The 51,170-nt window shown below is 65.6% G+C and carries 52 protein-coding genes and 1 tRNA gene; 37 read left to right on the top strand and 16 right to left on the bottom strand.

Annotated features, from left to right (window positions below; translation table 11 throughout):
* The 10 genes from ACREE8_RS20045 to ACREE8_RS20000 form a co-directional block, all read left to right on the top strand.
* A partial coding sequence (locus ACREE8_RS20045; RefSeq protein ID WP_431574781.1) for a cysteine desulfurase family protein occupies positions 1-1,081 on the top strand: 1,081 nt, incomplete at its 5' end.
* A gap of 31 nt (positions 1,082-1,112) precedes the next feature.
* Positions 1,113-2,393, top strand: a complete 1,281-nt coding sequence (locus ACREE8_RS20040; RefSeq protein WP_431574780.1) for an IscS subfamily cysteine desulfurase — start codon at positions 1,113-1,115, stop codon at positions 2,391-2,393.
* A 55-nt stretch (positions 2,394-2,448) separates the two neighbouring features.
* A complete protein-coding gene (gene iscU, locus ACREE8_RS20035; RefSeq protein WP_431574779.1) occupies positions 2,449-2,862 on the top strand; it encodes a Fe-S cluster assembly scaffold IscU in 414 nt (137 codons plus the stop codon).
* A gap of 107 nt (positions 2,863-2,969) precedes the next feature.
* Positions 2,970-3,284, top strand: a complete 315-nt coding sequence (locus ACREE8_RS20030) for a HesB/IscA family protein (RefSeq protein WP_431574783.1) — start codon at positions 2,970-2,972, stop codon at positions 3,282-3,284.
* Positions 3,285-3,372: 88 nt separating this feature from the next.
* The gene (gene hscB, locus ACREE8_RS20025) at positions 3,373-4,026 is read left to right on the top strand and encodes a Fe-S protein assembly co-chaperone HscB (protein WP_431574778.1); all 654 of its coding nucleotides are present in this window, start codon (positions 3,373-3,375) and stop codon (positions 4,024-4,026) included.
* Positions 4,026-5,933, top strand: a complete 1,908-nt coding sequence (gene hscA / locus ACREE8_RS20020; RefSeq protein ID WP_431574777.1) for a Fe-S protein assembly chaperone HscA — start codon at positions 4,026-4,028, stop codon at positions 5,931-5,933. The genes hscB and hscA overlap by 1 nt, the downstream gene beginning before the upstream one ends.
* Positions 5,934-6,018: 85 nt before the next feature.
* Positions 6,019-6,354, top strand: a complete 336-nt coding sequence (locus ACREE8_RS20015; protein WP_431574776.1) for a ferredoxin family 2Fe-2S iron-sulfur cluster binding protein — start codon at positions 6,019-6,021, stop codon at positions 6,352-6,354.
* A gap of 53 nt (positions 6,355-6,407) precedes the next feature.
* The gene (gene iscX, locus ACREE8_RS20010) at positions 6,408-6,608 is read left to right on the top strand and encodes a Fe-S cluster assembly protein IscX (RefSeq protein ID WP_431574775.1); all 201 of its coding nucleotides are present in this window, start codon (positions 6,408-6,410) and stop codon (positions 6,606-6,608) included.
* Positions 6,609-6,633: 25 nt separating this feature from the next.
* A complete protein-coding gene (locus ACREE8_RS20005) occupies positions 6,634-8,106 on the top strand; it encodes a hypothetical protein (RefSeq protein WP_431574774.1) in 1,473 nt (490 codons plus the stop codon).
* Positions 8,107-8,251: 145 nt separating this feature from the next.
* Entirely contained in the window at positions 8,252-8,932 is a 681-nt protein-coding gene (locus ACREE8_RS20000) for a response regulator (RefSeq protein ID WP_431574773.1), read from the top strand.
* A gap of 42 nt (positions 8,933-8,974) precedes the next feature.
* On the opposite strand, the gene ACREE8_RS19995 is transcribed toward ACREE8_RS20000, so the two are convergent.
* Together ACREE8_RS19995 and ACREE8_RS19990 are read right to left on the bottom strand one after the other, a co-directional pair.
* Positions 8,975-9,892 carry a DMT family transporter gene (locus tag ACREE8_RS19995; RefSeq protein WP_431574772.1) on the bottom strand — a complete coding sequence of 306 codons (918 nt, stop codon included), beginning with the start codon at positions 9,890-9,892 and terminating at the stop codon, positions 8,975-8,977.
* Positions 9,893-10,139: 247 nt separating this feature from the next.
* Entirely contained in the window at positions 10,140-13,892 is a 3,753-nt protein-coding gene (locus ACREE8_RS19990; protein ID WP_431574771.1) for an ATP-binding protein, read from the bottom strand.
* A 192-nt stretch (positions 13,893-14,084) separates the two neighbouring features.
* Here ACREE8_RS19990 and ACREE8_RS19985 point away from each other — a divergent pair, with 192 nt between their 5' ends.
* From ACREE8_RS19985 to ACREE8_RS19935, 11 genes are all read left to right on the top strand, one after another.
* A complete protein-coding gene (locus tag ACREE8_RS19985) occupies positions 14,085-15,758 on the top strand; it encodes an MFS transporter (RefSeq protein ID WP_431574770.1) in 1,674 nt (557 codons plus the stop codon).
* A 193-nt stretch (positions 15,759-15,951) separates the two neighbouring features.
* Positions 15,952-17,121 (top strand): tRNA 2-thiouridine(34) synthase MnmA, encoded by a 1,170-nt coding sequence (mnmA, locus tag ACREE8_RS19980; RefSeq protein ID WP_431574769.1) that lies wholly within the window; start codon positions 15,952-15,954, stop codon positions 17,119-17,121.
* A complete protein-coding gene (locus ACREE8_RS19975) occupies positions 17,118-17,423 on the top strand; it encodes an SCP2 sterol-binding domain-containing protein (RefSeq protein ID WP_431574768.1) in 306 nt (101 codons plus the stop codon). Before mnmA ends, ACREE8_RS19975 begins: the two co-directional genes overlap by 4 nt.
* Positions 17,424-17,609: 186 nt before the next feature.
* Positions 17,610-17,685 (top strand) — tRNA-Met (locus ACREE8_RS19970).
* Positions 17,686-17,925: 240 nt separating this feature from the next.
* Positions 17,926-18,957 (top strand): phosphogluconate dehydrogenase (NAD(+)-dependent, decarboxylating), encoded by a 1,032-nt coding sequence (gene gnd, locus ACREE8_RS19965; protein WP_431574767.1) that lies wholly within the window; start codon positions 17,926-17,928, stop codon positions 18,955-18,957.
* Between the two features lie 2 nt (positions 18,958-18,959).
* Complete coding sequence (gene zwf / locus ACREE8_RS19960) at positions 18,960-20,555, top strand: glucose-6-phosphate dehydrogenase (protein ID WP_431574766.1); 1,596 nt, start codon at positions 18,960-18,962, stop codon at positions 20,553-20,555.
* Positions 20,552-21,376, top strand: a complete 825-nt coding sequence (locus ACREE8_RS19955) for a Cof-type HAD-IIB family hydrolase (RefSeq protein WP_431574765.1) — start codon at positions 20,552-20,554, stop codon at positions 21,374-21,376. Before zwf ends, ACREE8_RS19955 begins: the two co-directional genes overlap by 4 nt.
* 23 nt (positions 21,377-21,399) lie before the next feature.
* Complete coding sequence (locus ACREE8_RS19950; RefSeq protein ID WP_431574764.1) at positions 21,400-21,951, top strand: gluconokinase; 552 nt, start codon at positions 21,400-21,402, stop codon at positions 21,949-21,951.
* Complete coding sequence (pgl, locus tag ACREE8_RS19945; protein ID WP_431574763.1) at positions 21,948-22,679, top strand: 6-phosphogluconolactonase; 732 nt, start codon at positions 21,948-21,950, stop codon at positions 22,677-22,679. Before ACREE8_RS19950 ends, pgl begins: the two co-directional genes overlap by 4 nt.
* Positions 22,676-23,365 carry a ribose-5-phosphate isomerase RpiA gene (gene rpiA / locus ACREE8_RS19940; protein ID WP_431574762.1) on the top strand — a complete coding sequence of 230 codons (690 nt, stop codon included), beginning with the start codon at positions 22,676-22,678 and terminating at the stop codon, positions 23,363-23,365. Before pgl ends, rpiA begins: the two co-directional genes overlap by 4 nt.
* Before the next feature lie 279 nt (positions 23,366-23,644).
* Entirely contained in the window at positions 23,645-24,169 is a 525-nt protein-coding gene (locus ACREE8_RS19935) for a PAS domain-containing protein (RefSeq protein ID WP_431574761.1), read from the top strand.
* Between the two features lie 30 nt (positions 24,170-24,199).
* Here the strand turns inward: ACREE8_RS19935 and ACREE8_RS19930 are convergent, their stop codons facing one another.
* The 3 genes from ACREE8_RS19930 to ACREE8_RS19920 all read right to left on the bottom strand — a co-directional run bounded on the left by ACREE8_RS19930 (position 24,200) and on the right by ACREE8_RS19920 (position 26,353).
* Complete coding sequence (locus ACREE8_RS19930) at positions 24,200-24,907, bottom strand: HAD-IA family hydrolase (protein WP_431574760.1); 708 nt, start codon at positions 24,905-24,907, stop codon at positions 24,200-24,202.
* A gap of 133 nt (positions 24,908-25,040) precedes the next feature.
* Positions 25,041-25,964 carry a PLP-dependent cysteine synthase family protein gene (locus ACREE8_RS19925; RefSeq protein ID WP_431574759.1) on the bottom strand — a complete coding sequence of 308 codons (924 nt, stop codon included), beginning with the start codon at positions 25,962-25,964 and terminating at the stop codon, positions 25,041-25,043.
* Positions 25,961-26,353 carry a DUF488 domain-containing protein gene (locus ACREE8_RS19920; protein ID WP_431574758.1) on the bottom strand — a complete coding sequence of 131 codons (393 nt, stop codon included), beginning with the start codon at positions 26,351-26,353 and terminating at the stop codon, positions 25,961-25,963. The genes ACREE8_RS19925 and ACREE8_RS19920 overlap by 4 nt, the downstream gene beginning before the upstream one ends.
* A 173-nt stretch (positions 26,354-26,526) precedes the next feature.
* On the opposite strand from ACREE8_RS19920, the gene ACREE8_RS19915 reads away from it, so the two are divergent.
* Together ACREE8_RS19915 and ACREE8_RS19910 are read left to right on the top strand one after the other, a co-directional pair.
* Positions 26,527-26,865 (top strand): MarR family winged helix-turn-helix transcriptional regulator, encoded by a 339-nt coding sequence (locus ACREE8_RS19915; RefSeq protein ID WP_431574757.1) that lies wholly within the window; start codon positions 26,527-26,529, stop codon positions 26,863-26,865.
* 57 nt (positions 26,866-26,922) lie between these two features.
* The gene (locus ACREE8_RS19910) at positions 26,923-27,507 is read left to right on the top strand and encodes a 2'-5' RNA ligase family protein (RefSeq protein WP_431574756.1); all 585 of its coding nucleotides are present in this window, start codon (positions 26,923-26,925) and stop codon (positions 27,505-27,507) included.
* A gap of 62 nt (positions 27,508-27,569) precedes the next feature.
* Here the strand turns inward: ACREE8_RS19910 and ACREE8_RS19905 are convergent, their stop codons facing one another.
* From ACREE8_RS19905 to ACREE8_RS19895, 3 genes are all read right to left on the bottom strand, one after another.
* Positions 27,570-28,196, bottom strand: coding sequence for a glutathione S-transferase family protein (locus ACREE8_RS19905; protein WP_431574755.1), 627 nt, complete (start codon positions 28,194-28,196; stop codon positions 27,570-27,572).
* Positions 28,197-28,313: 117 nt separating this feature from the next.
* The gene (locus tag ACREE8_RS19900) at positions 28,314-29,171 is read right to left on the bottom strand and encodes an aldo/keto reductase (RefSeq protein ID WP_431574754.1); all 858 of its coding nucleotides are present in this window, start codon (positions 29,169-29,171) and stop codon (positions 28,314-28,316) included.
* A gap of 41 nt (positions 29,172-29,212) precedes the next feature.
* On the bottom strand, positions 29,213-30,058 hold the full coding sequence (locus ACREE8_RS19895) for an oxidoreductase (RefSeq protein ID WP_431574753.1): 846 nt from the start codon (positions 30,056-30,058) through the stop codon (positions 29,213-29,215).
* A 309-nt stretch (positions 30,059-30,367) separates the two neighbouring features.
* Here ACREE8_RS19895 and ACREE8_RS19890 point away from each other — a divergent pair, with 309 nt between their 5' ends.
* Positions 30,368-31,072: a glutathione S-transferase N-terminal domain-containing protein gene (locus ACREE8_RS19890; protein ID WP_431574752.1), complete on the top strand. Its 705-nt coding sequence runs from the start codon at positions 30,368-30,370 to the stop codon at positions 31,070-31,072.
* 17 nt (positions 31,073-31,089) lie between these two features.
* On the opposite strand, the gene ACREE8_RS19885 is transcribed toward ACREE8_RS19890, so the two are convergent.
* The 4 genes from ACREE8_RS19885 to ACREE8_RS19870 all read right to left on the bottom strand — a co-directional run bounded on the left by ACREE8_RS19885 (position 31,090) and on the right by ACREE8_RS19870 (position 33,788).
* Complete coding sequence (locus ACREE8_RS19885) at positions 31,090-32,169, bottom strand: FUSC family protein (RefSeq protein ID WP_431574751.1); 1,080 nt, start codon at positions 32,167-32,169, stop codon at positions 31,090-31,092.
* An 87-nt stretch (positions 32,170-32,256) separates the two neighbouring features.
* Positions 32,257-32,931 (bottom strand): glutathione S-transferase family protein, encoded by a 675-nt coding sequence (locus tag ACREE8_RS19880; RefSeq protein WP_431574750.1) that lies wholly within the window; start codon positions 32,929-32,931, stop codon positions 32,257-32,259.
* A gap of 36 nt (positions 32,932-32,967) precedes the next feature.
* Complete coding sequence (locus tag ACREE8_RS19875; RefSeq protein WP_431574749.1) at positions 32,968-33,453, bottom strand: SRPBCC family protein; 486 nt, start codon at positions 33,451-33,453, stop codon at positions 32,968-32,970.
* A complete protein-coding gene (locus tag ACREE8_RS19870; protein ID WP_431574748.1) occupies positions 33,450-33,788 on the bottom strand; it encodes an ArsR/SmtB family transcription factor in 339 nt (112 codons plus the stop codon). Before ACREE8_RS19870 ends, ACREE8_RS19875 begins: the two co-directional genes overlap by 4 nt.
* A 216-nt stretch (positions 33,789-34,004) precedes the next feature.
* Between ACREE8_RS19870 and ACREE8_RS19865 the strand changes: the two genes are divergently transcribed.
* From ACREE8_RS19865 to ACREE8_RS19835, 7 genes are all read left to right on the top strand, one after another.
* Positions 34,005-34,373 carry an ArsC family reductase gene (locus tag ACREE8_RS19865; RefSeq protein ID WP_431574747.1) on the top strand — a complete coding sequence of 123 codons (369 nt, stop codon included), beginning with the start codon at positions 34,005-34,007 and terminating at the stop codon, positions 34,371-34,373.
* A 23-nt stretch (positions 34,374-34,396) separates the two neighbouring features.
* Positions 34,397-35,644, top strand: a complete 1,248-nt coding sequence (locus ACREE8_RS19860; protein WP_431574746.1) for an FAD-dependent oxidoreductase — start codon at positions 34,397-34,399, stop codon at positions 35,642-35,644.
* Between the two features lie 227 nt (positions 35,645-35,871).
* Positions 35,872-36,345, top strand: a complete 474-nt coding sequence (locus tag ACREE8_RS19855) for a PAS domain-containing protein (RefSeq protein ID WP_431574745.1) — start codon at positions 35,872-35,874, stop codon at positions 36,343-36,345.
* Positions 36,346-36,675: 330 nt separating this feature from the next.
* On the top strand, positions 36,676-37,959 hold the full coding sequence (locus ACREE8_RS19850; protein ID WP_431574744.1) for an extracellular solute-binding protein: 1,284 nt from the start codon (positions 36,676-36,678) through the stop codon (positions 37,957-37,959).
* Positions 37,960-37,964: 5 nt separating this feature from the next.
* The gene (locus ACREE8_RS19845) at positions 37,965-38,876 is read left to right on the top strand and encodes an ABC transporter permease (RefSeq protein WP_431574743.1); all 912 of its coding nucleotides are present in this window, start codon (positions 37,965-37,967) and stop codon (positions 38,874-38,876) included.
* Positions 38,869-39,819: an ABC transporter permease gene (locus ACREE8_RS19840; protein WP_431574742.1), complete on the top strand. Its 951-nt coding sequence runs from the start codon at positions 38,869-38,871 to the stop codon at positions 39,817-39,819. Before ACREE8_RS19845 ends, ACREE8_RS19840 begins: the two co-directional genes overlap by 8 nt.
* 60 nt (positions 39,820-39,879) lie before the next feature.
* A complete protein-coding gene (locus tag ACREE8_RS19835; protein ID WP_431574741.1) occupies positions 39,880-40,986 on the top strand; it encodes an ABC transporter ATP-binding protein in 1,107 nt (368 codons plus the stop codon).
* A gap of 217 nt (positions 40,987-41,203) precedes the next feature.
* On the opposite strand, the gene ACREE8_RS19830 is transcribed toward ACREE8_RS19835, so the two are convergent.
* The 3 genes from ACREE8_RS19830 to ACREE8_RS19820 form a co-directional block, all read right to left on the bottom strand.
* Positions 41,204-41,656 (bottom strand): GcrA family cell cycle regulator, encoded by a 453-nt coding sequence (locus ACREE8_RS19830; protein WP_431574740.1) that lies wholly within the window; start codon positions 41,654-41,656, stop codon positions 41,204-41,206.
* 260 nt (positions 41,657-41,916) lie between these two features.
* Positions 41,917-42,264, bottom strand: coding sequence for a DUF2794 domain-containing protein (locus tag ACREE8_RS19825; RefSeq protein ID WP_431574739.1), 348 nt, complete (start codon positions 42,262-42,264; stop codon positions 41,917-41,919).
* 200 nt (positions 42,265-42,464) lie between these two features.
* Positions 42,465-42,809 (bottom strand): hypothetical protein, encoded by a 345-nt coding sequence (locus ACREE8_RS19820; protein ID WP_431574738.1) that lies wholly within the window; start codon positions 42,807-42,809, stop codon positions 42,465-42,467.
* Between the two features lie 323 nt (positions 42,810-43,132).
* On the opposite strand from ACREE8_RS19820, the gene ACREE8_RS19815 reads away from it, so the two are divergent.
* The 3 genes from ACREE8_RS19815 (at position 43,133) to der (ending at position 46,651) form a co-directional block, all read left to right on the top strand.
* Positions 43,133-43,780 carry a tetratricopeptide repeat protein gene (locus ACREE8_RS19815; protein WP_431574737.1) on the top strand — a complete coding sequence of 216 codons (648 nt, stop codon included), beginning with the start codon at positions 43,133-43,135 and terminating at the stop codon, positions 43,778-43,780.
* 6 nt (positions 43,781-43,786) lie between these two features.
* The gene (locus tag ACREE8_RS19810; RefSeq protein ID WP_431574736.1) at positions 43,787-45,151 is read left to right on the top strand and encodes a PQQ-binding-like beta-propeller repeat protein; all 1,365 of its coding nucleotides are present in this window, start codon (positions 43,787-43,789) and stop codon (positions 45,149-45,151) included.
* Between the two features lie 69 nt (positions 45,152-45,220).
* Complete coding sequence (gene der / locus ACREE8_RS19805; RefSeq protein ID WP_431574782.1) at positions 45,221-46,651, top strand: ribosome biogenesis GTPase Der; 1,431 nt, start codon at positions 45,221-45,223, stop codon at positions 46,649-46,651.
* A 107-nt stretch (positions 46,652-46,758) separates the two neighbouring features.
* On the opposite strand, the gene ACREE8_RS19800 is transcribed toward der, so the two are convergent.
* Positions 46,759-47,304: a DinB family protein gene (locus tag ACREE8_RS19800; protein WP_431574735.1), complete on the bottom strand. Its 546-nt coding sequence runs from the start codon at positions 47,302-47,304 to the stop codon at positions 46,759-46,761.
* Between the two features lie 365 nt (positions 47,305-47,669).
* Between ACREE8_RS19800 and ACREE8_RS19795 the strand changes: the two genes are divergently transcribed.
* From ACREE8_RS19795 to ACREE8_RS19785, 3 genes are all read left to right on the top strand, one after another.
* Positions 47,670-48,503, top strand: a complete 834-nt coding sequence (locus ACREE8_RS19795; RefSeq protein ID WP_431574734.1) for a hypothetical protein — start codon at positions 47,670-47,672, stop codon at positions 48,501-48,503.
* A gap of 282 nt (positions 48,504-48,785) precedes the next feature.
* A complete protein-coding gene (locus ACREE8_RS19790; protein ID WP_431574733.1) occupies positions 48,786-50,444 on the top strand; it encodes a phytoene desaturase family protein in 1,659 nt (552 codons plus the stop codon).
* The coding region (locus ACREE8_RS19785) for a phytoene desaturase family protein (protein WP_431574732.1) at positions 50,441-51,170 on the top strand (730 nt) is incomplete at its 3' end. The genes ACREE8_RS19790 and ACREE8_RS19785, both read left to right, overlap by 4 nt.

Genomic DNA, 51,170 nt, shown 5'->3' with positions numbered 1-51,170 from the left:
CCCCCGGGTGATCGAGGCGGTCGCGTCGAGTCTGGGACAGGTCGGGAATCCGTCCTCGGTCCATCGCTTCGGCCGCCTCGCGCGCCGCTCGATCGAGCGCGCGCGCGAAGCGGTGGCGCAGGCCGTCGGCGCGAAGCCGGCGGAGATCCTGTTTGTCAGCGGCGGCAGCGAGGCCAACAACCTGGCGCTGAAGGGCGCGGGCCGTGCCCGCATCCTGGCATCGGCGGTCGAGCATGATTCGGTGCTGGCCGCGGCGTCGGGAATCGAGCGCATTCCGGTCGATCGCGACGGCATCGTCGATCTGACGGCGCTGGACCGGATGTTGAACATCGATCCGACGCCGGCATTACTGTCAGTCATGCTTGCCAATAACGAGACCGGGGTGATCCAGCCGATCGCCGAGGTCGTTCGCGTGGCTCGCGCTCACGGCGCGCTCGTTCATTGCGATGCGGTGCAGGGCCTGGGTCGGATGGCGTTCGATCTCCATGCGCTCGGCGTGGACTTCGCCAGCCTGTCCGCCCACAAGCTCGGCGGCCCGATGGGCGCCGGCGCGCTTTATGTCCGCGACGGCATGGTGTTGCAGGCACAGATTGCCGGCGGCGGTCAGGAGCGCAGCCAGCGCGCGGGCACGCCCAATCTCACCGGCATCGTCGGATTTGGGGTTGTGGCGCAGCAGTCGCGTGACGACTTACAAGCCATGGAACGAATTCGCGATTTGCGTGACAGGCTCGAGACCGGATTGAAGCGGCTGCAGCCCTCGGTGCGGATCTTCGCCGAGGCTGTCGCGCGGCTGCCCAATACGAGCTGCTTCGCGGTGGCGGGCCTCGAGGCCGAGACGCAGGTGATCGCGCTCGACCTTGCCGGCATCGCGGTCAGCGCGGGTGCCGCCTGTTCCTCGGGCCGGGTCCAGTCCTCGCATGTGCTGCGCGCCATGGGGGCCGATCGGACCCTCGCCGGCAGTGCCATCCGCGTGAGCCTGGGCTGGCAGAACGAGGAACGGGATATCGACGAGTTTCTGACGGCCTGGGGCTCGCTCCTGGTGCGTCATGCCAAGGGCCTGCAGACCGAGACTGCGGCTTGAACCTGAACAGATCGACCGGATAGGGATTGCGATGAGCCTCGAATTGAAGACCAACATCCCGGAGAAGAACGGATCGGGTGTCGCCCGCGGCAGCAATGCGCCGAAGATGCCGATCTATCTCGATTACCAGGCGACGACGCCCTGCGATCCGCGCGTGGTCGAAGTCATGCTGCCCTACTTCACGGAGAAATTCGGCAACCCGCATTCGCGCAACCATCAATATGGGTGGGAAGCGGAAGCGGGCGTGGAGAAGGCGCGCGCGCAGGTGGCGGCGATCATCGGCGCCGACGAGCGCGAGGTGATCTTCACCTCCGGCGCCACGGAATCGAACAATCTGGCGATCAAGGGCGTGATGCGCTTCCACAAGGACAAGCGCAACCACATGATCACCACCGTGACCGAGCATAAATGCGTGCTCGACAGTGCCCGCCATATGGAAATGGAAGGCGTCCAGGTCACCTATCTGCCGGTACAGCAGAACGGCCTCGTCGATCTCGAGACGCTCAAGGCCGCGATCACACCGAAGACGGCGCTGGTCTCGATCATGGCGGTCAATAACGAGATCGGCGTGATCCAGCCGCTGGCGGAGATCGGCAAGATCTGCCGTGAACGCCACGTCTATTTCCATACCGATGCCGCGCAGGCCGTCGGCAAGATCCCGCTCGACGTCAACGCGATGAACATCGATCTGCTCAGCATCTCGGGTCACAAGATCTACGGGCCCAAGGGCATCGGCGCGCTTTATGTGCGGCGCAAGCCGCGCATTCGTCTCGAGGCCTTGATCCATGGCGGCGGCCAGGAGCGGGGATTCCGGTCCGGCACGCTGCCGACGCCGCTTTGCGTCGGCCTGGGCGAGGCGGCTGCGATCGCGCAGCGCGAGATGGGTGCGGAGGCCGAGCGGTTGCGCTTCCTGCGCGACAAGCTCCTCGACGGCGTCACCAAGGCGCTGCCCGAGGTGTTCGTCAATGGCGATCTGGAACAGCGCATCCCGGGCAACCTCAACATCTCTTTCGCCTATGTCGAGGGCGAGGGGCTGATGATGGGCATCAAGAATCTGTCGGTTTCTTCCGGCTCTGCCTGCACCTCGGCGTCGCTCGAGCCCTCCTATGTGCTGCGCGCGCTGGGCGTGGAGGAGGAACTGGCCCATACCTCGATCCGCTTCGGGCTGGGCCGTTTCACGACGGAGCAGGAAGTCGACTATGCCGTCGAGCATGTGGTAAGCGCGGTCAAGCGGCTGCGCGAGTTGAGCCCGCTCTGGGAGATGGCGCAGGAAGGCATCGACATCAAATCGATCGAATGGTCCGGTCATTGACGGGCTTGCGCCTTTCGGCGTGACACCCGTGACTGGAAACAAGGAGTGAATGACGATGAGCTATAGCGAAAAGCTGCTCGAGCATTACGAGAACCCGCGCAATGTCGGCGCGCTCGACAAATCCGACCAGAATGTCGGTACCGGTCTGGTGGGTGCGCCCGCCTGCGGCGACGTCATGAAGCTGCAGATCAAGGTCGGCAAGGACGGCATCATCGAGGATGCGAAGTTCAAGACCTTCGGCTGCGGCTCGGCGATCGCTTCGTCCTCGCTCGCGACCGAATGGATCAAGGGCAAGAGCATCAACGAGGCCGAGACCATCCGGAACACCGACATCGCTCAGCATCTGTCGCTGCCGCCGGTGAAGATCCATTGCTCGGTCCTGGCCGAGGATGCGATCAAGGCCGCGATCAAGGATTATCGCGAGAAGAACGGCGTGGCCGCGGCTCCTGAGGCGGCGAAGGCAAAATGAACGATCAGACTCCGATCGAGCGTGCGGTGCCAGACGCGACTGTCGCGCCGGCACCGGCGCCCAAGACCGAACGGCGTGCCGCAAGGCCGCGGCCCAAGGCGCTGACCATGACCGAGCGCGCGGCCGAACGCGTGCGCGCGCTGCTGTCGGCGCGCGGCAAGCCTTCGGTCGGAATCCGTATCGGCATCCGCACCAAGGGCTGCTCGGGCCTCTCCTACACGCTCGAATATGCGGACGAAAAGGGTCCGCTCGACGAGATGGTCGAGGAACATGGCGTGACGCTGCTGATCGATCCGAAGGCGACGATGTTCATCCTCGGGACCGAGATGGATTATGTCGAGGAAAAGCTGCAGTCGGGTTTCGTGTTCAAGAACCCGAACGAAAAAGGCCGGTGCGGCTGCGGCGAATCGTTCCACGTCTGACGGGCCGCAAAGAGTCCAGAACAGGGGCGCGGGGGCCGGCGACGGTGTCCGCGCCCGTTTGATGACAGAGGATGGCGCAGAGCAGATCATGGCCGACCGGACGACAGCCCCTGAAAGCGGCGGCGCGGCGACGGGACCGCTGGCCGCCTGCTGGTCCTGCCAGGGGCCGGTGGCCGCGGCCGCCTTGTTCTGCCATGTCTGTGGCGCGGTCCAGCCGCCGCGCGAGGCCGATGCCTATACCCGCCTCGGCTTCGAACCGCGCTTCGACATCGACATGGGCGAGCTCGACAAGCGCTATCTGGGTTTCCAGCGCAACCTCCATCCCGATCGTTTCGCGCGCAAAGGTCCCCGCGAGCGCGCCATCGCCGAGAACCAGGCGATGAGCCTCAACGAGGCCTATGAGATCCTGAAGGATACCGTGAAGCGCGCGCAGGTGCTGCTCGCGCGCGCCGGCATCGCCTCGCCGGTCGGCGAAAGCCGCACCATCGAAGACCGCGAGCTGCTGATGGAAGCGATGGAAGTGCGCGAGGCGCTGGCGGAAGCCGAGGATCTCGACGCGGTGAAGCGCCTGACCGAGCGCGCGCAGCGCGAGGATGCGGATTGCATCAAGGCGCTGAGCCTGGCTTTTGCCGAACGCGACTGGAACGAAGCGATCCGCGAAACGACGCGGCTCAAATATTGGCGCAAATTCGCCGAGGAGCTGCGCGGGCGGCGCGCGGTGCTCGCGGGAGCCTCCGCCTGATGCTGCTGCAGATCCACGAACCCGGCCAGACGCCGGCGCCCCACGATCAGGATCGCGGTCTCGCGGTCGGCATCGATCTCGGCACCACCAATTCCGTGGTGGCACTCGCGATCGCCGACCGGGCCGAGGTCATTCGTGACGAGGAAGGCGATGGCCTGTTGCCCTCGGTCGTGGCCTATGGCGCCGATGGCTCGGTGCTGGTCGGCGAAAAGGCGCGCGAGCAATTGCTCGATCATCCGGAAGGCGTGGTCAGCTCGATCAAACGGCTGATGGGCCGCTCGGCCGCCGATCTCAAGCAGCTGGGTGGCGCGCTCCCCTACGATCTCGACGAGACCACCGGTATCGGCATGGTGCGGCTCAAGATCCGCGGCCGGCGCCTGACGCCGGTCGAGATCTCGGCCGACATCCTGCGCGCCATCAAGGCGCGCGCCGAGGCGCGGCTGGGGCAGGATGTCGACCGTGCGGTCGTCACCGTGCCCGCCTATTTCGACGATGCGGCGCGCAACGCCACCAAGGATGCGGCGCGGCTGGCCGGTCTCGAGGTGCTGCGGCTGGTCAACGAGCCGACGGCGGCGGCGCTGGCTTACGGCCTCGATCACGAGGCCGAGGGCGTCTATGCGGTCTATGACCTGGGCGGCGGCACCTTCGATATCTCGCTGCTGCGGCTCGAGAAGGGTGTGTTCCAGGTGCTGGCGACCGGGGGCGATGCCGCGTTGGGCGGCGACGATTTCGATCATCTGATCGCCGAGCGTTTCCTCGTCGAGCGCAAGAAGGCCGGCATCGCCGAGACCATCGACAGCTCCGAGGCGAAGAATCTCCTGGTGGCCGCCCGGCGTGCCAAGGAAGCCCTGACCGACGAGGACCAGGCCTCCTGGGAGATCGCGATCGGCGGTAAGACCACGCGCCATGCGCTGACCCGTGCCGAGCTCGAAACACTGATCGTGCCGCTGGTGAAGCGGACCGCTAACCTGGTGCGCGGCGTGCTCGAAGACGCCAAGATCGAGGTCGGCGCGGTGAAGGGCGTCGTGCTGGTGGGCGGCTCGACCCGCGTTCCGGCCGTGCGCCATGCGGTCGCCAGTCTCTTCGGCCGCGAGCCCCTGGCCGATATCGATCCCGACGAGGTGGTGGCGCTGGGTGCGGCCCTGCAGGCGCAGGCCCTGACGCAAGGCGGCGGCGCCCTGCTGCTCGATGTGACGCCGCTCTCGCTCGGCATCGAGACCATGGGCGGCATCGTCGAGAAGGTGATCCCGCGCAACACGCCGATTCCGGTCGGCATGGCGCAGGATTTCACCACCTACCAGGACGGCCAGACGGGCATGCTGATCCATGTGCTCCAGGGCGAGCGCGAGACGGTCGATCAATGCCGCTCGCTGGGCCGTTTCGAGCTCAGGGGTATTCCGCCCATGACGGCGGGGGCGGCGCGCATCCGGGTGACCTATGCGGTCGATGCGGACGGGCTGCTGACCGTGGCGGCCGAGGAGAAGACCACCGGCGTCAAGGCGCATATCGAGGTGAAGCCCTCCTATGGCCTCAGCGAGGACGACATGGCGCGCATGCTGCGCGACAGCCTCGAGAACGCCCGCGAGGATATGGAGCGCCGGCTGCTGATCGAGGCCCGGGTCGAGGCCCAGCGCGTGCTGCTGGCGCTGGACGCGGCGCTCAGGGTCGATGGCGCCCTGGCCCTTCCCGAGGAGCGCCAGACCATGGAAAAGGCCGCCCTGCGGCTGAAAGCCGCCATCGCCGGCGAGGACCGGGATTTGATTAACGGGCTGGTCGAGGAGTTGGAAAAGGCTGGCAAACCCTTCGCCCAGCGCCGGATCGACCGCGCCATCAACAGTGCGCTCGCTGGACACAGGCTTGACGAGATCGAGGCCGATGTGGCACCGGAGCGCGTCCCGCCGGCCTGAGGTTGGGGCGCCCGCCGAGGCGGCCCCTGTTTGCCGGGTGCCAAAGGGCCCTGGTTTTTCGAGATTGGCGACGGAGACTGATTAAATGCCCAAGATGACGTTCATTAAGCCGGATGGCGCGCGCGTGGAAGTCGATGCCCCGATCGGGTTGTCGGTCCTGGAGATCGCGCACCGCAACGATATCGACCTCGAGGGTGCCTGCGAGGGGTCGCTCGCCTGCTCGACCTGCCATGTCGTCGTGGACCCGGAGTGGTTCGACGTGCTGAACGAACCGACCGAGGACGAGGAGGATATGCTCGATCTGGCCTTCGGCCTGACCCATACCTCGCGGCTCGGCTGCCAGATCCGCATGACCGAGGAGCTCGACGGTCTGACCGTGTCGCTGCCGCAGGGCACGCGCAACATGATGGTCGATAAATAACTCAAACCTTCCGCAGCATCGTTTCGCGGCATTCGAGGCCAGGAGGCCGCATCATGGGATTGCGCTGGACCGACGTTCAGGAGATCGCCATCCAATTGGAGGAGGCGCATCCCGACGCCGACGTGATCAATCTGCGCTTCACCGATTTGTGGAAATGGGTGCAGGAGCTCGAGGAGTTCTCGGACGATCCCAAACGGTCGAACGAGAAGATCCTCGAAGCCATCCAGGCGGCCTGGCTCGAGGAACGCCGGTAACCCCGAGCCCATCGGAGCATCTGACATGTCTGCCCCCGCCGCACCTGCGCCTGCGACCCCGGTCCCTCCAATTCCGAGGGGCCGCATCGATGCGCTGCTGACTTCGCCCGCCGCCACGTTACTGGCGCGGCCCTGGTTCGACTGGGTGGCTCTGCACCTGGGGATTCGAATCTATATGCCGCTCTCGCGCGCCTGGGCCGCGGCCCTCGATGCAGAGGGCAGCACCGAGCGCTTCCGTCTGGAGATCGGTTGCGACCTGCCGGAGAAGGCAGTCCCCAAGCGCGCCCTCGCCAAGGTCACGAAGCTCAAAGCTGCGTTCAAGGCTGCGGACGCGGCCTGGCTCGACGGCTTTTTCGGCGCTCGCGATGCCGGTCAGGCGGAACTCGTCCGGGCAAAAGAAACTTGGCTCAAGACAAGTCTTGATTTGATGCGGGCCCGGTCGCTGTTCTGGCCCCTGGTGCTGCGTCATAAGATCCCCGCGGCACGCTTTCATATTCCGAGCCTCGACGAAGTCGAGACGGCCTATGCAGGGTTTCGAGCCGATCCCGACAAGGCCTTCGCCCTGCCATCACCATTGCCAACCGTCGAACGTTCGCGCGTGATCGAGCATAGCTGGTGTCGGGAGTATTGGTTGCGTTTTGCCTCCCCCGGACCGGATCGCGATACCTGCTGGGCTCATGTGGTCGAACCGCTGGCCGCCGAGAACGTCCCGTCACTGATCGAGGGCAATGGGCTCATGGTCGAGCCCGAGTCCTACGGCGCCATGATCAACAGCCAGGCTGGACTGATCGCGCGCGGCATCCGCGTCATCAGCATGGAGGCGCCCTGGCATGTCCGGCGGCGGCCGCAGGGCTGGTATGGCGGCGAGCGCTTCATCGCGACCCAGCCTTTGGGCGCGCTGGAGCTGTTTTCCACCGGCGCTCGGGAAATGGGAATCGTCGCCGGCTGGTGCCGCCAGCAAGGTCGCGGTCGGGTTGCGTTTGGTGGCACCAGCATGGGCGCGCTGACGGCGCAGCTGGCGGCCGCGCGGGCCCGGGCCTGGTCCGAGCGTCACCGGCCCGATGTTCTGTTCCTGGTCACCACGAGCGATAGCGTTTCGGCGCTGGCGGTCGAAAGCAGCATCTCGCGCCAGGTTGGGCTGCCCGCGGCCCTGCAGGCGGCCGGTTGGAGCGAAGCCAATCTGAACGCGTTCGCCGCGCTGACCGATCCTGGCCTGATGGCGCCCTTGCCGCCCACGAACATCATCATGGTGCTGGGGCGGGCCGACAACGTCACCCCTTGCAAGCGTGGCGCCTCGCTCGCGGAGCATTGGAATCTGCCGGGCCGCAATCTCTTCCTCTATAACCGCGGCCATTTCTCCGTGCCGGTCGGCTTGTTCCGCGACCAGGAACCGTTCGACCTTCTGGCAGAGCGACTGCAGCCCAAGACCACGGTCGCCCTGGGCCAGCTTCAGCTGAAGCTCGCCGCTGCACCGCAGCAACAACCCAAGACGCCCTGATCCTTGCGCTATCGAACGATCTTCTCGGCCGAGGGGACAAAGCTCACCTCGGCGCCGGAATCGGCTATGCTTCGCGGGAACCACGTGATGCCCGGTTGCTTGGCGGCCAGGGATGTTTCACCCGGGAGGAGGATACCCGTCAGCCATGGCCGTCGCCGTAACGCCATCGGCGCCGATCTTCGTCGTTGCGGACGATCATCCGATGGTCCGCGACGCGCTGGCCTTGTCCTTGAACGCGGCCTTCCCGGGAGCCCAGATCGAGTTCGCCGGCTCGCTGGGCGAGACCCTCGCGGCGGTCGAACGGCGGCCTGACGCCGATCTCGTCATCCTCGATCTCGACATGCCGGGCATGAACGGCATGTCCGGTCTCGCGCAACTGCGCTCCTCCCATGCGTCCGTGCCGGTGGCCATCGTCTCGGCGGCGCGGAGCCCGGCACTGATGCGCCAGGCGGTCGAAATGGGCGCCGCCGGCTTCATCCCCAAATTCACGCCTTCGCAGGAAATCGCGGACGCCATCCGCGACATCCTCGCGGGCGCGGTGTGGCTTCCGGAAGCGGCCCGCGATCATCAACTGGCGCCGATCGAGGCCGATCTGGCGCTGCGTGCCGCGCAACTGACCCCGCAGCAGCATCGCGTGCTGGCGCTGATGGCGCAGGGCAAGCCCAACAAGGTGATTGCTTTCGAGATGCAGATCACCGAGCCCACGGTCAAATCGCATGTCACGGAGATCCTGCGCCGCCTCGGCGTCCAGTCGCGCACCCAGGCCGTGATCATCGCGCAGAAGCTTGGCATCGAGCCCTCGAGCCCGACGCCGGCGGGGGGCTGAGTCTCCGGTGCGCGTGGCCGCCGAACGCCAGGCCGCCCGAGCCTATTTGGCCGCAATCACACCAGCCGTGACAATCAGGGCCGCACCGCCGAGCAGTCCCAGCGTCGGTGTTGCGAGTCCGGCCGCAATCAGGAACAGCGCGCTCACAAGCGGTGTCGCATAGGCGAGAGTGGCGAGCAGCAGGCGGTTGCCCTTTCGTACGCCGTGATCCCAGGCGAGGTTGCCGAGCCCCAGCGGCGCGATCCCCACCAACGCGGTACCAATCAGCGCTTGAGGCGTCGGCGCGACCCAGTCCTCGAGCAGGAGATGGATCGCGAACGCGATGACGGCCGAAAGCGCAAGCCCCCACGACAATGCGTCGGGAGCGTTTTCGCCTTGCCACAGGCGAAAGACGACGAAGAGTGCCCAGGCAAGTCCACCGCCCGCGGCAAGCCCGGCACCAATCCAGGACAGATCCCCTCCACCGCCCCCGATAACCAGCGCTGCTCCAGCCAACCCGATCACCACGCCGCCGATGTGGCGCCTTCGAAGCACCGCGAGGCCCAGGGCGGCGGCAAGAATCACGACGATCACCGGCCAGAGATACAAGATGAGATTGGCCTCGGCTGCCGGGATATGGCGGAGCGCAATGATGAAGAGCACGTCTGACAAAAGAAGGCCGACCGCGACCATGATGGCGGCGAGCCATCTCGACGCTCGCAGGCCGGTGCCGCACTTTCGGCCGGTGGCAACCGCCGTACCGGAGGCCGGCAGGGCAAAGAGCAGAAGCGCTCCGGTCGCAAAGATGATTGCGAGATACTGGAACAGCGGCATCGATGTGGTGGTAAGGGCCGCCAGCAACGGCCATGTCGCCCAGAGTGGCACTGCCAATGCGCCGACCAGCGTCCAGAGAAGCTTCGATCCCGATGGAGGCCAGGGAATGGCGTCCGGCAGCTTCAGGCGGGCGAAAGTGGTCGCCATGGCGGCATCTCTCCAGCTCAGCGAGGTGCAATGATACGAGATACTGGACGGCCGCGCTTGCGAATGAAAGAGCAGAGGCCTCCTTCCTCTCCCACCTTGCCTTCAGGAGAGGAGAGGGCAGGGTGAGAGGAGGCGGTCCAGCCAAACTCGATGTGGGGGAACGAGCTCCTGGAGAGAAGTCGTGCTTCTCCGGAGATGTGGGGGAACGAGCTCCTGGAGAGAAGTCGTGCTTCTCAGGAGGAGTCCCTCACGCCGTCCGCGTCGGTCTGTAGCGCGTCACGAGCGCACGCAGCTGGGCCGGCTTCACCGGCTTCAACAGCACATCGAGCCCGAGGCTGCGGGCGCGGGAAAGGTTGGCGGCGTCGCGATCGGCGGTGACCAGGGCGGCCGGCAGGCGCGGACCCCAGGCCGACCGCAGCCGCCCGATCTCGGCGAAACCATCGGGCCGGTCGTCGCCCAAATGGAGATCGATCAGCACCAGGTCCGGGATGCGGCCATTGACCCTGGCGATCGCCTGGTCGGCGTCCTCGACGGCCATGACCTCGCAGCCCCAGCTCGCCAGCAGCACGGTCATGGCATCGCGCACCGCTGCCTCGTCGTCGATGCAGACGACCATCGCGGCACGGCTCGTGGCCGGCGGCGGTGCCACGCGATCGGGCGCGCGATCGGGAACCGCGCGCGACGTCACGGCCGCCAGCGGCATCTCGATCGAGAAGGTGGAACCCCGGCCCGGTTCGGAGGCGAGCCGCAAGGGATGCCCCAGCATGCGGGCGATGCGGTCGACGATGGCGAGACCCAACCCGAGGCCTCGTTCGCCTTTCCCTTCGCGGCGGCCCAGCCGGACAAATTCCTTGAACACCTCGGTCTGGCTCGCCTTCGGAATGCCGGGGCCATTGTCATGCACCTCGAACCGCAACGTCCCGCCATGGCGCCGGCAGCCGATCAGCACACGAGCCGAACGTCCCGGCACCTGGCCGTATCGGATCGCGTTGGAGAGGAAGTTCTGCAGGACGCGGCGTAGCAAGGTCGGATCGGTCTCGACCACGGCGTTGGACTCGACGAGACGCAGCTCGACCTGATTCTGGGCTGCGATCAGCATGAAGGATTCGACCAGGGACTGCAGCAGCGGACCGACCGGGACCGGCTTGCGCTCGGGCCGCACCGTGCCGGTATCGAGCTTGGCAATGTCGAGCAGGGCGTTGAGCAGATCGTCGACGGCGCTCAGCCCCAGCTCGATCTTCGACACCAGCTCGTCGTCCGGATGGCGCTCGCCGAGGGCGGCCAGGAAAAGCCGGGTCGCATGCAGCGGCTGCAGGAGATCGTGGCTGGCCGCGGCGATGAATCGCGTCTTGTCGATGTTGGCTTCCTCGGCGCGCGTGCGGGCAGTTTCGAGCTCCGACGTGCGTTCGGCGACCCGGCGCTCGAGCGACTCGTTGGCGAGGCGCATCGCCGCTTCGGCACGCCGGCGATCGCTGATATCGACATAGAGCAGGAAAAAGCCCAGCACCTCGCCGCGCTCGTCGCGGTGGGGGATGTAAGTGCCGCGCGCAACCTCGATCTTGGCGTCGTTGATCGGGAAATCGATCTCGAAGCTCTGCGGCTGCCCCGCGAGGGCCGCGTCGATATGGGGCTTGAGGCGCGCATAGCGCTCGGGTTCCAGCGCCTCGGCGACCCGGCGGCCTTCGGAAGCCCGCGACGCCAGCTGGAGAGCCGCCTGATAGGGCCGATTGGCGAAACGATAGCGCTCCTCGCGATCCACATAGGCGATCAGCACCGGCACATTGTCGGTGATGATGCGGATGCGCCGCTCGCTGTCGCGCAAGGCCTCGGCCGCGCTCACCCGGTCGGTCACGTCGTTGGCGGTGATGACGATGCCGCGATCGGACAGGGGATCGACGCGAAGCTCCGTCACGGTGCCGCTGGCCAGGCGGATTTCCTGGAACGCGGCCCTAGTGCGGAGTGCCAGCGATCCCAGGGTCGGCACGGCATGAGCCAGATCGAACAGCGTCGCTCCGGTCCGCAGCTGTTCCGGATCGAGGCCGGTCAAGCTCGCGAAGCGTTCGTTCCAGACCTCGAGCCGTCCCCCATCGTCGAACACGGCGATGCCGAGGCCCATATGATCGAGCGTGCGGCGCAGCAGATCGGCGTTGTAGCGGATGGCGGCGGTCGCCTCGTCGAGCATTTCCCGGAACGTACCGGGCAGCCAGAGACCGCGGCGACGGGCGGCCGTTACCACCACGCGGGCCGAGGCCGACCCGATCGTTCCCGACAACAACCGCTCGGTGAATTCGAGCGCCGCGGCGCCTGAAAGCTTCTGGCCGGCGAAAGCCTGGCTCGCACGCTCCGCGCCGATGAAGCGGGCCGCGAGTTCGCGCAGCTGGTCGAGTTCGGTGGCGGCGGGCTCTTCCGCGGGCTCGTTATGCTCGACCTCGGCGCCGGAGACGAAGGCATCGGCCTGGGAGAGGTCGCGCGCCGAGGCCTTCGCCAGCAGCGAACCGATCACGGTCAAGCCAAGATTGATGAGGAACCCGACCACGAAGCCGCGGGTCAGGGGATCGAACCAGGCCAGCGGCCCCACGGGCGGCAGAGCGATGGCCGCGGCCGGATCGATGGTCGGCCAAAGCACGGCCCAGAACCAGATGGCGAAGCCGGCGGCCAGCCCGGCGATCACGCCATGGCGATGGGTGCGTCGCCAATAGAGACCGAGGATCAGGCCCGGCGCGAAATTCGATACGGCGCAGAACGAGACCATGCCGATCGTCGCCAGGGGCAGGATGCCGGTGATGACCCGGTAATAGGCAAAGGCCGCGAGCAGGATGACGACGACCGCGATCCGGCGCACCAGCAGGGCCAGCTGGCCGATATTGCCCTCGTTCGGTTGGCGGCTGCGCAGCAGCAGCGGCATCACCAGCTCGTTGCCGATCATGCCCGAGAGCGCCATGCAGGCGATCGCGACCATGCTGGTCGCGGCCGAGAGTCCGCCGATGAAGACCAGCGCCACCAGCCAGTCGGCGCCGGACTGCAGGGGCAGCATCAGGACGAACAGGTCGGGAGCGACGTCGGCGCCCAGCCGATGCAGGCCGGCAAGCGCGATCGGAATCACGAAGACATTGATCAGCAGCAGATAGAGCGGAAACAGGATGCGCGCCGTCGGCAGGCTGCGCGGATGATGATGCTCGACCACCGCCACATGGAACTGGCGCGGCAAACAGAGAAAAGCCATGGCGGAGAGCGCGGTGAGGGCGATCCAGCTCGCGGTGGGCGCCAGGTTCGTGGGATTCGAGGGGAGGGAGGCGGCATTGAATTGCGCCATGAGATCGCCCGGGCCGTCATAGAGCTGCCACACCACGAAGATGCCGGCCGCCAGCAGCGCACAGAGCTTGACCAGCGACTCGATGGCGATCGCCATCATCATGCCGCGATGCTGCTCGCTGGCTTGGACATGCCGCACGCCGAAGAGGATGGTGAAGGCTGCCATCAGCAGCGAGACGATCAGGGCCGTGTCCTGCCAGAGCGGTGTGGCGGCTTTGGCCGCGGCGGCGCCGGTTTCGCCCGAGAGCGCGGCGAAGGTGAAGGAGACCGCCTGAAGCTGCAGCGCGATATAGGGCATCGCGCCCATCACCGCGATCAGCGTGGCCATCACCGAGACCGCGCGGCTGCGGCCGTAGCGGGCGCCCAGGAAATCGGCGATCGAGGTTACGTTCTGGCGCTTGGCGACACGCACGATCTTGGCCATGAGCGGCTGGGCGAACAGGATCACCAGGGTCGGGCCGACATAAATGAGCGCGAAATCCAGGCCGTTGTTCACGGCGCGTCCGACCGAACCGTAGAAGGTCCAGGAGGTGCAGTAGATCGCCAGCGACAGGGCATAGACGATGGGGGCGAGCCGGCTCGAGGCCCAGGACCGCGCATGACGCTCGCCGAAATGCGCGATCACGAAAAGCAGGCCGAGATAGGCCAGCGACAGGCCGAGAATGGGCGTTCCGTGCGACATCGTCATGGCAGGCTAGGCCCTCGATCCCCGGTCAGGAAGCCAGTCCCGTCTCCGACCAAAGTATAGGGTCATTTTCCGGGCCTGGGGCGCTAACAGGAAAGCGGCCGAAAAGCAGAGTCGGGAAGAGCCGCGCCCGCTAAGGAGCGTCCGGCGTTCCCTCAAGAAACGGGTTCGTGGCCCGACCAGGGAAGGAAAATCATGAGCGCTCAACAAGGCACCGCCGGCAAGCTCGGCGCGGAACGCGGCATAACGGACAAGCGGTTGGTGGTTTTCGCCTCCTCGCTCGGCACCGTGTTCGAGTGGTATGACTTTTACTTGTACGGCTCGCTGGCCGCGATCATCGCCAAGCAGTTCTTCTCCGCGGTCAACCCGACGGCGGGCTTCATTTTCGCGCTGCTGGCCTTCGCCGCCGGCTTCTTCGTGCGTCCGTTCGGCGCGCTGGTATTCGGCCGGCTGGGCGATCTGGTGGGCCGCAAATACACCTTCCTGATCACCATCGTGATCATGGGCTTCTCGACCTTCATCGTGGGTTTGTTGCCGAGCTACGCCTCGATCGGCATCCTGGCGCCGGTGATCCTGGTCGTGCTGCGCATGCTGCAGGGGCTGGCGCTCGGCGGCGAGTATGGCGGTGCTGCCACCTATGTGGCCGAGCATGCGGCCCCGAACCGGCGCGGCTTCATGACGAGCTGGATCCAGACCACGGCGACTCTGGGCCTGTTCCTCTCGTTGATCGTCATTCTCGGTGTGCGCACCTGGATGGGCGAGGAGGCCTTCGCCGATTGGGGCTGGCGCATTCCGTTCCTGGTCTCGATCGTCCTGCTGGGCGTTTCTGTCTGGATTCGACTCAAACTCAACGAGACGCCGCTGTTCCAGCAGATGAAGGCCGAGGGCAAGGGTTCGAAGGCGCCGCTCACCGAATCCTTCGCGCGCTGGGGCAACTTCAAGATCGTGCTTCTGGCCCTGATCGGTCTCACCATGGGCCAGGCCGTCGTCTGGTATACGGGCCAGTTCTACGCGCTCTTCTTCCTGACCCAGACACTCAAGGTGGATGGCCCCACGGCCAATATCCTGATCGCGGTGGCCCTCCTCATCGGCACGCCCTTCTTCATCTTCTTCGGCTGGCTCTCCGACAAGATCGGCCGCAAATTGATCATTCTCGGCGGCTGCCTCCTCGCGGTAATCACTTATTTCCCGGTGTTCCACGGGATCGCCTATTTCGCCAACCCGGCACTCTATGCCGCACAGGCCAGCGCGCCGGTGACGGTAATCGCCGATCCGGATGCCTGCTCGTTCCAGTTCAATCCGGTGGGCACGGCGAAGTTCCTCAGCTCCTGCGATATTGCGAAGGGTTTCCTTGCCAGGAACTCGGTCAATTACGAAAACGAGGCAGCCCCCGCGGGTACCGTGGCGCAGATCAAGGTCGGCGATACCGTGATCGACAGCTTCGAGGGCAAAGGCCTGGCTCCCGAAGACTTAAAGGCCAAGAACGAAGCCTTTACGAAGGCCCTCGGCGAAGCGATCAAGGCAGCGGGATATCCGGCCAAGGCTGATCCCACGCAGATCAACTATTTCATGGTCGCGCTGCTGCTATTCTATCTCGTGATCCTGGTGACGATGGTATATGGCCCGATTGCGGCCATGTTGGTCGAGTTGTTCCCGACCCGCATCCGCTACACCTCGATGTCGCTGCCTTATCACATCGGCAATGGCTGGTTCGGCGGTTTCCTGCCGTTCCTGGCCTTCGCCATGGTCGCCGCCAAGGGCGACATCTATTACGGCCTCTGGTACCCGATCGTGGTGGCGGCGATCACCTTCGTCATCGGGATGATCTTCATCCGCGAGACCAAGGATCATCGGATCGACGTGCTCTAAGCACGGCTTCCATCGAAAGCGACGACGGTACTCCCGTCGTCCGGGGCCTTCTCCTTCGGGGGAAGGCCCCTTTTTTCTGGGCGATGGCACCGGTCGGGACGCCAAAACCGGCGGTTTTGCGGGGGAATCCGGCCCCTCCGGCTGCGGCCATCGGCTCCTGACAAGCGCCGCCGGGCCCCTTATATTCCGGGCCATGCCGAAGGGACCCACCCTCGATGATCTGACCGCGCCGCTGCGCCTGGAAGGTGTCGCGCCGGGCGCGCGCGTGGTCGCGGCCATGTCGGGCGGCGTCGACAGCTCGGTCGCGGCGGCGCTCCTCGCCCATGCCGGCTATGAGGTGGTAGGCATCACGCTCCAGCTCTACGACCATGGCGCCGCGATCAGCCGCAAGGGTGCCTGCTGCGCCGGCCAGGACATCTATGACGCCAAGCGCGTCGCCGATCAGCTTTCCATCGATCATTACGTCCTCGATTACGAGGCGCGGTTCCGCGCGGCCGTGATCGAGGATTTCGCCGACAGCTATCTCGCCGGCGAGACGCCGATCCCCTGCGTGCGCTGCAACGAGCGCGTCAAGTTCGGCGATCTCCTGGGCACGGCGCGCGAACTGGGTGCTTCGGCGCTGGCCACCGGCCATTATGTGCGCCGTCTCGAGGGCACCGGTGGCGCCGAGCTTCATCGCGCGGTCGATCCGAGCCGCGACCAGAGCTATTTCCTGTTCGCGACCACGGGTGCGCAGCTCGATTATCTGCGCTTTCCTCTCGGTCATCTGGAGAAGCGCGAGACTCGCGCCATCGCGGAGCGCCTGGGCCTCGGCGTCGCCGCCAAGCCCGACAGCCAGGATATCTGCTTCGTGCCCTCGGGCCGCTATGCCGAGGTGGTCGAGAAGCTGCGGCCGGGTGCGGCCGAGCCTGGCGACATCGTGCATGTCGATGGGCGCCTGCTGGGCCGTCATGAAGGGTTGCTGCATTTCACCGTGGGTCAGCGCCGCGGCATCGGCATCTCCGAGAGTCAGGTCGATGGCGAGCCGCTCTATGTGGTGCGCCTGGATCCCGTGCGTCGGCGCCTCGTGGTCGGCCCCAAGTCGGCGCTCGGCATCGCCGCCGTTCGCCTGGGCAATGTGAATTGGCTGGCCCACCAGCCGTCCGGGGACGAGGGCGAGGCGGTCGAGGTCAAGCTGCGCTCGGCTGCTGCGCCCGTGCCCGCCCGACTCTGGCTCGACGGCCGGGGCGGAGCGCGAGTCGAGCTGGCCGAACCGCAATTGGGAGTGGCGCCGGGCCAGGCTTGCGTGTTCTATCGCGGGAGCCGGGTGCTGGGTGGCGGTTGGATCCGGCGCGACGAAGCCAAAACGGAGGCGGCAGCATGAGCGAGATCGAGGACCTGACCCAGATCCTGAACGAGAAGGTCAAGTTCCTGCCGCCTTTGGGCTACAAGCTCAAGATCGAGCTCGACGAGGGCGGTCTCGTGATCTGGGACGGCACCGGCAGCGCCCCCGTCATCACCAATGAGGATGGCAGCGCCGACACGACACTGCGAATGACCTCCAACAATGCCAAGGCCCTGATGGAGGGCCGCCTCGATCCCACGCTCGCCTATATGACCGGCAAGCTGAAGGTCGAGGGCAAGCTCGGCGTCGCCATGAAACTGGCCGCGATGCTGGGGGATTGAGCGGGCGCTGAAAAAGAGCCCCGTTTCGGCCCGGCCGGTGGGCCAAAATCTAGCGCAAATCCAATTATTTAGGTCTGAACTCCAGGCCGGTTGACAGGGGTTCGGCCTTCGCCATATACCCTTGCGTCCCGCGGCCGGCCGCTCTGAGCGCCGGCCGATCTTGTTCCGGGCAGATTTTCACGACGGGGCGGCGTAGCTCAGTCGGTAGAGCAGGGGAATCATAATCCCTGTGTCGGGGGTTCGAATCCCTCCGCCGCCACCATCGTGAACACCACTCCTAAATCCCACACAGCGAACAGCGCCGTCCGGCGGGGGCATTCGCACGCGAATGTCACAATGAGCCGGATTTAATGGCTCGATCATCGATCCCATCTCGTTGGCACCTTGATGGCGGGCCATCGCGGGTGGCGCCGGGGGCTCGGTCGCGCCTAAAGTTCGGCCCTGACGAGGCCGGTCCAGACCATCCGCCGCCAGCGACCGCTTTTCCCAGGGAGTGACATCGATGCAGATTGGCGTGATCGGTTTGGGTCGCATGGGCGGCAATATCTGCCGGCGCCTGATGAAGGCGGGCCATGGTTGCGTGGTGTTCGATGCGGACGCCAAGCCGCGCGAGGCGCTGGCGAAGGAGGGTGCCATTGCTGCGGCCTCGCTCGAGGCCATGGTCAAGGCGTTCACCGGCAAGCCTCGCGCAGTCTGGGTAATGCTTCCCGCCGGCCGCATCACCGAGGAGACGGTCGCGCATCTCGGCACCCTGCTGCAGCCCGACGACATCGTCATCGATGGCGGCAATTCCTTCTATAAGGACGACATCCGCCGTGCGAAGGAGCTGGCGCAGAAACGAATCCGCTATGTCGATTGCGGGACCTCGGGCGGCATCTGGGGCATCGAGCGCGGCTATTGCATGATGATTGGCGGCGACAAGGCGGTCGTGGATCATCTCGATCCGATCTTCGCGGCTTTGGCGCCGGGCCGCGGCGACATCCCACGCACGCGCGGCCGCACCAATGGCGATGCGCGCGCCGAGCAGGGCTATATCCATGCCGGCCCGCCCGGCGCCGGCCATTTCGTCAAGATGATCCATAACGGCATCGAGTATGGATTGATGCAGGCCTATGCCGAGGGCTTCGATATCCTGCGCAACAAGGATTCCGAGGATCTGCCCGAAGAGGAACGCTTCGAGCTGAACGTCGCCGACATCGCCGAGGTGTGGCGGCGCGGCAGCGTCATCTCCTCCTGGCTGCTCGACCTGGGCGCCGCGGCGCTGGCCAAGGATCCGCAGTTGAAGGGCTTCTCCGGCTTCGTCCAGGATTCCGGCGAGGGCCGCTGGACCATCGAGGCCGCGATCGAGGAAGCTGTCCCGGCGGAGGTCTTGTCCTCCGCGCTCTTCGCCCGCTTCCGCTCGCGCCAGGGCCATACCTTCGCGGAGAAGGTCCTCTCGGCGATGCGGCTGGGCTTCGGCGGCCATGTCGAAGGCCAAGGGCCTGCCGATCCCGATGCCGGGTCGGGCATGCCCTCGAAGGACGCGGCGAAATAGCCATGCCCGACAGCCAACCGATCCGCGTCTCCTCGGCGACACGCGTCCGCGAGAGACAATCGTCAGGCCGCTTGCCGAAGCTGGCCGATCCTTGTGCCATGGTGATCTTCGGCGCCACCGGCGACCTCACCAACCGGCTGGTGATGCCGGCCCTCTATAATCTCGCGCGGACCCAGGTGCTGCCGGAGAACTTCGCCCTGATCGGCGTGGCGCGGGCGGAGGGCACGGCCGAAAGCTGGCGCGATCATCTCTATGGCCTGTTGAAGAGCTATGTCGGCAATGCCGCGCGCGAGTTTCATCTCGACCAGATCGACGAGGCGGCCTGGAAGCGGCTCGCGGACAGGATGTTCTATGTCCAGGGCGACCTGACTCAGCCCGAGCTCTATGAGAAGCTTCGCGGCGTTCTCGCCGAGGCCGAGAAAAGCTGCGGCACGCGCGGCAACGCGATCTTCTATCTCGCCACGGCCGACCGGCTGTTCGGCACCGTGGTGGAACAGCTGGGGCAGGCGAAGCTGACCGACCAGAGCGAGGGCCGATTCTGGCGCCGCGTGGTGATCGAGAAGCCGTTCGGCCACAGCCTCGATTCCGCGCGCGAGCTCAATGCCCGCATCCTGCGCAGCCTGCAGGAGAACCAGATCTTCCGGATCGACCATTTTCTGGGCAAGGACACGGTCCAGAGCATCATGGCGTTCCGCTTCGCCAACGGCCTGTTCGAGCCGATCTGGAATCGCGACCGCATCGACCATGTGCAGATCACCGCGGCCGAGACGGTCGGCGTCGAGAAGCGCGGCGAATTTTATGAAGCCACGGGCGCGCTGCGCGACATGGTGCCGAACCATGTCTTCGCGCTCTTGTCGATGGTCGCCATGGAACCGCCCGTGGGATTCGACGAAACCTCGATCCGCAGCAAGAAGGCGGAGGTGTTCTCGGCCATGCCGGCGGTCAAGCCGGAGCGGGCGGTGAGGGGTCAGTATCTGGCGGGGACGGTCCGCGGCAAGGCGGTCAAGGCCTATCGGGACGAACCCGAAGTGGCGCCGGATTCGAAGGTCGAGACCTATGTCGCGATGGAGCTCACCATCGACAATTGGCGTTGGGCCGGCGTCCCTTTCTATATCCGGACCGGCAAGCATCTCTCCCACCGCAACACCGAGATCGCGATCCGCTTCAAGCCGGCGCCCTATGCGGCGTTCCAGGGCACGCCCGTGGACAGCCTGCCGCCCAACTGGCTGGTGCTGCGCATCGCACCCGACGAGGGCATCTCCCTGCAGTTCGAGGTCAAGCGCCGCGGGCCGGTCATGGATCTCGCCGCGGTGAAGATGGACTTCCACTACAATGACTGGTTTCCGAAGGAGGCCAATGTCGGCTACGAGACGCTGATCTATGACGTCATGATCGGCGATCCCACGCTCTTCATGCGCGCCGACATGGTGGAGCAGGCCTGGCGGGTGGTGCAGCCGGTGCTCGATGCCTGGGCCGCCGATCCGTCCGATGTGCCCAGTTACGAATCCGGCGGCGTCGGACCGGCGGCGGCCGACGACTTGCTGGAGGGCGATCGTGTCTGGCGGCCGGTGGCGCCGCCCTCGGAGCGCCAGACTTGAAGGCACCCGGCAACATCCGTCTCTTTCTCTCCGACGTGGACGGCACGCTGGTCACGCATGAGAAGCAACTGACCGAGGCGACGAAGGCGGCCGCCCGCGAGCTGCGCGACGCCGGCATCCTCCTCGCCATCACCAGCGGCCGGGCGCCGCAGGGCATGCGCATGCTGATCGAGCCGCTCGGTCTCGAGCAGGCCATCGCGGGCTTCAATGGCGGGCTCCTGGTCAATCCCGATCTCTCCGTCATCGAACGCCACCGGCTCGATCCGGCGATCGCGCGGCGGGCGCTGGCCTTGATCCTCGAGCAGGGCCTCGATGCCTGGGTCTATACCGAAGCGGATTGGCTGGTCCGCGATCCGAAAGCGCCGCATGTGGCCAATGACCGGATGGCGGTTCAGTTCGAGCCAAGGGTGGTTTCGTCCTTCACGGAGGCCGACCTGGCGCAGGCGATCAAGGTCGTCGGTGTCTCCGACGATTTCGCCCGGGTCGCTGCTTGCGAGGCGATGATGCAGCGCGAGCTGGGCGATCGGGCCAGCGCCACGCGCTCGCAGGCCTATTATCTCGACGTGACGCATCCGCAGGCCAACAAGGGCGCGGTCGTCACGACCATGTCCCGGCGGCTGAACATTCCGCCCGAGCAGATTGCCACCATCGGGGACATGCCGAACGATGTCCTCATGTTCCGCCGCAGCGGCTTTTCGATCGCGATGGGCAATGCCAGCGACACGGTGAAGGCGCAGGCGAAGGCCGTGACCGACAGCAGCGAGAATGACGGTTTTGCCAAGGCGGTCCGCAACTTCCTTCTGATCCCGGCCAAGACATGAACGAGGCTAGCAGCGATTTTCCGATGTCCGATGCCCGCGCCATCGCCAGGCCGGTGATCGTCGTCGTCATGGGCGTTTCGGGATCCGGCAAGACGACGGTGGCGGCGATGCTGGCGGCGGCCCTCGGCTGCTCCTTCCAGGAAGGCGACGATCTCCACCCTTCCGAGAATGTCGAGAAGATGGCCCATGGCAAGCCCCTGACCGATGCGGACCGGCTGCCCTGGCTGCAGAGGATCGCAAACGAGATAGATGGCTGGTGCGGGCGAGGGGAGTCCGGTGTGCTGACCTGTTCGGCCCTGAAGCGATCCTATCGCGCCATCATCATCGGCGAACGGTCCGGCGTCACGCTGGTCTATCTGAAAGGGGCCTATGATCTGATCCGCCGGCGCATGGCCGCGCGCCATGAGCATTTCATGCCGCTCTCCCTGCTCGACAGCCAGTTTGCGACATTGGAGGAGCCTGTGCCCGACGAGCATCCGATCACGGGCGATGTCGGCGGTCCGCCCGCCGAGATCGTCGGCAGCATCCTGCGCCGGATCGCCGAGCGGCAAGGGCCGAAGAAGAACTCGTCATGACGGCGATCTCAGACACCAGGCTGGAAGTGCTCCCCGATCCCGACGCGCTGGCTCGACGGGCGGCGGCTTGGCTGCTCGCGGCGGCAATGGGAAAACCGGGCGATTTCGCGATCGCCCTTTCCGGCGGCTCGACGCCCCGGCGCCTCTATGAACATCTGGCGGGTGAGTCCTTTCGCGACAGCTTTCCCTGGTCCCGGACGCATTGGTTCTGGGGCGACGAGCGTTTCGTGCCGCCCGACGATGCGAAGAGCAATTACCGCATGGTGCGCGACGCGCTGCTCTCGCGGGCGCCGGTCCCCACCGACAATATCCACCCGGTGCCGACGGCAGTGGCCAGCCCGGAAGCGGCAGCCTCCGCCTATGAGCGCGAGCTCAAATCCTTCTATGGGGCCGACCGTCTCGATCCGGCGCGGCCGCTCTTCGACGTGACGCTGCTGGGGTTGGGGTCGGATGGGCATTTGGCCTCACTGTTTCCCGGCACCGCGGCGCTGACGGTGCGCGATCGTTGGGCCGCCGCCGTGGTCAGCGCCCAGCCCGAGGCGCGGATCACGCTGACCTATCCGGCCTTGGAGAGCAGCCGCCAGGTGGCGTTCCTGATCTCGGGCGGCGAGAAGCGCGAAATCTTTGCGCGGCTGCGTCGCGGCGACGAGACCCTGCCGGCGGCCCGTCTCCGACCGGTCGGGTCGCTCTGGTTCTTTGCCGACGCGGCGGCCGCAGCTGCGCCATGACGATGTCTTCGCAAGACGCCGCGAAGCGCGCCGCCGCGCTGCAAGCGGTGAAGGCGATCGAGGACGGCATGGTGGTCGGTCTCGGCAGCGGTTCCACCGCCGCTCTCGCAGTCGGGGCCCTGGCGGCACGCGTCGCGCAAGGCCTGCGGGTCACCGGCATTCCGACTTCCGAGGCCACGGCCGCCTTGGCGCGACGGCTCGGCATCGCTTTGACGAGCTTCGCCGAGCAGACCCGCGTCGACATCACCATCGACGGGGCCGACCAGGTCGAGCGCGGCAGCCTCGCGCTCATCAAGGGGAGGGGTGGGGCCTTGCTGCGCGAGAAGATCGTGGCCTTTGCCAGCGACCGGATGATCGTCATCGTCGACGAGACCAAGCTGGTGGATCGCCTCGGCGGTACGACCCCGCTGCCGGTGGAGATCGTCGCCTTCGGCTGGCAGACCGTCATCGCGCGCCTGGCGGCGCTGGGCTGTTCACCGACGCTGCGCCTCGAGGGCGATAAGCCCTTCGTCACGGATGGCGGCAATCTGATCGTCGATTGCGCGATGACTGCGATTCCAGATCCGGCGGCGCTGGAAGCCCGGCTCGCGACGGTTGTCGGCGTGATCGAGAGCGGCCTTTTCATCGGGCTCGCCTCCGAGGTCCTGGTTGGTCGGCCAACGGGCGTCGAAACGCTCCGGCGCTGAGAAGCGCAGGCAGACACTCCTCGGCGGCGCGCTGGGGCTGATGGCCGCGATGCTCGTCGCCCCCCTGCTTTCCCGTGTCGGCCGCTTATCCGGTGGTCGCCGCTCGAACCCCTGAGCGGCCCTCGTCTTCCATCTCCGCACTTGCTTTGCAGGATGACTGTCGGACAAATTCTACCTGCAGATGAGGCGGTGCCCCGAGTCGGGGCTCGCCGCTTGGATCGATGCGAGCTGCGCATGAGGGTTCGATAGCCTTCGTGCGCTCCTTGGAGCGAGCGTTTCATGTTGTGCAGATTTGACATTCCTCTGGTCGAGGTCAGGGCCGGGGTGGTTCACCAGCTCGATGCCTATTGGCGATCGAAGCGAGGCGACAAGGATATTCCCAGCTGGAGCGACATCGATCCCGGCGAGATGAAGCGGATGCTGCCTTGTCTTTTTGTCGTGGAGATTCACCGCAATCCTTTCCGCCTCTATTACCGGCTCGTCGGCACGAAGGCGGTCCTGTTCCGAGGGGACCTGACGGGCCGCTTCCTCGATGAGATCCAGGAATGCACCGTGAAGGCCAAGGAGGACCTGGCCGAGTTCTATCGGCTGGCCGCCGAGGAGCGCCGGCCCGTCTATTGCGAGGACGAAGTCACGATGGGGAACAGCAAACGATCGTTCTTCGGCGGGATATTCCCGCTGGCGCCGGCGGGGCAGCCGGTCGATCGTTGCCTGGCCATCGAGGATTTCGGCCTGGCCAAGCCAAAGGAAGTCGCGGCCCACAGCCAAGGCACTCACCATTGGTGGGTGCAACGCAACCGGTAAGGCCCCTGATCGCGTTGCTCCCGTGATCGCCTAAGGCGTCTCGGCTTCGACCGCGTCGGCCAGTGCCGCCAGAGTGGCGAAGTGGTAATCGGGCTTGGTCAGCTCCGGCACTTCCTGGGTGCCGCCGAACCCCTTCAGGCCGCGGCGGCGTTCGATCCAGCACACGGTGTAGCCCAGCCGCCGCGCAACGCCGATATCGTGATACTGACTCTGGGCGACATGGAGATTGTCCTCGAGCCTGTAGCCCGCGGCGCTCAACCGGCCACGCGCGAAGGCGAAGAACTGCGGATCGGGTTTCTCGGCGCGGGCGTCGTCGACGGTGACCGTGTCATGGAACGGCCCCTCCAGGGTTTTCTCCATATGGGCCAGTGCCCAGCGCTGCGCGTTGGTCATGGCGACGAGCCTGTAGCGCCGGCGCAGCCGCTTGAGCGCCGCGACCGAGTCCGGGAACGCGGGCCAGCGCCGGACCGAATCGCGCAAGCCCTCGCCCAGCCTCGGGCCCGTCGGCAGACCCAGCTCCTGCGCCATCGCCGCATAGCCGCGGACGAGATCGTCGGGATAGTGATCGCGGCCCGCGAAATTTCGCGAGCGCCGATAGGATTCGAGGATCGCATCGTCGGCGAGCCGGGATGGATCGGCACCCGACACCTCGCGCACATAATCGACGATCCCGCGCTCGAAATCGATCAGCGTGCCGACGACGTCGAAGGTCAGAACTTTGAAGTCACGCAGCGCCATGCGGCCCTCGAATTGCTGGAGTGGCTGAGCGCGCGCAGGGCAGGACTACAGCCGACCGGTCAGGTGCTTACAATGCAGTCCGATCTTTCGGACTGACAAGCGCTTCTTCTCCGACGAAGGCCGTTTCTCGCCGCTATCGCTTGCTCAGATACTTCATCCCCGTGTCGCACATCACACTGACGACAGTCGCGTCCGGACCGAGCTGCTCGGCCAGCCGCAAGGCCGCGACGACATTGGCGCCCGTCGATGTCCCGGCAAACAGGCCTTCCTCGCGGGCCAGCCGCAGCGCCATGGCGCCGGCCTCTTCGGTCGATACCGGCTCGATCCGATCGGCGATGCCCGCCTGCCAGAGCGGCACGATGAAGCCGGCGCCGATCCCGTCGATCTTGTGGGCGCCGCTCGGGCCGCCCGACAGCACGGGCGATTCGGCAGGCTCCACGGCAACGACGCGGATCCAGTCATTGCGGAGGCGCAGAGCTTCGCCCGTGCCGCGCAGGGAAGCCGCGGTCCCCACGCTCTGGACGAAGCCGTCGATCCGCCCCCCGGTCTGGGTCCAGATCTCGTCGGCCATCCGATGATAGGCGGCGAGTTGGTCGCGATTGTTCAACTGGTCGGTCCAGAAGCCGCCGGTTTCCGCGGCGATGACGCGGGCCGCCTCGATCATGTCCCGCGTGAGCTTCTCCGTCATGCGTCCGCTGTCGCTCGGAACGATCCGAAGCCGCGCGCCCAGGATCCTCATATGGTCGAGCTTCTCGCGGGCGAAGGCGTCCGAGGTCACGACATGCAGGGGATAGCCCTTGACCGCGCAGACCAGCGCCAGCGAGACGCCGGTGCTGCCGCCGGTATATTCGACCACGCTGCCGCCGCGGCCAAGCCGGCCATCGGCCTCGGCCGTTTCGATCATGGCCAGCGCGATCCGGTCCTTCATGCTGCCGGTCGGGTTCTCGCTCTCGAGCTTCAGCAGGATGCGGGCGCCATTCCGGGGCCGGACTTGGCGCAAGGCCAGCAGCCGGGTACTGCCGATGCAGTGGAGAATGTCCCGCGGCAGGTCGCTCATGGCGGCCGGCGCGTCTTCCGGTGCCGCTCCAGCCAAAGCTTCAACGCGAAGGCGTTGTTATGCGCCTCGTCGTGGGCCGCGTAGAGCAGGGTGACGGGCCCCTGGCGCAGGCGGTCGAGCAGCGTCGTCGCGGCCGCCTGCGCCGCCGGCTCCTTCAACTCGGTGAAATAGGCATCACGAAATGCGTCCCAATCTTCCGGCTTGCCATGGAAGCGCTGGCGCAGGGCATTGCTGGGCGCGACGTCCTTGAGCCAGAGATCGATATGCGCCTTCTCCTTGGCAATACCCCGCGGCCAGAGCCGGTCGACCAGGATGCGCGCGCCGTCGCCATCGGCCGGCGGCTCGTAGATCCGCTTCACGGCCAGCGTCGCCTTTTTCGCCGCAGCCATGGATGAACTCCATTTCCATGTGGTTAAATTCAATGTATATACATATAATAATGAGCACCCGAAAGCAACCGCAGAAGACCCTCCGCACGGACGCCCGGGCCCTTGTGCAATCTTGCGCCGGCTGGAACAGCCGGCTGGCGGCGCGGCGTATTACCCAGTTCCTGGATCGTGAGATGGCTGGCGAGAGCCTGACCGTGACGCAGGTCGGGCTGATGGCTCAGATCGCTGCGGCCGACGATGACCGGCTGGGCGCCCTGGCGGAGCGCACCGGCTTGGAGCAATCGACCCTGTCGCGCAATTTGCGCACGCTCGAGGCCGAGGGGCTGGTCGAGATCGCGGTCGTGGAATCCGATCTTCGGCGCCGCGCCGTCTGGCTGACCGAGACCGGCGCGCGCCGCCTCGAGGCAGCCATCCCCGTCTGGCGCAAGGCCCATGCGAAGCTGGCGAAACTCCTGGCGCCCGACCTGGCCCGCCGCCTCGCGGAGGGGACGGAGCCGCTGATCGCGGGCTGACGGGCATCTTGCGTTGAGATAGAACTCCAGATCTTTGACTGATGAAGAATTCCGCTGATGTCCAGGCAATCTGACTTATTCGACGGAGATCGCACGCCACAGCCGACGGATCGGCTGTTTTTTGCGATCTATCCGGACTCGGCTGCTGCTACCCAGATCGCGCATCTTGCGAAGCATCTGCGCGACGAGCATGAATTGAAGGGCGCGCCGCTCGCTTTGGATCGCTTCCACGTCACGTTGCATCATCTCGGCGACCATGAGGGGCTGCCGCCAACCCTTGTTGCGGCAGCCCAGGAAGCCGGGGCTGCCATTTCCGAATCCACTTTCGACGCTGCGTTCGACTATGTGGCGAGCTTTCGCACAAGCGCGCGTAACCGGCCCTTCGTGCTGCGCGGCAGCAAGGGTCTCGCTCCGTTGATGGCCTTTCAGCAGGCGATCGGCATGGCCATGAAGAAGGCCGGTCTCGGGCGCTGGGTTCAGCCGCAATTCACGCCGCATGTAACGCTGCTCTATGACGACCATCTCGTCGGTGAGCAAACCGTCGAACAAGTGAGCTGGACGGTGCGCGAGTTCGTCCTTGTGCACAGCCTGCTGGGCCGCACCCAGCATATTCCGCTCGGGCGGTGGTCGCTGCGCGGCTAGAGCATCAATCCCGCACGCGCCGCCCGAACCTCATCCGCCGGAACGGGCCGCCCAAACTGGCGTCAGGCCGGCGGGATGAAGGGCTGCGCGATCTTCTGGAACACCGGCAGCGCCTCGAGCTGCGCGGCATGGGCCGAGAGCGCCGGGAACTCCGCCATCGCGATCATCCCGGGATGAGCCTCGGCGACGAAGCGCAGCGCGGCGGCGACGGCGATATCGGCATGACCGACGCGATCGCCGAACCAGTACGCGCCGCTGCTTTCGGCGCGATCGGCTTCGAGCGCGACCAGGGTCGCCAGCATCTGCGAGCGGCAGCGGCCGACCCAGACATCCGACGCTTCCTTGTGAAGCCGCTTCTCGTAGAGGAGGCTGACGCCCTTGTCCGCGAGGCCCGTCGCGAGGCCAGCGACCTTGAGCGCCTGGCGGCGTTCCGGCTGGGCGGTCGGAAACATCGCGCGATCCGCCGGCACGAGGCTGTCGAGATAATCCAGCATGCTGTGGCTCTCGATCAGCACCTCGCCGTCATCGAGCACCAGCGTCGGCACCCGGACGAGCGGATTATAGACCCGGATCTTGTCCGCATCGCCGAAGGCCGACCAGGGCCGGTGCTCGAACGGCAGGCCATAGAGCGTCAGCGCGATGCCGACGCGGCGCACGAAGGGAGAATCGTACTGGCCGATGAGGATCATGGGCGGCACTCCGGAGGGTAATGATCGACGTCTCCGGGAACGATACAGCAAGATCCGGATCGTTTCGGCAGATAGAATCGCCCAAGGGCAGCGCGCTGGGCGGGCTTTCGTGCGGGTTTACCGGCCCAAGGCGTCGAGGGTTTTGAATTCCTCGGGGGAGAGCTGAATCTGCGCGGCCGCGACATTCTCTTCGAGGTGGCGGACCTGGCTCGTGCCGGGAATCGGCAGCATGACCGGGCTGCGCTTGAGCATCCAAGCCAGCGCGATCTGGCCCGGCGTTGCGCGATGCGCCCTGCTGATCGCATCGAGCGGTCCGCCCGGCTTGAGGAGATCTCCAGCCGCCAGCGGGTACCAGGGAATGAATCCGATCCCCTGGGTCTCGCAATAGGCCAGCACCTTCTCGTCGGCGCGATCCACGAGATTGTAACGGTTCTGCACGGTAGCGACCTTGAAGACCTTCTGCGCCGCCTTGATCTCGTCAACGCTGACCTGGCTGAGGCCGGCATGGCGGATCAACCCTTCCTGCAGCATCTCCCTGACGACGCCGAACTGCTCCTCCTGAGGAACTTTCGGGTCGATGCGGTGAAGCTGCCAGAGGTCGATCTGCTCAACCTTGAGCTGGCGCAGGCTCATCATGACGCATTGCCGCAGATATTCCGGACGGCCAACCACCGCCCAGAGATCGGGACCGCTGCGCGTGAAGCCACCCTTGGTGGCGATCGTCATCCCCTCATAGGGATGAAGCGCCTCTGCGATCAGCTCTTCGCTGACATTGGGGCCATAGCTGTCGGCCGTATCGATGAAGTTCACGCCGAGCGCGGGCAGGCGCTGCAGGGTGCGCAAGGCCTCCTTGCGGTCCTTGGGCTCGCCCCAGATTCCAGGACCCGTGATGCGCATCGCGCCATAACCGAGACGCGCAATTTTCTTATCACCGAGGGAAAATTCGCCGGAGGCGTGGGCATCGGGCTTGCTCATGGGATTGGCTCCAGAAGAACGGAGAAAGGGGGACCGGCGAGTCAGGCCGGATAGTCGGTGGACAGGGACAGGGATTTCCAGCGGTCGAATTCGGCCTGCAGGGCCTGCATCTTCTCCCGGGCGAACCGCACCGCGTCCGACCCGAGGAGGAGGTGGGCCGGCGGATCTTTCGCTTCCAAGATCGTCAGGATCGCCGCCGCGGCCTTGGTCGGATCGCCCTGCTGGCGTCCGCTTGCCGCTTGGCGACGTTCGCGCAGCGGGTTCATGACCGCGTCATAATCCGGGATGCTGCGCTCGGCGCGCACCATCGATCGGCCCGCCCAATCGGTCCGGAACGAACCCGGCTCGACCGCGGTGACATGGATGCCGAGGCCTTTCACTTCCTTGCTCAGCGATTCCGACAGGCCTTCGAGCGCGAACTTGCTGGCATGGTAATAGCTGACGCCGGGAAAGGTGACGATCCCGCCCATCGAGGTGATGTTGATGATGCGGCCCGCGCGTCGCTTGCGCATATAGGGCAGGACGGCCTGGATCACCGCCGCCGCGCCGAAGAAATTGACCTCGAGCTGGCGGCGCAGCTCATCGATGGTGGATTCCTCGAACACGCCCTCATGGCCATAGCCGGCGTTGTTGATGAGGATATCGATAGGGCCGATCTCGGCCTCGATCTTCGCAACGGTGGGCGCGATCCGCGCGATATCGGTCACATCGAGAAGGACGCCATGCGCCCGCCCGGGCTTCTGGGCCTGGAAGGCCGCGCGTTCTTCCTCCTTTCGCAGCGTCCCCACGACGCGATGGCCGGCGGCAAGCGCGGCATCCGAGAGGGCGCGCCCAAAGCCGGAACTGACGCCGGTAATGAAAAATGTCTTGGATTGAGACTCGCTCATCGCAATGCACCGGTTCGGGTGTTTTTCATGGAGAGGCATCCCGCTTGCGGGGATCGCCGTAATCTGAACTAGGCGCATCCTTGCCGGGCTTCAAGTCGGCAAGGCGCGTTATTTGCCTGAAGTTGCCGACACCGCGATTGACCCTGATATCAACGATGTCTTTTGTCCTGTTGTCGGGCTGAGGCGGAGGTGACGAGGGTCCATGAGGCTTGGGAAATTGACTCTTCTGGAGCGGCCAAGCAGGTTGTGTCGCTCATGAAGAAGCCGGCAGACATCTTTCCCCTGGCGGCCGGTTTGTTGGAGTCTCGCATGTCCGATCTTTCTGCTTTTCCGATCACCAAGCGCTGGCCGGCACGTCATCCCGATCGCATCCAGCTTTATTCGCTGCCGACGCCCAACGGGGTGAAGATCTCGATCGCGCTCGAGGAGATGGGGCTCTCCTACGAGCCGCACGCGATCGATATCGGCAACAATGAAAGCTGGACCCCGGAGTTCCTGTCGCTCAATCCGAACGGCAAGATTCCGGCCCTCATCGATCCGAACGGACCGGGCGGTCGGGCGATCGGTCTGTTCGAATCGGGTGCGATCCTGCTCTATCTGGCGGAGAAGACCGGCAAGTTTCTCCCAAGCGATGCGATCGGGCGCTACGAAACCATCCAATGGGTGTTCTTCCAGATGGCATCGGTCGGCCCGATGTTCGGCCAGGTCGGCTATTTCTATAAATTCGCCGGCCGCGAGATCGAGGACAAGAGACCGCTGGAACGCTATCGCGATGAATCGAAACGTCTGCTGGGCGTGCTGGAGACGCGCCTCGACGGCCGTGCCTGGATCATGGGCGATGCCTACACGATCGCGGATATGTCCCTGTTGGGCTGGGTGCGCAATCTGGTCGGCTTTTATGGCGCGCGCGACCTGGTCGAGTTCGATCGCCTGACGCGGGTTCCTGCCTGGCTCGAGCGCGGCCTCGCGCGGCCTGCCGTGCAACGCGGCCTGGTGATTCCGTCGCGGCCCTGAACCAGCGCCACCTTCGATCAGTGCACCGCGCTGCGGACTCGCACCATGCCGGAGAGGATCAGCCCCAGGACGCAGATCCCGGCGAACACGCCGGCGAGCCGCTCGATGGCGGGCCCCACCTCCACCGTCCAGCCCTGGTCCTGGACGAAGACCATGATGAAGGCGACCGAGAATTGCGTGCCCATATAACGGACGCCGATGGGCCCGCCCTGCAGATAGGCACCCGCCCAGACGCCCGCCGCCAGCGCCAGCTGGCAGAGCAAGGGACGCGCCCCGATCAACGGCAGCAGGGCGCCGGCGATGAGGCCTGCGATCAGGCAGCCGGCGAAGCGGTGCGTCATGCGCCGCAGCACCAGGAACGCGGCGTCGTTCGCGCCGGGCGTCATCGGCACCACCAGCAGGGCGATGGTGGTGACCATCGCCTGAGAGAAGGATTTGAGCGCCAGCAGATCGCTCGCCAGCGACAGGACGGCAACCGCAAGCGCGCCCGTCAGCGCATGCCAGGCAGCTTCGCGCCGGTCGACGTTGGGGGCAGGCGGCAGGCTCCAGCTGTAGGGCGGCGGCGGTTCCGATGAGCGGGTCACCCAGCGCCGCAGCGAGCCGCGAAGCCAGGGATCGGCGAGGCCCGCGACCAGGACGCAGGCGAGCGTGCCGATCGCGACATTGCAGAAGCGATCCCAGGCAAAGGTCTCCAAGCCGCTCGGCTCGATGAGGGCCTCGCCCATCACCATGACGAAGGTGACGACGCTCAGCACCCAGGCATAGCTGTGCCGGTAGCAGAGCGTGCCATAGAGCCCCGCCCAGCTGGCAGCGCTCATCAGGATGATGAAAAGGACCGGGTGACCGCCGACGATCTGGCCCAATGCCAATCCCAGCAGGGCGCCAAGAGCGGTGCCCGCCACGCGCAACAGGCCGCGATAGAACGACGCGGCGAAGCCGGTCTGCATGACGGCGAAGGCGCTGATGGCGGCCCACCAGCCGTCATTGAGCGCGAGCCTGTGCGAGACATAGACGGCCAGGGCCACCGACAGGACCGCCTGGAGCGCAACGGCGGCGCGCGGGCCGGTGAGGCTGATGCGGCCGGCATCGTCGCGCAACCCCGCGGCGAGTTCACCGACCGAGCGGAAGATTTCGATGCGACACCTCCGACAGGCCAGGGACGATGAAATGCGGCCGGCCGGAGTTTAGCGGAATCGCGCCGGGATTCGATCCTGAAAGGGATAGTACTGAAGCCAGGGCTTGGCTTCCCCGAGCACCCGCGCGAAGGACGGCCGGCTCACCAGCCGTTCGAAATAGGCCGATAGGTTCCTGTGCGTTCCCGAGAAGGGGACCAGCGTATCCGCGAAGAACAGCGATGGTGCTGCCGCGCAATCGGCGATGCTGAAGCTGTCGCCACCCGCCCAGATCCGGTCGGCCAGGCTTTGCTCGAACACCCCATAGGCGGTCCTGAGCATGGTTTCGGCTTCGGTCACGCCATGAGGGTCCCGGGCGCCGGCCGGTCGAATCCGATCGCCGACGATCTTCTGCATCGGGGTCATGATGTAGAAATCGCAGATGCGGTCCCACAGGCGCGCCTCGAGGGCCGCCTCTGGGTCGGCGGGGATGAGGGGCCGGGCGCCTGGATAATGACGATCCAGATATTCGATGATGCTGCTGCTCTCGGGCAGCGTTACGTCGCGGGCTTCGTCGCGCAGGACCGGAATCTTGCCGAGGGGCCAAAGATCCAGATAGCGCTTCCTGTCGGCAGGGTCGCCCAGATTGACGAGCCGCAGCTCGAACGCGGCGCCGTTCTCGTAGAACGCGATCAACACCTTGTGGCAATAAGACGACAGCGGATGAAGATGGAGCGCCAGCGTCATGGGTCTGGTTCCTTCTGCGCGACGTGATCGGCTCGTTCACATCATCGTCTTGGCATGGGCGACGAGCTGATCGAGTGCCGTGCCCCAACCTTCGAAGAAGCCCATTTCCTCATGCTGCTTTTTCCCGGCTTCGTCCCGATGGATGGCCGTGGCGATATAGCGGGTGCCCTGACCGCGCGGCTCCATCGTGATGATCGCCGTGAAGAAGGGGTTCGTCGAGGGACGGTAACCGGGCAGCAACGCGTCCGTCCAGACCAGCCGCTGCTCTGGGACCACCTCGAGATAGCAGCCCAGATTGGGGAATTCCTTCCCTTCCGGCGAACGCATCGTGGTCCGGAACAGACCGCCCGGACGTAAGTCGATCTCGCAATCCGAGACCGACCAGGGCGCCGGGCAGAACCATTTGACGACATGCTCCGGTTTCGTCCAGGCGGCCCAGACCAGCCGTGGCGGCACGTCGATGACGCGTTCCAGGACGAGATCGAGCTGGGGGTCGGGATGCCACAACCGCGGTGACGTCATCTTTCCTTCTCCTTCAGGGTCAAGAGATAGGCATCGAGCTGGTCCAGGCGACGCACCCAGAGCCGGCGCTGCCGGATCAGCCAATCTTCGGCGAGCTTCAGGCGCTTGGGCACGAGCTGGTAGGTCCGGACCCGGCCGTTCTTGCGCGAGCGGACCAGTCCGCTTTCCTCGAGCACCTTGAGATGCTCGACGAAAGAGGGCAGGGCCATGTCGAATGGCTGGGCCAGCTCGCTGACGGAGCCGGGGCCGCGGTTCAGCCGTTCGAGCACATGGCGGCGCGTCGGATCCGCCAAGGCACGAAAAACGCTGTCGATGGGTTCGGCGGTACTGAGCATCGAGGCACCTCCGCAAGCCGGTACCTATGCTCATAGCGCATCCAAATACTAAGGTAAACACCTTAGTGTTGGTGTCCGTTGCATCCGTCGCCGGAATCCATCGAGAGTTTCACCGATGCCAACGGTGCGGGTTTCTCAAGACCGTGGTTTTGTGAGACTATCGGGGCCGGCCGATCGGGCGTTATCGGCCGGTACAAGGCAGGGGATCTCAGCGACATGGCGAAGGCCAGGACCGTCACGATCTACGGCATCAAGAACTGCGACACCATGAAGAAGGCGCGCACCTGGCTCGAAGGCCATGGCGTTGCCTATGAATTTCACGATTACAAGGTGGCCGGGATCGACCGCGGCCGCCTCGAAGGCTGGGCGCGCGAGGTCGGGTGGGAACTCCTTCTCAACCGTGCCGGCACCACCTTCCGGGGGTTGCCCGAGAAGGACAAGGACGGTCTCACCGAGAAGAAAGCGGTGACCCTGATGCTGGCGCAGCCCTCGATGATCAAGCGTCCGGTGCTGGATGTGGGCGGCAAGCTGTTGGTGGGTTTCAAGCCCGAGTCCTATGAGAAGGCGTTCGGCGAGAAAGGCTGACGCCAAGGGGAGGGACGCAGGCCGTGGCTGACGACATCGTATCGATCAAGACCGGCTGCTGCATCGTCGGTGGCGGTCCCGCCGGCATGATGCTGGGCCTCATGCTGGCGCGCGCCGGCGTCGAAGTCACGGTGCTCGAGAAACATGCCGACTTCTTCCGCGACTTCCGCGGCGACACCATCCACCCCTCGACCCTGGAGCTGGTTTACGAGTTGGGCCTGCTGCCGGAGTTCCTGACGCGGCCGCATGAGGAGGTCCGTCGCCTCAATGCGGTGATCGGCAGCTCGACCATCCGGGTCGCCGATTTCACCCATCTGCCGACCCATTGCCGCTTCGTTGCGCTGATGCCGCAATGGGATTTTCTGAACTTCCTCGCCGAGAAAGCGCGGCGCTACCCGAACTTCCGGCTGCTGATGGAGACCGAGGCTACGTGTCTCATCGAAGAAGGCGGTCGCGTGACCGGCGTTCGCGCCCGCAAAGGGCAGGGCGAGCTCACGCTGCCGGCCGATCTCGTCGTGGGCGCCGATGGGCGGCATTCCCGATTGCGCGATCTGGCGGGCCTTCCGGTCGAACGTCTCGGCTCGCCGATCGACGTGTTGTGGATGCGCCTGTCGCGCCGGCCGACCGATGGTGACGAACCGTTGGGCCGGATCAATGGGGGCCGGATCCTGGTGATGCTCAATCGCGACAGCTATTGGCAATGCGCGCTCGTCATCCGCAAGGACGGCTTCGAGGCGATCAAACAGCAGGGCTTGGGGGCGGTGCATGAGGCGATTGCGCGAAGCGCGCCCTATATGAGCGATCGCGTCGGCGAACTCAAGAGCTGGGACGATATCAAACTGTTGACCGTGACCGTCGATCGGCTGACCCGGTGGTATCGCCCGGGGCTGCTTTTCATCGGCGATGCCGCCCATGCCATGTCGCCGATCGGCGGCGTCGGCATCAATCTCGCGATCCAGGATTCCGCCGCCGCGGCGAACATCCTGGCGGCACCCTTGCGCCAGGGAACGCCGACGGACGGCCAGCTCGAGGCCGTGCAACGCCGCCGCCTGCTGCCGACCCGCGTCATCCAATGGCTGCAGGTCACGATCCAGAACCGCGTCATCGGCCCCGTCTTGGCCAAGGATACGGAGATCGTCCCGCCCTGGCAGTTGCGGCTCATCGGGCGCCTGCCCTTGTTGCAGCGCATTCCGGCCCGGCTGGTCGGGATGGGAATCCGCCCGGAGCATGTCCGGACGATCGAACAGCCCCCGGTCCGCAAGGCACCGTGATCGTCGCGACCGATACCGATCGCGGGCACAGAAACATAATATTATGAAGGGCTTGCTGGCCGCTAGGCCGCGACCCCGGCGCGGCGCGCGAGACCGGATCCCGGTTCGTCAATCTGGCAAAACGGATGAGGCCCCGCCGTCGAGGCCAGGCATGACTGTTCGGTGACACGCCCCTAAGATGCCGCCCTCCCGGATGGTGGCCCGCCGACCGGCTTCGGAAATGCGTGATGTATCAGTTCCTCGAACTGGATCAGCTTCAGTCGATCGATATCGACCGGCTCTATCGCCATTGGGACGCGCTGCGGCAGGGCCGCGACTTCCCTTCCAAGGGCGATATCGATCCGACCGCGATCGTTTCCTGTCTCCCCTTCATGTCGATCGCCGAGATTCATCAGGAACCGCTGCGCATCCGCTATCGCCTCGTCGGCACCGAGATTGTGCGGCTGCGGGGCGTCGACTTCACCTGGAAATGGCTGCATGAGCTCGGCTGGAATCAGGAGACGGTCGCCGAGTTCCTGACGCAGTACGACACGATGTTGCGCAAGCGCAAACCGGTCTTCGGCGTCGACGATATCCTGTGGGTCGATGGACGCACGCGGCTCTATGAATGGGCCTTGATGCCGCTTGCCGATGATGGCCGAACCATCAGCCATTGCCTCGTCATCGAGGATCTTCGCGCATCGGGCCGTCCGTTGCGATAGCGACGACGGAAATCTGATTCCATTGGAATTTCTTCCCCGATGGGAGTGCCATCGCACAGCGTTTATCGGAATAAACGCGGTCGCAGATTGACATGAACAACAGTTAATGATGGAGTTGCGCCACCAGCGATAGAATTTCGTGAGTCAGCGATCGAAACTTCCTCGTGAGAGCAGTGGCGGCCAAACCTGCGCAATCGATACGCAAGCAGGACGTGATTCCTGCTTTCAGAGTCGACCCCAACCCTTCCGACATCGATAGCCGGCCGCCATGCCGTTTGACGACGGCAGGCCGAAGGGTATTCGTTCCAACCCACCTGAAAGGCGACGGCGATGCGTAATCATGACGCTGGTGTGAGCGCGATTCTCGAAAGTTTGCGGGCGGGCCGGATCTCGCGAAGACAGGCTTTCAAGACCTTGGCGGCTCTGGGCGTGGGTGCGGCGCTGTTGCCCTCATTGACGCGCATGGCTTCCGCGGATGACGCCCTGATGGGTCCTGGCGGCATTCCGCTGGCGCGGCCCGACAAGCCGGTGACGCTGCCGCTGTGGGAAGATCCGATCAAGAGCGGCCTCGAGCCGGAAACCGACGGCACCTTCACGATCTTCAATTACTCGGACTATATCGACAAGAAGCTGGTCGACGAGTTCGGCAGGCTGCACAAGGTGAAGACCCAGATCACCACCTTCGACAGCATGGATCAGTGCATCACGCGCCTCGCGACCCACGCGGTCCGCGCCGACGTCACCAACATCACGCCCGACCGGCTGGCCCAGGCGGTCGCCGGCAAGCTGATCAAGCCGGTCAATCACGACTATGTGCCGAACCTCAAGAAGAACGTCTGGCCGCAGCTCCACAGCCCGTTCTATGACCAGGAATCGCGTTACACCGTTCCCTATACCGTCTACACGACGGGCATCGGCTGGCGCGCCGACAAGGTCAGCGAGGACATCCCCAACCTCCCGAACCCCTGGTCGATCTTCTGGAACTCGCAAGCCTACAAAGGCTTTGTCGGCGTACTCGACGATTCGCGCGAGTCGCTGGTCCTCGCCATGCTCTATCGGGGCAAATATGACATCAACACCGAGGACCCGGCCGAGATCGACGCAGCACTCGCGGATCTGAAGGCGCTGATCCCGATCTGTAATCCGAAGATCAACATCACCGAGTACCAGACGTTGCCGGAAGGCACCTGCTACCTCCATCATTGCTGGTCGGGCGATCTCCTGAGCGGGGTCTTCGCCTATATGCCGGAAGGCGCCGATCCGTCGACGCTGCATTACTGGTCGGCGACCAGAGGCAAGGGCCCGATCCAGAACGACTGCTGGGCGATCTCGGCGACGACCAAGAAGCCGGTGCTCGCGCATCTCTGGCTCGACTACATCGTCGACAACACGGTCGCAACCGACAACTTCCTCGATTTCAACGGCTATCAGCCGCCGATGAACTCGATCACGGCCGATGCGCTGATCGCGCAGGGCCGCATCCCGGCCGGCCTGGCCACCGCGGTGATGAGGCCGGAGGATATGGGCCCCGGCGCCTTGCAGGAGATGACGCTCACGCCCAAGGGTCAGGCGCTGTGGCAGAGCGCCTACGCGAAGTTCCTCTCGGGCGCATAACCTCGATGCGCGAACATTCCGGGATCTATCCGCGCGGCCTCTGGCCGGCCTTCGCCCTTCCGGGCGTGGTCTGGCTGATCCTTCTCTTCCTGGTGCCGTTCTACGCGGTGATCGGCGTCGCCTTCGGCGGCGTCGATCCGATCTTCATGATCCCGATGCCGGCCTGGAATCCCCTGGAGTGGAACTTCGATTCGATGTTCCAGACACTCCTGGGGTTCCTGCCGGGCGGCGACTATTGGGCGGTGTTCATCCGCACCACCGTCTATGTCGGCCTCGCCTTGTCGATCTGCCTGCTCGTCGGATATCCGGTCGCCTACTACATCTCGCGCCATACGCGGCGCACCAAATCGCTGCTGCTGGCCCTGCTGGTGCTGCCCTTCTGGGTCAGCTACCTGATGCGCATGCTGGCCTGGGTCAATCTCTTCGCGCCCAGCGGCTATGTGAACGACTTCCTTGCCTGGTCGCACATCACGACCAATCCGCCGGACTGGTTGAACGGCAACCCGGTCTCGGTGATCCTGGCGCTGGTCTATGGCTACATCCCCTACCTGATCCTGCCGCTGCTGGCAGCGCTCGACCGCATCGACAAGAGCCTGCTGGAGGCGGCGCGCGATCTGGGCGCCAATCCCTTCAGCGCCTTCCTCCATGTCACGCTGCCCTTGTCGATGACCGGTATCCTCGGCGCCAGCGTCATCATCGCGCTGCCGATGTTCGGCGACTATTACACCCCCAACATCATCTCCGGCTCGCCGACCACCAGCATGCTCGGCAACCAGATCGACCTCTATTTCCATGGCGGCCCGCAGCCCTCCATCGGCGCCTCGCTGACCATGATCCTGGCGCTCTTCCTGGCGGTGCTGATGACCTATTACATGTATTCCGTCGCCAAGGCGACGCGCGAGGTGCGCGATGAGTGAAGCCGCACTGACGACGCGTCCCGTGCGCCGGCCCCAGCGGACCTTCGCGCGCCGCACGGCCGACTGGGTCGCCAATCCCTGGGGCAAGCCGCGCTTCCTGGTGCTGCTGACCTGGGTCTATGTCATCTCCTCGATCGCGCCGGTCGTGATCGCGATCCAGTTCTCCTTCAATGACGGCCGCTCGCTCACCGCCTGGCAGGGCTTCGCCGGGGCGCGCTGGTATTGGGGCGATCCGGTCAATTCGGTCTGGCATGATCCGGCCTTGCAGCATGCGCTGTTCCAGAGCCTGAAGCTGGCGGGCCTCGACATGCTGATCGCCACGCCGCTTGGCGTGATGCTGGCGCTGGGTCTGGCGCGCTGGCGCGGGCGCGCGGCCAGCGCCTCCAACTTCCTCATGCTGTTTCCGCTGGTGACGCCCGAGATCGTGATGGGCGTCTCGCTGTCGCTGGCCTTCCTCAACGTCTTCACCTTCATCGAACCCAGCACCACCGCCCAGGTTCTGGGCCATGTGACCTTCTCGCTCTCCTATGTCGTCGTGATCGTGCGTGGCCGCCTGTTCTCGATCGGGCGCCAATATGAGGAGGCGGCGGCCGACCTGGGCGCCACGCCCTCGGAGACCTTGCGGCTGGTGCTGCTGCCGCTGCTGCTGCCGGCGATTTTCTCGAGCCTGATGATCGTGTTCGCGATCTCGATCGACGATTTCGTGATCAGCCAGTGGCTCTCCTGCGGCGCCGATTGCGACACCATCCCGATCCGGATCTACAGCGCGACGCGCGCGGCCCCGCTGCCCTCGATCAACGCGCTGGCTTCGATCATGGTCTATTTCACGCTCGTCGCCATCGGCATATCCTATCTGGTCTACCGCTTCATGACGCGGGGCGAACGGCCCGCGGGCGGTGCCGGCAAGTCGATGGTCAGCTCGATGGGGGCCTTCGATGTCTGAGCGGGGCCGGGCGCCCGAGCTCTTCCTCACGAGACCAAACCAAGCAACAGGGGTGCTGACGTGGCCGGCGGCGAAGTAGAACTGGTCCATCTCGTCAAGCGGTTCGGCGCGTTCATCGCGGTCGACGGCATCAACCTCCATATGCCGGCGGGCGAGTTCTTCTCGCTGCTGGGGCCCTCGGGTTGCGGCAAGACGACGACCTTGCGCATGATCGCCGGCTTCGAGCAGCCGACCGAGGGCCAGATCGTCCTCGACGGCGAGGACATGACGCAGACGCCGCCGCATCGCCGTCATGTCAACACCGTGTTCCAGAACTACGCGCTGTTCCCGCATCTGAACGTGTTCGACAATGTCGCCTTCGGCCTGCGCCGCGCGCGGGTGGAGAAGGACGAGGTCAACCGGCGGGTGCGGGAAGCGCTCGACCTGGTGCAGCTCACCAAGTTCGAGCGGCGCCGGCCGGCCCAGATGTCGGGCGGCCAGCAGCAGCGCGTGGCGCTGGCCCGCGCCCTGGTGCTCAAGCCCGCGGTGCTGCTGCTGGACGAGCCGCTGGGCGCGCTGGACGCCAAGCTCCGCAAGCAGCTGCAGATCGAGCTCAAGGCGCTGCAGCAGCAGGTCGGCATCACCTTCATCTATGTGACGCATGACCAGGAAGAGGCGCTCACCATGAGCGACCGCATCGCCGTCATGTCGAACGGCCGGGTCGAGCAGGTGGCGCCGCCCAAGCAGGTCTATGAGGAGCCCACCACGGTCTTCGTCGCCGACTTCCTCGGCGTCTCCAACCTGATGGATGCGCATGCGCGCGGCGTCACGGGCGGCGGCCATTGCCAGGTGAAGGCCGGCGATTTCGATCTGCGCTGCGCGCGCGGCGACACCTCGATCTCTGGCCAGACCAAGATCACCATCCGGCCCGAGCGGGTGAAGCTGGAGAAGCAGGGTTCATCCGGCGAGAACCGCGTGCCGGGCCAGGTGGAGCGCTCGGTCTATCTCGGCAATGCGGTCCAGCTGATCGTGCGGCTCGCCACCGGCAATGTGATCCAGGTGCTGGTGCAGAATGGCGGCGAGGAGATCCCGTTCAACCCCGGCGATTCCGTGCAGGCCCATCTCCCCGCCGACGCGCTCCGCGTCCTCCTGGACACGGGCGCCCCGCTGCCATCCGCGGTGAAGTAGGGGGCGAGGTGTCGAGGCGTGTCCCCTCCCCCCTCGAGGGGGAGGGCTAGGGAGGGGGAATCCGCAGCCTAGAAGCCTGAATCGAGTCAGCATTCCCATCGCTGTCAGCGATGGGAACACAGCAGTCCGTCTGTTGGGGAAATCGCGTCATCCCCCTCCCTAGCCCTCCCCCGAAAAGGGGGAGGGGATAGGAAGGAAGCAAGCAAGCGGTCGCGTGTTACGCCGCGTCGACCTGGCGCTTGTGATAGGCCGCGGCGCAATGCTGGGTGCAGTAGGGACGGCCGGCTTCCGAGGGCGCGCCGCAGAAATGGAAGCCCGCCTGTTTCGGATCGCCGATCGGCCACATGCAGCCCTTGCTGCCGCCGGTGGGGGCCGCACCCGGCGCCTTGGCGCTGAGTTGCGGCTGCGGGGCCGGCGGTGCCGCCGGCATCGTTGCCGGCTCGGCATGATGCTGGGGCGGCGCGATACGAGCCGGACGCGGCATTTGCACGGGCTTGACGCCGGGCTCGCGCTTGATCGGCGACGGACGGGCCGACAGGCCCAGACGGTGCGCCTTGCCGATGACGGCATTGCGGCTGACGCCACCGAGCCGCTCGGCGATCTGGCTCGCGGTCAGGCCCTGCATCCAGAGCGCCCGCAAGGCTTCAATCCGTTCCTCTGTCCACTCCATGGCTCTTCCTCCGATCTTGTCCCAAATATGGGGTAGAACCCGAGATATTGTGGTCACGGAGTTTCATCCCACCATATCGGGTATTGCAAGATCGATTCGGCGACTCCGCGAATCAAGCTGGGGATAAGCGCCGCGCCTTCGGAACTGAACTTATAATGGTTTATTTCAATTGGCGAATTTAGCCCGGCGCAGCGACTCGATGGCCGGCGCCCGCGGAGTCGCGAGGACGGCGAGACAAGGCCAGGGCTAGTGGGTAGCGCTCAGCCGACGACGCGCAGGCCCGACTCCAGCAGCTCGATGATGTCCTCGAGCGCGTGAGTCCGCCGCAACCGGTGGCGGCCATTGAGCAGGAGATATTCGGCTTCGCGCTCATTCGCGGGTCCCGTGACGGGGACGCGCTTGGCAATGCTGAAGAGCGGGCGCTCGCGGCTGGAGCGGAAGACCGAGAACATCGCCATGCCGGTGCGATGATCGATCGCGTAGTCGCGCCACTCGCCGCGCATGACGCGCCGGCTATAGAGGGAGAGAAGCTGATTCAATTCGCGCCGGCTGAAGAAAACCACGCGCTGTTGGCGCCGATACTCGGCGAGGCGGATCAGACTCGACATGCGGTGACTGGCACTCGGCTCCCGCGTTGCAAGGACCGCATCGGTTCCCGGGAGAGCGTCCCGCCGCCGTGAAGCGGCAGCCCCCAGGAATCAATCCAGTGCCGATAGTGTCGACCAAAATTCGCAGCCGGTCCAGCCCCGAGGACCGGACCCGGCGAAGCTTTCAGGAGGCAACGAAGGCGGGAAAACCGGCGGCGACGTTACTGGACCAGGCGCGCCTCTTCGCCCGGCATCGGCTTGCTCACGCAATCGACCACGCCCAGGGTCCGGTAGCAGTAATAGACCGGCATCGGCGGATGGGCGGCGGCCTCGTCGGCCGCGATCTCTTCGGGCGTCCGGCAGTATTTTCCGGTGCGCTCCAGCTCGAAGGAGGAGCAATCCTCGCCCGTGATCCAGCCGGCGACGTAGTCCGTCGGCAGTTTCTTCTCCATCGTGAAGGTCGTGGCGGTGACGGCCCCCATGGCGAGGTCAGCCGGCAAGCCCGCGCAGCCCTGCAGGGTCAGCGAGGCGCCGAGGATGAGGTAGAGGACGATGTTCTTGAGCATGGCGGCCGTCCTGGCTTGCGAGCGGGCCCGCCCTTCCTGGGGGACCTGGCGATCATCCTGCCACCGGCCTGGTGAATATTGGGTTAGCGGCCGCTGCCCGGACCCTGGCGAGCCGGTCATGATGTCGCGGAACCCATTGAAATTCCGGGGTTTGCCAAGGTGAACACACAAGGTTATGTTACGCCCGGCTTTGGCCCCGGCCTCGGCGGGGATTTGGGGTTTGCGAGAATCAGGCTCGATGTGGCACTCGCATCGTCGGTCCTTGGGCCCAATCCCGGGATTTAGGACAGAAGGCAGCGGCGCGGGGGCCGAGAGGAGCGGGCGTGGCGGATATCTTCAAGGAAGTCGAAGAGGACCTTCGGCGCGAAAAGTTCGAGCAGCTCTGGCAGCGTTATGGCCGCTGGGTGATCGCTCTCGCGGTGGTGGTCGTCCTCGGCACCGCCGGCTCCGTCGCCTGGCAGCGCTATCAGCAGCATCGCGAAGCCCAGCTGGCCGAGCAATATGGCGCGGCGATCGCGCTGACCGATCCGAGCACGGGCGACCTCGCCAAGGCGGACGCGGCGCTGGCGAACATCGCCGATGCCGGCGGCGGCTATGGTGCGCTGGCGTCGCTCGAGCGCGCCGCGGTCAAGGCCAAGGCCGGCGATATCGACGGTGCCGCCAAGATCTATGACGCGATGGCCGCCGACAGCGGCACGCCCTCGGCGCTGCGCGATCTGGCGAAACTCCTGAAGGTCATGCGGCTGGTGGAGAGCGGCGATCCCGCGGCGCTCACCGCCGAGCTGGCGCCGCTGATGGCGCCCGAGAATCCCTGGCGCTTCACGGCGACCGAGCTGACCGCGATCCTCGCGCTCAAGAGCGGCGACCAGAAGCACGCCACGGAACTCTTCACCCAGCTCGCCGACGATCAGGCGGCGCCCTCCAGTCTGCGCGCGCGGGCCGCCGAAATGGCCGCGGCCCTCAAGAGCTGATTTCACATGATGGCAATCTCTGCGGTTCTTCCTTCCCGCCGGCGTCGCGCCGGTCGTGCGGCCGGCCTCGCCGGTCTTGTGATGGCGCTGACGCTGCTGTCCGGTTGCGATTACTTCTTCGGCGATCCCGAAGCGCCGCCCTTGCCGGGCCAGCGCATCTCGGTCTTGAAGATGTCGGGCTCGCTCGTGATCGATCCGACCCTGCAGCAGCAGCAGGTCGTGCTGCCCAAGCCCGAGACCAACACGGAATGGCCGCAGCCCGGCGGCTATTCGAGCCACGCCATGTATCACGTGGCGCTCGGCGACAACATCAAGACGGTCTGGACCGCCCATATCGGGCAGTCGGCCGGCGATGACCGCGCCATCCTGGCCGAGCCCATCTCGGTCGGCGGACGCGTCTTCACCATGGATGCCGGCGCCACCGTCACGGCGTTCGACGTCACGAACGGCGGCCAGGTTTGGCGCACCGATCTGACGCCCGAGGACGAGGACGACGATCTCTTCGGCGGCGGCCTCACCAGCGACGGCAAGATGCTCTATGTCAGCACCGCCTACGAGCATATGTATGCGCTCGACATCGGCACCGGCACCGTCAAATGGGATGTCGATCTGCGCATGCCCTTGCGGGCGGCGCCCACCTACAGCGACGGCCGCGTCTTCATCGTCTCGACCGACAACCAGGTGGTGGCATTGGCAGCCGACGACGGCCGCAAGCTCTGGACCCATGCCGGCGTGGCGCCGGCGGCAGCCCTCCTCGGCGGTCCGGCGCCGGCGGTGGTCGGGCCCAATGTGGTCGTGCCGCTCAGCACCGGCGAGCTCCTGGCGATCCGTGCCGAGACCGGCCGCGTGCTCTGGACCGAGAGTCTCGCCGGCGGCCAGCGTTCGGAATCGCTGTCGCAATTGGCCGACATCCGCGGCCGGCCGGTGATCGACCGCGACCTGGTGCTGGCGGTCAGCCATAGCGGCGTCACCGCCGCCATCGACCTTTCCAACGGCCGGCGTGTCTGGAGCAATAATTTCGGCGGCAGTCAGGGTCCCTGGGCCGCGGGCGATTATGTCTACACGCTGACGCGCGAAGGCGACGTGGTCTGCCTGACCCGCGATCAGGGCCGCATCCGCTGGGTGCAGTCGCTGCCGACTTTCGAGAACATGGAAGAGAAGAAGCGCCCGATCGTTTGGTCCGGCCCGGTGCTGGCGGGCGATCGCCTGGTCGTCACCGGCTCGAATTCGGAGGCCTATTCGATCTCGCCCTATACCGGCGAGTTCCTCGGCAAGATCCAGCTCCCGGGGCGCTCCCATCTGGAGCCGATCATCGTCAACGGCACGCTGCTGTTGGTGCTGGACAATGCGGATCTGATCGCGATGCGCTGAGGCGCATCGCGGATCGGGATTTCGCTGCGACGAGAGAGGGCCGATCCGATGCGCCGTGAAGGCGAGACGATGGGGCTCACGCTGGCGATCGTCGGCCGCCCCAATGTCGGCAAATCCACGCTGTTCAACCGTCTGACCGGCCGGCGCCAGGCGCTGGTCGACGATCAGCCGGGCGTCACGCGCGACCGCCGCTATGGCGACGGCCGCATCGGCGAATTCACGTTCCGGCTGGTCGACACGGCCGGCTTCGAGGACGCCAAGGACGACACGCTCGAGGCGCGCATGCGCGACCAGACCGAGCGCGCGGTGGGCGAGGCCGATCTCATCCTCTTCCTGATCGATGCGCGCGAGGGCGTGACCTCGCTGGATCAGCATTTCCTGCGCTGGCTGCGCAAGCAGCATCGCCCCATGGTGCTGGTCGCGAACAAGGCCGAATCCAAGGCGGCGCTCTCAGGGCTTGGCGAGGCGCATCGGCTGGGGCTGGGCGATCCCATTCCGGTCTCGGCGGAGCATGCGCAAGGGCTCGATCTGCTGCTGGACGCGATCCGCGACAAGCTCGGCGACAAGGCCAAGCTCGGCGACCCGATCGAGGAGGACGAGTTCGCCCTGCCGGCCGAAGAGCCGGAATTCGAGAATGCGGAGGCCTTCGACGAGGCGGCCGCCGCCGCGCATGAGAAGGAAATCGAGAAGCGCCCGCTGCAGCTCGCCATCGTCGGCCGCCCCAATGTCGGCAAATCGACCCTGGTGAACCGGCTGATCGGCGAGGACCGCTTGCTGGTCGGCCCCGAGGCCGGCATCACGCGCGATTCCATCGCCATCGACTGGCAGCATCGCGGCCGTCGCGTGCGGCTGGTCGACACCGCCGGCGTGCGCCGCCATTCGAAGGTGATCGACAAGGTCGAGCGGCTCTCGGTCAGCGACACGCTCAACACCATCCGCTATGCCGAGGTGGTCATCCTCGTGCTCGATTCCGAGGTCATGCTGGAGAAGCAGGACCTGACGCTCGCGCGGATGGTGCTGGAGGAGGGGCGCGCGCTCCTGATCGCGGCCAACAAATGGGACCGCATCGAGGACAAGCCCAAGGCGCTGAAGAAGCTCACCGACCGGGTCGAGAGATCGCTGACCCAGGCCAAGGGGATTCCGGTGGTGCCGGTCTCGGCTCTTACGGGACAGAATCTCGACCGCCTGATCGACGCCGCCTTCGCCGTGCACAAGCAGTGGAACCGGCGCCTCGCCACCTCGCCGCTCAATCGCTGGCTGCGCGCGATGGTCGACAATCATCCGGCGCCCCTGGTCTCGGGACGGCGCCTCAAGCCGCGCTACATGACCCAGATCAAGACGAGGCCCCCGACCTTCGCCTTCTTCATGAACCGGCCCGAGAAGTTGCCCGACGATTACATGCGCTATCTGATCAACGGCCTGCGCGAACAGTTCGAGCTCCCCGGCGTGCCGATCCGGACCACGCTGCGCAAGATCAAGAATCCCTACGCGGAGGATTGAGCCCGCTCTGCACTGTCCCTTCCCCCTTGTGGGGAAGGGGGATGACGCCGCTCCATGCAGCGAGCGGCCCCCTCCCTAACCCCCACAAGGGGGGAGGGGATAAGACATCAAACCGGCTCCAGCCCCATCCGCCGCAGCTCCTCATCCCGCCGCGGTGCGTCTGACTCCAGGAAAAACTCGTCCAGCTGCGGTGGCGCAACCCTCGTGCCGGCGAGCATGGCGTGGGCCTGGCCGCGATGATGGATCTGGTGCTGGAACAGATGCGCCAGGATGGATCCCGCCGTCTCGCGGTAATCGACGCCGTCCTTGCGGTCGATGGTGACGCGCCGCGACAGGTCGCGCGTCGTCAGGCGGTCGCAGAATTGGATCAGCTGCCGGTCGGTCTCGGTCTGCGCCGCGGCCAGATCCGGAAGATCGGCATAGGGCGTCTCGTTCTCGAGCAGGACGCGGCCGGTGCCCTGCAGATCCGCGAGGTAATAGCGGTCGACCACGAGGATGTGATTGAGGGTCTCGCAGAGGGACGGGAAGAAGCTCACCCGCCGCGCGATGAACTCCGCCGGGGTGAGCTCGCCGCAGGCCGCCAGCAGGCGCGCATTGGCCCAGGCATTGTTGCGGGCCATGGCGCGGAAATGATCGGTCAGCTGCGTTGTCATGATGGGCCTCTTAGGAATTTTCTCAGGCATATCAGCAAGAAGGGTGGGAACAGGGCAGGGCTGCCGACTTGTCATAATATGGCGCGGCTTGTGACATCCGCCCTTTCTTAACCTCTCGCTAACCATATCGGCGCAGTCTCACCATGCCCGCGGCCGAGTCGCCGCGGTATAGGGGACCGCGGCTGAGACAGTTCAGGCCCTCTTCGCAAGCACGGAACCGTCCGTGGCGGAGGCTGGCAAGCTCGACCCTCATCGGCTTATCGCTTCTCCTCGGCTGCGGGAGTTCTTCCGCGAACGCCGACTCCTCAACGAATGTCCAATCCGGACCGTTCCGGCTCTTCGTCGATTTCGCGCGCGAGGAGTCGTTGGAGCCCGATCTGACGATGGAGGGCACCCAGCCGCAGACCCTGGGCGGCATTCCGGTGAGCTTCTCAGCGATCGACGGCGCCTCGGCCGCGGGCCTGACCGTCGGCATCGCCGGCCGCCAGCGCGTCGCGCTCGACGACAAACTGTCGCTGACGTTCGAGGCCATCGGCAGCCGCTCGCGCAACGAGGCCGATGTGTCGCTCGGCACCGGCAATGCCTGGAGCGGCGCCACCGTCTCCTACCATGACGGCGCTCTGACCCTGGCCCTGCAGCCGAACTTCGCCTTGGGCTCGACCGACGCCACCTTGCAGCATCTGAGCTATGGCCTCACCGCCTGGGCCGCGCAGCAGCTCTGGGAGGGCGTGAGCGCCAAGATCTCCTCGGGCTTCACGCGCGAGACGCAGGAGAATGACAGCGCGCATCGCGCCGATGCCGCCATGGCCGAGGTCGGCCTCTCCTTCGACCTGCCGGCCCATTGCACGCTCGATCTGGGCTACCGCTTCGCGCAGAGCGACGCCGAGCTCGGGCAGTTCTCCGGCCGCGCGCAAGGACCCCGCATCGGCACCCACTGGGCGCTGAGCCCGACCTTCCGCCTCGGGCTCAATTACGCCTACGACAACCGCACCGACTATTCGCTCGACGACCAGGCGATCCAGCAGCATGACGACGCGCTCCACCGTATGGATGTCGAAGCCGACTGGGACATCGGCGGCGACACCATCGAAGGCCTGACGCTCACCGCCAACTACCATTTCGAGAACGCCGCCGCCGCGTCGGACGGCTCCGGCGTCGCGCGCCATGTGGGCACGGTGAACGTGGCGTTCGGGTTTTAGGCGGCGACATCGCGCAGACACTTCATCGATCTCGCATGTACCCCTCCCCCTACCCCCTCCCGCAAGGGGAGGGGGCGTGATGGGTGTAGATCTCGCCCGAAGCTTAAAGGTAGAGCGAAGCGATCACATCAACTTAGGGGGAGGGGCTCTCGATGACATGCGAGGTCGTCCGTCATTATCTCTCCACCCCCTTGAATCCCAACCCAAATCCCCCGCCTTGACGCCGCGCGTCTTCCCTTGCTATTGAATGATCATTCAAATTTCAGCGGCGGCGGAAGATCGATGTCAGCTTCATACGATGCCATCGTGGTCGGTGGCGGACATAACGGATTGACCTGCGCCGCCTATCTCGCCAAGGGCGGCGAGAAAGAAGGCAAGAATAAGCTCAAGGTCCTGGTGCTCGAGCGCTACCACAAGGTCGGTGGGGCGGCGATGTCGGAGGAGATCTATCCGGGCTTCACCTACTCGACCTGCTCCTATGTCTGCAGCCTGCTGCGTCCCGAGATCTTCCGCTTCCTCGATCTGCCGCGCCACGGGCTCGAGGTCATTCCCTATGAGACCAACAGCCAGCCCAACCCGAACGGCGAGGGCATCGTCACCTATCGCGACCATGACCGCACGCGCGAGAGCCTGCGCCGTCATTCGGTCAAGGATGCCGAGGCTTACGAGCATTACGCCGCCGAGATCAGCCGGCAATGCCGCTTCATCAAGCCGTTGCTGATGGTGACGCCGCCCGATCCGACGCAGCTCAATCCCTTCGCCCAGAACCGCATCAATCCCTGGGGCAAACGCGAGGACCTGGACGGATTGCTCAAGATCGCGGCCGAGTTCGGGCGCATGGGCGAGAAGCAGATGTATGAGCTGATCCGCTTCTGGACCATGTCGATCGGCGATTTCCTCGACGAGTATTTCGAGAACCCGCGCTGGAAGGGATTCTCCGCCGCCTCGTCGATCATCGGCACCGCCCTCGGGCCCTATTCGCCCGGCACGGCCTATGTGCTGCTGCATCACTATATGGGCGAGGTCGACGGCCAGATCGGCGCCTGGGGCTTTGCGCGCGGCGGGATGGGCTCGGTCTCGAAGGCCATCGCCTCGGCCGCGACCGAGGCCGGCGTCGAGATCCGCACCAATGCCGAGGTCGCGAGCCTGATCGTCAAGAACGGCAGATGCACCGGCGTCGTGCTCAAGAGCGGCGAGGAGATCCACGCGAAGACGGTGGTCTCCAATCTCGATCCCAAGCGCACCTATCTGAAGCTGATCGAGAAGTCGGACCTCGATGCGATCGATCCCGACATCCATGGCTATGCCAAGAACTTCAAGATCCGCGGCTCTTCGGGCAAGCTCAACATCGCGCTCGACGGCATGCCGAAATTCGCCGGGCTTCCGCAGGAATCGGGCTGGGGCACGATCGATATCGGCGGCGACTTCGACTATATCGAGCATGCCTATGACGATTACAAATACGGCTCCTGGTCGAAGAAGCCCTTCCTCGACATCGTGATCCCGACCTCGGTCGATCCGACCATGGCCCCGCCCGGCAAGCATTTCATGTCGGTCTTCGTCCAGTATGTCCCCTATAAGCTGGCCGAGAGCCCCTGGACGCCGGAGACGAAGGCGGCCTTCGAGAAGGACGTGCTCGACACCATCGAGGAGAACGCGCCGGGCTTCCGCAAGCTGATCCTGCATTGCCAGACCCGCACGCCCTGGGACATCGAGAACGAGGTGGGCCTGACCGAGGGCAACATCTTCCAGGGCGAGCTCACCCTCGACCAGATGCTGTTCAACCGGCCCTTCCCGGGGCTCGGCCAGTATCGCGGGCCCTTCGACGGCTTCTACATGTGCGGCTCGGGCACGCATCCGGGCGGCGGCGTGATGGGCGCTCCCGGCGCCAATGCCGCGCGCGAGATGCTGAAGGATTTCAAGCATGGGGTGGTGCGATGAGCGCCAATCAATTCGATGTCATCGTCATCGGCGCCGGCCATAACGGGCTGGTGACGGCGACTTATCTCGCCAAGGCCGGAATCAAGACGCTGGTGGTCGAGGCGAACGATCGCCCCGGCGGGGCGGCGGTGACGCGAGAATTCGCGCCGGGCTTCAAGACCTCGGCCGTGGCGCATCTGCTCCATGCGCTCCATCCCCGCGTGATCCGCGATCTGGGGCTCGAGGGCCATGGGCTCCGTGCCACGCAGCATCGCGTCGGCACCTCGGCGCTGTTGCCGGACGGGGCGCGGATCGATCTGACCGGCGATGCGGCCGCCACGGCGGCCTCGATCGGCAGGATCTCGCCGGCCGATGCCGAAGCCTATCCGCGCGTCATGGCGCGCCTGGTGCGGCTCTCCTCGGCGCTGGGCGATTTCCTGCTGCGCACGCCGCCCTCGCCCTCGGCGGGGGCCAACGATTTTCAGACCAAGCTCGCGCTCGGCATGTTCGCCCTCAAGCTCCGCATGCTGGGCAAGAAGGACATGCTGGAGCTCTCCCGCATCCTCACCATCAATGTCGCCGATCTCGCGACCGATTTCTTCGAGAGCGACGCGATCAAGGGGCTCTTGGCGCTCGAAGCGACGCTCGGCGTCTATCTGGGGCCGCGTTCGCCCAACACGGTCTTCAACCTGCTCTACCGGCTTTCCTCCTTCGGCAAGAACGGCCTCGGCGGCTTCTATCTGCCGG

Source organism: Hypericibacter sp. (assembly GCF_050729195.1).
In the GTDB taxonomy this organism is placed as follows: domain Bacteria; phylum Pseudomonadota; class Alphaproteobacteria; order Dongiales; family Dongiaceae; genus Hypericibacter.
The sequence above is the reverse complement of the archived record's forward strand: the minus strand, read 5'-3'. Positions and strand labels throughout refer to the sequence as shown.

Excerpts from the sequence above, each read along its gene's own strand:
- ACREE8_RS19910 (WP_431574756.1), top strand. The coding sequence starts at position 26,923 with ATGTCCAGGCAATCTGACTTATTCGACGGAGATCGCACGCCACAGCCG.
- iscX (WP_431574775.1), top strand. The coding sequence starts at position 6,408 with ATGGGATTGCGCTGGACCGACGTTCAGGAGATCGCCATCCAATTGGAG.
- ACREE8_RS20015 (WP_431574776.1), top strand. The coding sequence starts at position 6,019 with ATGCCCAAGATGACGTTCATTAAGCCGGATGGCGCGCGCGTGGAAGTC.
- ACREE8_RS19975 (WP_431574768.1), top strand. The coding sequence starts at position 17,118 with ATGAGCGAGATCGAGGACCTGACCCAGATCCTGAACGAGAAGGTCAAG.
- ACREE8_RS19825 (WP_431574739.1), bottom strand. The coding sequence starts at position 42,264 with ATGTCGAGTCTGATCCGCCTCGCCGAGTATCGGCGCCAACAGCGCGTG.
- ACREE8_RS19935 (WP_431574761.1), top strand. The coding sequence starts at position 23,645 with ATGTTGTGCAGATTTGACATTCCTCTGGTCGAGGTCAGGGCCGGGGTG.
- ACREE8_RS19925 (WP_431574759.1), bottom strand. The coding sequence starts at position 25,964 with ATGAGCGACCTGCCGCGGGACATTCTCCACTGCATCGGCAGTACCCGG.
- ACREE8_RS20030 (WP_431574783.1), top strand. The coding sequence starts at position 2,970 with ATGACCGAGCGCGCGGCCGAACGCGTGCGCGCGCTGCTGTCGGCGCGC.
- ACREE8_RS19880 (WP_431574750.1), bottom strand. The coding sequence starts at position 32,931 with ATGACGCTGGCGCTCCATCTTCATCCGCTGTCGTCTTATTGCCACAAG.
- ACREE8_RS19800 (WP_431574735.1), bottom strand. The coding sequence starts at position 47,304 with ATGACAACGCAGCTGACCGATCATTTCCGCGCCATGGCCCGCAACAAT.
- ACREE8_RS19950 (WP_431574764.1), top strand. The coding sequence starts at position 21,400 with ATGTCCGATGCCCGCGCCATCGCCAGGCCGGTGATCGTCGTCGTCATG.
- ACREE8_RS19845 (WP_431574743.1), top strand. The coding sequence starts at position 37,965 with ATGCGCGAACATTCCGGGATCTATCCGCGCGGCCTCTGGCCGGCCTTC.
- ACREE8_RS20000 (WP_431574773.1), top strand. The coding sequence starts at position 8,252 with ATGGCCGTCGCCGTAACGCCATCGGCGCCGATCTTCGTCGTTGCGGAC.
- rpiA (WP_431574762.1), top strand. The coding sequence starts at position 22,676 with ATGACGATGTCTTCGCAAGACGCCGCGAAGCGCGCCGCCGCGCTGCAA.
- ACREE8_RS19900 (WP_431574754.1), bottom strand. The coding sequence starts at position 29,171 with ATGAGCAAGCCCGATGCCCACGCCTCCGGCGAATTTTCCCTCGGTGAT.
- hscA (WP_431574777.1), top strand. The coding sequence starts at position 4,026 with ATGCTGCTGCAGATCCACGAACCCGGCCAGACGCCGGCGCCCCACGAT.
- ACREE8_RS19840 (WP_431574742.1), top strand. The coding sequence starts at position 38,869 with ATGAGTGAAGCCGCACTGACGACGCGTCCCGTGCGCCGGCCCCAGCGG.
- ACREE8_RS19890 (WP_431574752.1), top strand. The coding sequence starts at position 30,368 with ATGTCCGATCTTTCTGCTTTTCCGATCACCAAGCGCTGGCCGGCACGT.
- pgl (WP_431574763.1), top strand. The coding sequence starts at position 21,948 with ATGACGGCGATCTCAGACACCAGGCTGGAAGTGCTCCCCGATCCCGAC.
- ACREE8_RS19920 (WP_431574758.1), bottom strand. The coding sequence starts at position 26,353 with ATGGCTGCGGCGAAAAAGGCGACGCTGGCCGTGAAGCGGATCTACGAG.
- ACREE8_RS19995 (WP_431574772.1), bottom strand. The coding sequence starts at position 9,892 with ATGGCGACCACTTTCGCCCGCCTGAAGCTGCCGGACGCCATTCCCTGG.
- ACREE8_RS20040 (WP_431574780.1), top strand. The coding sequence starts at position 1,113 with ATGAGCCTCGAATTGAAGACCAACATCCCGGAGAAGAACGGATCGGGT.
- ACREE8_RS19990 (WP_431574771.1), bottom strand. The coding sequence starts at position 13,892 with ATGACGATGTCGCACGGAACGCCCATTCTCGGCCTGTCGCTGGCCTAT.
- ACREE8_RS19875 (WP_431574749.1), bottom strand. The coding sequence starts at position 33,453 with ATGACGTCACCGCGGTTGTGGCATCCCGACCCCCAGCTCGATCTCGTC.
- ACREE8_RS19895 (WP_431574753.1), bottom strand. The coding sequence starts at position 30,058 with ATGAGCGAGTCTCAATCCAAGACATTTTTCATTACCGGCGTCAGTTCC.
- ACREE8_RS19865 (WP_431574747.1), top strand. The coding sequence starts at position 34,005 with ATGGCGAAGGCCAGGACCGTCACGATCTACGGCATCAAGAACTGCGAC.
- ACREE8_RS19810 (WP_431574736.1), top strand. The coding sequence starts at position 43,787 with ATGATGGCAATCTCTGCGGTTCTTCCTTCCCGCCGGCGTCGCGCCGGT.
- hscB (WP_431574778.1), top strand. The coding sequence starts at position 3,373 with ATGGCCGACCGGACGACAGCCCCTGAAAGCGGCGGCGCGGCGACGGGA.
- zwf (WP_431574766.1), top strand. The coding sequence starts at position 18,960 with ATGCCCGACAGCCAACCGATCCGCGTCTCCTCGGCGACACGCGTCCGC.
- ACREE8_RS19915 (WP_431574757.1), top strand. The coding sequence starts at position 26,527 with ATGGCTGGCGAGAGCCTGACCGTGACGCAGGTCGGGCTGATGGCTCAG.
- der (WP_431574782.1), top strand. The coding sequence starts at position 45,221 with ATGGGGCTCACGCTGGCGATCGTCGGCCGCCCCAATGTCGGCAAATCC.
- mnmA (WP_431574769.1), top strand. The coding sequence starts at position 15,952 with ATGCCGAAGGGACCCACCCTCGATGATCTGACCGCGCCGCTGCGCCTG.
- ACREE8_RS19820 (WP_431574738.1), bottom strand. The coding sequence starts at position 42,809 with ATGCTCAAGAACATCGTCCTCTACCTCATCCTCGGCGCCTCGCTGACC.
- ACREE8_RS19930 (WP_431574760.1), bottom strand. The coding sequence starts at position 24,907 with ATGGCGCTGCGTGACTTCAAAGTTCTGACCTTCGACGTCGTCGGCACG.
- ACREE8_RS19905 (WP_431574755.1), bottom strand. The coding sequence starts at position 28,196 with ATGATCCTCATCGGCCAGTACGATTCTCCCTTCGTGCGCCGCGTCGGC.
- iscU (WP_431574779.1), top strand. The coding sequence starts at position 2,449 with ATGAGCTATAGCGAAAAGCTGCTCGAGCATTACGAGAACCCGCGCAAT.
- gnd (WP_431574767.1), top strand. The coding sequence starts at position 17,926 with ATGCAGATTGGCGTGATCGGTTTGGGTCGCATGGGCGGCAATATCTGC.
- ACREE8_RS19790 (WP_431574733.1), top strand. The coding sequence starts at position 48,786 with ATGTCAGCTTCATACGATGCCATCGTGGTCGGTGGCGGACATAACGGA.
- ACREE8_RS19985 (WP_431574770.1), top strand. The coding sequence starts at position 14,085 with ATGAGCGCTCAACAAGGCACCGCCGGCAAGCTCGGCGCGGAACGCGGC.
- ACREE8_RS19870 (WP_431574748.1), bottom strand. The coding sequence starts at position 33,788 with ATGCTCAGTACCGCCGAACCCATCGACAGCGTTTTTCGTGCCTTGGCG.
- ACREE8_RS20005 (WP_431574774.1), top strand. The coding sequence starts at position 6,634 with ATGTCTGCCCCCGCCGCACCTGCGCCTGCGACCCCGGTCCCTCCAATT.
- ACREE8_RS19830 (WP_431574740.1), bottom strand. The coding sequence starts at position 41,656 with ATGGAGTGGACAGAGGAACGGATTGAAGCCTTGCGGGCGCTCTGGATG.
- ACREE8_RS19850 (WP_431574744.1), top strand. The coding sequence starts at position 36,676 with ATGCGTAATCATGACGCTGGTGTGAGCGCGATTCTCGAAAGTTTGCGG.
- ACREE8_RS19855 (WP_431574745.1), top strand. The coding sequence starts at position 35,872 with ATGTATCAGTTCCTCGAACTGGATCAGCTTCAGTCGATCGATATCGAC.